The following is a 56,482-nucleotide window of genomic DNA, read 5'->3' on the forward strand; positions in this document are numbered from 1 at the left end:
CACGACAGGTCCGGTGTCACGCCGTACATGCCCTGCGCGCCGTGCGCCGACCAACGGAAGCCGGTGATCATCTCGTCGAAGATCAGCAACGCGCCGTGCCGGTCGCACAGGGCGCGCACGCCGTCGAGGAAGCCGGGTGCGGGTTCGGCCATCGCGGTGGCCGCCTCCATGATGACCGCACCCACCTGATCGGGGTGGTCACCGAAAACTGTTGCCAGCGAATCGAGATCGTTGTAGATGAAGCGGTGGATATCGGCGGTGGCGGTGTCCGGGATGCCCGCCGACATGTCGGTGGTGCCGATGAACCAGTCGTCGACGGAGAAGAACGGGTGATCGCAGACGGCGACACCGGTCCGTCCGGTCACCGCCCGCGCCAGCCGGATGGCGGCGGTGGTGGCGTCGGAGCCGTTCTTGGCGAACTTGACCATGTCGGCGCCGGGCACAAGGTCCAGGAAGTCTTCCGCCGCGGCCAGTTCCAGCGCGGTGGGCCGGGAGAAGTTCATGCCGTCGGCCATCGCGGCGGCCGCGGCGTCGATCACCGGCCGGTAGCCGTGACCGAGCGTCACCGACCGCAGTCCCATCCCGTACTCGACGTACTCGTTGCCGTCGGCGTCCCACACGCGGGCTCCCGCACCGCGCACCAGGACCGGCGCCATGTGGTCGGGGTACTGGTCCGCGCCGCGGGCGTAGGTGTGCGCGCCGCCCGGCACCGCCCGGTGCAGCCGCGTCTGCAGCTCGTTGGATTCAGCGAACGATCTCACGGCCGTCATCTGCCTTCTTCTGCGACAGCGAGATACGCGTCGAGGTCGGTCAGGCATGCAGCCCGCGCCGACGCCGGGTCGGCGTCGAGGGCCCGGTACCAGTCGACGGTGCGCGCCACCGCCTCGGCGAATCGCCAGCGCGGCCGCCAGCCCAGCCCGGCGGCGGTGTGTTCGGTGGACAACCGCAGCACCTGTGCCTCCGGCAGGTCGTCGGGGTTGCTCGCGTCCCGCCAGGCGCCGCGGCCCCAGTGCGCGATCATCGCCTCGGTCAGTTCGGCGACGGTGGCGTCGTCGGCGGCATCCGGACCGAAATTCCAGGCGCCGCAGTACTGGGCGGCGTCGGGTGCGGTGAGCCGCGCGGCGAGGGTGAGGTAGCCGGAGAGCGGTTCGAGTACGTGCTGCCACGGCCGGATCGCCGACGGCCGGCGCAGATCGATACGTTCGCCGGCACCGATCGCGGTGACGATGTCGCGGACGAGTCCGTGCGGCGTCCAGTCCCCGCCGCCGATGACATTGCCGGCCCGCGCCGTGGCGAGCGCGATACCGTGCCGCGCAAGGTCGTCCGGCGGGAAGAAGGAACTGCGGTAGGACGCCGCGACCAGCTCGGCGCCGGCCTTGCTGGCGCTGTACGGATCGTGCCCGCCCAGCGGATCGGTCTCGGCGAACCGGCGCCCGCTCTCGTCGTTGGCGTAGCATTTGTCACTGGTGACAACCACCACCGCGCAGGGCTTTCCGTCGCCGCCGGGCTTCCGGTATCCCCGCAGAGCGTCGAGCACCGACGCGGTGCCCATGACGTTGACATCGAACGACTCGGCCGGGTCTGCGTAGCTGTCGAGTACCACGGTCTGCGCGGCCAGGTGCAGGACGATGTCGGGTTCGGTGGTGCGCACAGTCTCCGCGAACTTGTCACGGTCGCGGATGTCGCCACGGATGTCGGCGGCGAGAAGTTCTGCGACACCGGATAGTTCGTAGTTGTTCGGGCTGGTCGGCGGTTCCAGCGCGTAGCCGGTGACCGTAGCGCCGAGCCGGTGCAGCCAGATCGACAGCCACGACCCCTTGAATCCGGTGTGCCCGGTCAGCAGCACCGACTTGCCCGCGAACGCCTCCCGCAGCACGGCCTCCCCGCCCGTGACGCCGGTCATGATGCTGCCCTTGGTGATTCGGCGTCGGCTGGGCGCACACCGGTGGCCGGATCGTCGACGAACCAGCGGCCGGCGAACTGCGGGAACGTCTCGCGCACCTCGGGATACAGATCCGGGACGGTCAGCAGGATGCTGTCCGGCGCGGCGGCGGCAAAACGGGCCGGGGATACGATCGGGATGTCGGTGCCGGGCATCCGGCGGCCCTCCTTGAGCGGGGACGCGTCGCCCACGGCCGCGATCATCGAGCGGTCGGCGCGGGCCAGACTGAGCAGGGCCACCGCACGGGACGCCGCGCCATAGGCCAGCACCCGGTTACCCTGTGCGCGTTGCCCCTCCAGCCAGGACCGCAGGCCGGACAGGTGACTGTCGGCGGCCCGCTGCAGGCCGCGAACGGTCCGCGGGTCGGTCATCGCCACATCCCGCCGGACGAGCCGGGCGATTGCGGCATCCGGTTCGGCCTCACCATGCACCGCCGCGAGGACCACCGTGCCGCCGTACAGGTCGTAATCCCAGGCGGTGAGCGGACTCATCCCGGCCGACGCCAGCAGCCGGGTGAGCGCGGGCAGCGAGTAGTAGGCGAAGTGACCGTGCCGCAGCGCATTCCACTGACCCTGCCGCACGATCGTCTCCAGCGGCAGGTAGTGCAGCAACAGCACTCCACCGGGGGCGGTGGCCGCCGCCCGCCGCGCCATCCCGGCGGCCTGATCCGGTTCGTGCATGATGCCGAGCGAGTCGACGACGATGTCGGCACCGCCCGGATGATCCTGGGGCACAGTGGAAATACCGCGCTCCTGAAGATGGGGGAGCCAGGTGCCGCCGTGCGGGCTGCCGAACTCGGCCGCCGTGGCGCCTCCCAGGAGTCCTGACGCTGCGGCGTCGGCGACCGCCGCACGCGCCTGCTCCACCAGCGCCCGCGGTTCCACCCCACGCGGTTCGTCGGTCACCGTGTCGTCGTCGGCGAGCTGTGCCAGCCCGCAGCCGGCGCACAGCACCATCGCCAGCGGGTGGTCGGCCTCGCCCGCCGAGATCGGGTCACCGGCCGGCGGGAAACAGTCGGCGGCCGGCACCTCCCCGAGGTCCAGAACCAGGTCGAGGGACCCGGATCCACATGCGCGACAAACTTTCATGCGACCATATCCCCGTGCGAATCGAACCGACTGACTTCTCCGGCGTGTTCCTGATGGTGCCCGAGCCGTTCCACGACGACCGCGGCCTGTTCACCCGGACGTTCGACGCGGCGATCTTCGACGAGCACCTCGGACGGCCGGGCGCCGCGGCCGAATTCGCGCAGGATTCGCAGTCCCGCTCGCATCGCGGCGTGGTACGCGGCATGCACGGGCGTGCCGGACGCGGGGAGGCGAAGCTGGTGCGGTGCGCGCGCGGCGCCGTCCACGACGTGCTCGTCGACATCCGTCCCGAGTCGCCGACATTCGGCCGGCATCGGTCGTTTCTTCTGGACGACAACGACTTTCATCATCTGTACATCCCGCCGGGGTTCCTGCACGGTTTTCAGGCACTCACCGAGACCGCCGACATGTGCTACCGGATCGACCGGCCGCACGACCCGGCCGAGGACATCTCGGTGGCCTTCACCGACCCGGACCTGGCGATCGCCTGGCCGCATCCGGTGACGATCGTTTCGCCCCGCGACGCAGCGGCGGGTACCTGGAAGGAGCTGCTCGCAACGCTCGGCTAATGCTCTCATCGGCGGCCACCCAGACCCAGCAGCGCCTTCTCCAGCACGAAGGCCTCGGCGTCGGTATGGCGGCACTGCACCCCGCGCAGCCGGGACAGCGCGAGAAACGACGCCTCGTCGAACCAGTCCCGGCCCACCTGCGACGGATAGTGCTCGTGCAGCAGCCGTACCTTCGCGTCGGCGATGTCGGAGGTGAGCGGCGAGAACAGGTGCGGCTGCGGGGTGTCGGTCTCCCACTTGAGGATCTCGTAGCCGAGGACGAGGTGATCGCGGAACTCGGTGGGTACGAGTTCGGCGAGCAGCCGGTGATCCTGATGCGCGTCCCGGCGCTGCGGGGCGAACACGACATCGGGCTCGGTGGTCCGGCGGAATTGCGCCACAGCCGTTTTCACCTCACCCCAGTGTTCCGGAGTACGGCCGTCGGGAAAGCCGAGCACCGTCACCGTCAGATCGGCACCTGCGCAGAAGGCCGCGAGCGCGGCCCGTTCCTCTGCCTCGCGGGCGGTGCCCGCACCGGTCAGCACCAGTGCCCGTACCCGGATGCCCGGGTTGGCGCGCACCAGGGTGAGCAGCGTACCGCCCATCCCGATCGCGATGTCGTCACAGTGTGCGCCGAGGACCGCGATCTCCCTGCGCGCACCCGGAACCAGTTCGATCATCGGGCCCCGATCATCCGGCTTCTGCCGGGCTTTCCCACACCATCCACGGCCGGTCGCCGCTCGCGAACCGGGCGTCGAGTTCGGCCCGTTCCTTGAAGGTGTCGGCGGGTTTCCAGAACCCGCGGAACCGGTAGCCGTACAGCCGGCCCTGCGCCAGCAGCGCACCGCAGGCGTCCTCGACGAGGTCACCGTTCTCCGGCAGATGGTCGAACACCTCGGGGGTGAGCACGAAGAATCCGCCGTTCTCCCAGATCGGGAACCGCGAGACGGGGGTGATCGCCCGCACCAGTCCGTCGTCGTCGGTGTCGACGCAGTGGAACGAGGATTGCGGCGGCACCACCATCATCGACGCGGCCGCACCGGACGCCTTGACCTCGTCGATCATCACGTCGAGCGGCGCGTCGGTGAGCACGTCTGCGTAGTTGGCCAGGAAGTAGTCCTCGCCCTCGAGGTAGGGAGCCACACGGCGCAACCGTTCCCCGATGGGTGATTCGAGGCCGGTGTCGACGAAGGTGATCGACCAGTCGCTGATGTCGGTGGACAGCAGTTCCACCTTGCCGTTGCGCAGCACGAAGTCGTTGGACACCGCCTCGTCGTACTGCAGGAAGTAGTCCTTGATGTGCCGGCCGCCGTAGCCGAGGCACAGGATGAACTCCTTGTGCCCGTAGTGCGCGTAGTAGCGCATCACGTGCCAGATCAGCGGCCGCGGACCCACCATCTGCATCGGCTTGGGCACGTCGTCGACGGGTGAATTGCGCATCCGCATGCCGTATCCGCCGCAGAACAGTACAACCTTCACAATGGCGCTCCCGTGAACACACTTTCGGATTCGGATGTGGCAGAGGACAACTCCGCCGTGTGCAACCTCGGAAGGGGATACACCAGGCGCCCGCCCCAGTCCGCGACATGCGCGAGCTGTGCGGTGATCTCGGTTTCCAGATTCCACGGCAGCACGACGACCACGTCGGGACGGTCGGCGTCGATGCGTTCGGGACTGTGGATGGGGATCCGGGTTCCGGGTGTGAACCGCCCGTGCTTGTACGGGTTGCGATCGACGGTGTACTCGAGCAGGTCCGGCCGGATCCCGCAGTAGTTGAGCAGGGTGTTGCCCTTGCCCGGGGCTCCGTAGCCGACCACCCGGTGACCGGCCGCGCGCTCACGCAGCAGGAAGGTGAGCAGTTCGGTACGGATCCCGTCCGCCCCGGCCTGCATGCCGAGGTATCCCTCGATGGTGTGCAGGCCGGCGGCGCGTTCGGTCTCCAGGACTTCGGCGACGCGTGGCCCGGGAGCCCCGGCGACGTCATCGGGCCTGGCCCACAACCTGATCGAGCCACCGTGGGTCGGCAGCAACTCGACGTCGACGACGGTGAGACCGCCGGTCGCGAGCGCCCGGATGGCGCTGTGGACGGTGTAGTACTGGAAATGTTCGTGATAGATCGTGTCGAACTGGCAGAGGGTGATCAGGTTCAGCGCGTGATGCACCTCGATGCTCACCCATCCGTCGTCGGCGACGAGCGTCCGCAGCGACCGGGTGAATCCGAGGAGGTCGGGAATATGCGCATAAACGTTGTTCGCGACAACAAGATCAGCCGGACCGTGTTTATCTGTTGTTTGGTGTGCGAACTTTTCATCGAGGAATGCGGTTTCGGTCGGCACACCCTTTTCCCGGGCGGCTTCGCTCACATTTACCGACGGTTCGATTCCGAGGCAGCGGATATTCCGCGCCACCACGTGCTGAAGAAGATATCCGTCGTTGCTGGCGACCTCCACCACGAACGAATCCGCACCGAGGCCGGCCCGGCCGACGGCCTCGTCGACGAACGCTCGGGCATGGGTGACCCACGAATCGGAGTACGAGGAGTAGTAGGCGTAGTCGGTGAAAGTGTCCTCGGGCGTGATCAGCGCCGGGATCTGCAGGAGCAGGCAGTCGTGACAGATCCGCAGGTGCAGCGGATACGTCGGTTCCATCGTGTCGAGGTCACCTGATCGGAGGAACCTCTCGCACGGGGGCGTCGCACCCAGATCGACGACACTCGACAGATTCACCGATCCGCACAGCCGACACTCCACTGTCCCTCCAGAACATCCCAACCACAGCCAACCGACAGGATACATTTGTCGGATTTCAATCCACAACAAATCAAGATTGTTGGATAACATGAATAGTAGCTTATTGCTGTCAAATTCGCTGACGCGGGTACCCCGCCGGAGCGATGCAGCCGGTCACCCGGAACCCGCGGTCAGCCCAGTTCTCCCGGCCTGCCGAACAGGTAGCCCTGAGCCATGTCGAATCCCAGCTCCTCGACCATGCTGAACATCTGCTCCGTCTCGACGCCTTCGGCGACCGTGATCACCCCCGACGCCGACGCCAGGTCACAGATCGCCCGCACCACCGCCCGGTCGGTGCGTTCGGTCGGCATCCGGCCGACCAGCGCCCGGTCGACCTTGAGCACATCGATCGGGAGGTCGCGGACATACCCCAGCGCCCCGACGCCGGCCCCGAGATCGTCGACGCAGATCTTGCAGCCCACCTCGTGCAGATCGCAGATGACCTCGGCCGCGACGCTGCCCTCGGCGACAACAGCGTTCTCGGAGATCTCCACCCACAGCCGTGCCGGGCCCAGCCCCCGATCGGCCAGCGACTCCCGAAGGAAGTCGACGAGCCACCGGTCGCGCAACTGCGCCGCCGAAAGGTTCACCGACATGAACGCCGCCGGGCCGAGCATTTCGGTGACCGGCCCGGCGAGCACATCGAGCGACCTACCGATGACGGACCTGCCCACCGGCACGATCAGTTCCGACAACTCGAGCAGATTGAGAAAGACGTCCGGGCCGACCGGTTCGCCGTTGCGCCGCCAGCGCAGGAGCGCTTCGTACCCGGTCACGTGCAGGCCCCGTCCGTGCGGGGCCGCGGCGGACAGGGATGCACCGGACAGGGAGACGATCGGCTGAAACAGCGGGAACATATCGGCGTCGGCGGCTGCCGCGACCTCCGCGGCCATCTCGCCCCGGGCGATGAAGTGCTCAACCGTGCCCGGCTGCGCGACCACCACCGCCCCGCCGCCGGCGATCGCCTCATGCAATGCGACGTCGGCGACCCGCACGAGATCGTCCACATCCCAGGGCGTCGCCTGCACGACGGACCGGTGCACGATGCCCATGCGGACGTCGATGAAGCGCGCGGTGCACTCGGGATCGGAGACCCGCACCCCGGCCACATCGTGCAGCGCGCAGTCGAAGGCTCTCATGTCCTCGGGCCCGTCACTCCCCGACCGCCACAGCCAGTTCATCGGACCACGCCGTTCGCAGGTGCCGCCGGGCAGAACATGCGCGAGAATGCACCGCACGTAGCGTTCGGCCATGTCGACCGATACCGCCCAGCCGTACGTCGCGATTCCCCGGTGGTGCGGGTCGACGGCGATGGCAACCACCACCTCGTCGGGCGGTGTGCGCACGCCGGCAGCGTCAAGGCGAATCGGGGCCGGGTGGTTCATTTGCTGATCAGGACCCTGCTCCGCGGAACACCGCGCCGACGGTCCGGACGATGATCTTGATGTCGAGCCAGACGCTCCAGTTCTCGATGTAGAAATTGTCGTACACGGCCCGGTCGTTGATGCTGGTGTCACCGCGCAGGCCGTGGACGGCCGCCCACCCGGTGAGGCCGACCTCGACGCGGTGCCGGTCGCCGTACCGGGGCACCGACGACGCGAATTGTTCGACGAAGTGCGGCCGCTCCGGGCGCGGGCCGACGATCGACATGTCGCCGCAGAGCACGTTCCACAGTTGAGGCAGCTCATCGATCGAGGTCTTGCGCAAGAACCGGCCCAGCGGGTAGATCCGGTCGGTGGGCTGCCACTGCGCGTCGGAGGTACCTTCGGGCACCGGCCGCATCGACCGGAACTTGAGCATGTCGAACAACCGGCCCCCGCGTCCGATGCGTTTCTGCCGGAAGAGTATCGGCGCACCCGGATCCGACAGGTACACCGCGCACGCGATCAGCGTCATCGGCAGTGCCAGCACCGCCAGCGCGATTGACACCGCGACCACGTCGAACACGCGCTTGATCTTCCAGTACCAGGTACGCAGGGCGTCACGGCGCACCAGCATCAGGGGGATGGTGTGGATGCGGTCCATCGACGGGCTGAGCGAGACGAACTCGTACAGGCGCGGCACGATGTAGATCTCGCAGTCGAGTTCGTCACACGCCCGCAGCGGCGCCACCATCGCCGAATCGGGCCCGGACGCGAACGACACCAGCACCACGTCGATTCCGTGCTCGGTCGCCTTGGCGCGAATGTCATCGACACCGCGTTCGACCCGGACGCCGGTTGCCACGAGTTCGGGCATCGGGTTGTCGCTCACCGCCAGCCGCACGTCCAGCCCGAGCTCGGGCAGCGCGCGCGTGTTCTCGATCAGCTCGACCGAGACCAGCCCGTCGCCCACCACCATCGTCTGCCTCCGTGCCGCAGGCGACCGGCGGCGCCGACGGCGCACCACTATGTAGTACGCGGCGCGAACGATGAACAGTGCCAGGAATACGAGAGCGGCGTAGATCATGGCGCGGACGATCGACACCCCGGGCCGGGAGAACGCGAAGACGGTACCGGAGGTGATGATCGACCAGGCCGCCAGGCGGGGCAGGTCATCGAGCGCCGACAGCGTCAGGCGCGGCCGGTAGAGCCCCGCCATTTCGAGTGCCACCAAAGTGAGGATCACTCCGCAGACGGATATGAGCTGTGCGGTCAGTCCTTCGTCACCATTGATAAACACCGCGATGACGGCGAGCGTGACGCAATCGAAAGCCACAAGAAGACTGTCGATACGATTCCGGAATACTGCGGAGAATCCGGAATCGACATGATGCGGACGCGACGGTGCAACCATCCGATCCTCTTACCTCCAGCGCACGAGCCGGCCCCCCGGAGTAGACCCTTTACCCGTTAGAATGTCGGCTTGAAAATAACACAGGTACCGCGGACTCGTAATCTGTGGGTCGGCCCACCGACCGCAGGCGATGACCCACAGCACAGCAGGAGCCCCATGGAGCACGTCGACCCTCTCCCACTACGGACGCGGCCCCGGGCGTCGGTGATCGTCCCCTGCTACAACTACGGCCGGTTCCTGCCCGACGCCGTCGCCGGCGCGCTTGACCAGCCGGGCGTCGACATCGAAGTGATCATCGCCGACAACGGGTCCACCGACGACAGCCTGGCCGTCGCCGAACGCCTCGCGGCGGCCGACAGCCGGATCCGGATCCATCGCCGGCCCCACAATATCGACTACCTGGAGAACTTCAACGCGGGCCTGGCCCTCGCCACCGGCGCCTACGTGCAGGTGCTGTGCGCCGACGACCTGCTCGCCCCCGGCGCGATCAGCCGGGCCGTCGCCGTGATGGAGGAGCGGGCCGACGTGGTGTTCGTGTACGGCACCTGCCCGACATTCGTCACCGAACCCCGCCGGCAGCCGCGCACCCACGTCCGCGGCTGCACCTACAGCAACGGGCGCGACTGGGTGCTGCGGCGATACCGGCATGGCGACAACATCATCCGCCACCCGGAGGTGGTGATGCGTACGTCGGTGCTGCGCGAGATCGGCGGCTACGACCCGGCCTTCGGCTATTCCTCCGACCTGCTGCTCTGGATCCGCGCCGCGCTGCGCGGCACCGTCGCCCGGATCGACGGACCCGACCAGGGCTACTACCGGATCCACGGGTCCAACCTGCACCTGACCCAGAACGCCGCGGGATGGCTCAAGGACCTGACCGCCAAGCAGGAGGTCTTCGAGGCGGTTCCCGCACTCGATCCGGATGCCGGGATCACCGCCGCCGACGTCGAGACCGCCCGCCGCGCACTGGCCCGGCGGGCGGCGCAGTACGCGTGCCGCGAGTTCTCGCACACCGCACCCCAGTCACGTGAGCTCGGTGCCCGTTACGCCGACTACGCCCGGGAACTGTCACCGGCCATCGAGCACTCGGCGCGCTGGCGGTGCATCGATCGGTCCCGGCGTACCTCCGGCACCGCGATGCCGCGGATGTGGGCGGCCGCGGACGGTCTGCGGCGCCGGGCCGGGCTACTGGGCGGGCTCGAACAATTGGGCGGGGCAGGGCAGCGGGGCAGGTCGGATGCAATCTCCTGGGAGAGAGGTCGATGATTGCTGCAGCGGCCGGGCAACCGGCCCTCCTCACGCGGATCCTGCGGGTCCCGCTCGCCCTGATCCTCGCGGCCGCCGTAGTGGCCGGTTGCACCCCCGACGGCGACGGTGCCCGTGCCGTCCAGGTGAACAAGGCCGCCGGCCCGGTGTGCGGACTCTGGTACGCGATCGGTTCCGCACCCGCCCCGGCCACGATCGCCACCGCGGTGCGCCACAACTCGGTGATCGTTCTCAACGCGTGGGAGCAGGACACCATGCGGCGGATCAAGGCGCTCGACCCGTCGGTCAAGGTGCTGGTGTACAAGGATCTGTCGAGCACCCGCAGCTACTCCGGCGCATACGACGGCGGCAAGGACGCGGACTTCCTGCCGGCCGGTGTCGGCTACGCCTACGCGCAGCGCAAGCACCCCGAATGGTTCGCCACCGACACCTTCGGCAGCCGGATCGAGTGGAACGCCGCCTACCCGCACCACTGGCAGATGGCCGTGTGGAACGTCGCCTACCAGCGGTACTGGACCGAACAGGTGACCAAGGAGGTGCTGACCCAGGGCTGGGACGGCGTGCTCGCCGACAACGACTTCGCCCAGCTGTACCATTATTCGCCGAAGCTGTTGCGCGGCACCACCTCCCCCGATCAAACCAACCACAAGCTCCGGGACGGTCTGGACCGGTTGGTCACGATGGCCGGATCACGGCTGGCCGGCGCGGGAAAATTGTTCGTGCCCAACATCGCCGAGGCCCGGCTCACCCCCGGCCGGTGGACCTCGCATTCGCGCTTCGGCGGCGGTATGGAGGAAGGCATGTCCTACCCCATCCCCGAGGGCCTGATGCCGTTCGGCTACTCGCAGTGGAACGAGATGAGCCAGACCGCCGCGCGGGGTTCCGCACTCGTCCTGCTGATCACCCAGCCCCGGCTGCCCAACAGCAATCCCACCGGATTCGCCAGCGCCGCACTGCTGTCCGGCAGCAAGACGTGCTGGATGAGCGGCGACTCGTACAACTACCGCAAGCCCACGCGCACCGCGCTGCAGGATCTGGACCTCGGCCAGGCGCTCGGCCCGGCCACCCGCCGTGCCGACGGCGTGTGGACGCGTCGGTTCGCCCACGGTATCGCCGTGGTCAACCCGACCATCCTGCCGCGGCCGCTGTCACTGCCGAAGGGCACCCGGACCGCCTCGGGCGGCCAGGTGCCCGCGATGCTGGCACCGGTGTCGGGCGACATCTACGTGCTGCCCTGACCCATGCTGCCCTGTCCGTCAGCCGGTACGGCGATCGGCGCGCTGGGCCCGGCCGCGCCGGTCGATCAGTTCGGCGTACAGGCCGAGATGTTTGCGGGCGACGACCTCACGATCGAACCGGCCCCGCGCGTAATGCGCGTACGCCTGTCCCAGTTCCCCGGGCCGTCCATCGGCGAAGAGCCGCCGGAGCTGTTCGGCGAGTTCGGGAACCGAGCCCGGGGTGGCCAGGTACGGCGAGGTCCCGGGCACCGCGAGCATCTCCGCGACACCGCCGGTGTCGGTGGCGACCACGGGCTTTCCCGCACCCATTGCCTCGGCGATCACCAGGGGCTGCTGCTCCATGTGCGAAGGCAGCACCAGCGCGTCGTGCGCGGTCAGCAGGTCGGCGACATCCTCACGGAAACCCAGGAACTCCACCCGCCCCGCGAGCGGGCCCGCGGCCGCCCGCGCCTCTAGTTCGGCCCGCTGCGGACCGTCCCCGGCCACCGTGAGCGTGGCGTCGGCCGGCATCACGCCGGGTGTCGCGAGCGCGGCGAGCAGGTCGCCGAGCGCCTTGCGGGGCACCAGCAGCCCGACGAAGATCAGCTTGCGCACGGGTCCCGACCCAGGCGCGGCCACCGGAAGCGCCACCCCGTTGTCGATATGAATCAACTTGTGGCGCGGCACTTTCAGCCGGGACCGCAGGAACCGCGCCATCGTCTCGGACGGCGCGACGGTCAGGTCGACACCGCGCGCCACCACCGCATCACCGGTCAGGACCGCGCGCGTGTAGCGCGATGGCGCGCTGCCCCCGGCGGCGCTGCGGAACCACTGTTCGCTCACGTCGTCGGGCACTCCGTGATAGGTGTGCAGGATCCCGCGCACGTGCCTGCGGGCACTGTCGAGTCCCATCAACGCCAGCCCGGCCCGGCGGTCCTGCGCGTGCACGATGTCCGGGTGCCAGGCCCGGATCCGGGCGCGCAGTTCGCGGGCCGATCCGAGGTCGCCCTTGCGGCCGAAGACCACGGTCTCGTGGTGCTCGCCGAGCAGACCGGCGTCGCGGGCCGGGCGCGGTGCGAACACCCGCACCTCGTGGTCTCCGGCGCCGATGATGGTGTGCGCCAACCGAGTCGTCACATCCACCGGTCCGCCCCGGTCCTGGGTGAGAACGTAGGCGATCCTAGCCATCGGACACCAACTCCTCCATCAGCTCGGCGACCTGGGCGGCCATCCGCCGCCGGTCGAACAGGGTCTCGGCCCGCTGCCGGGCCCGGGTGCCTTCATCGTCGCGCAGCTGCGCGTCGTCGAGGCGGGTGATGATGGCCCGCGCCAGCGCGGGCACGTCGGCGGGCGGGAGCACCGCGCCCGTGTCGCCGAGGCTTTCGCGGATACCGCCGACGTCGTAGGCGACAACGCTGCGGCCCATCGCCATCGCCTCCAGCGGCACCAGCGCCATCCCCTCCGCGCGGGAGGGCACGGCCACCACGTCGGCGGCCGCCAGGTAGCGGTGCGGGGCGTCCTGATGCCCGAGCCACAGCACCGAGTCGTCGGCGGCGGTGGTGTGCGCCCGCAGTTCCGCTTCGAGGGGACCGTCACCGACCAGCGCCAGCCTGGCGCCGGGGACTGCGGCGGTCACCTCGGGCCACGCGTCCAGCAGCAGGTCCTGGCCTTTGAGCGGGGCCAGCCTGCCGACGCAGACGACCGTCGGGCCGGGCCCGAATCCCGCCTCGGCCTTGGCCCGTGCGATGTCGACCGGCACCAGGCCGGTGACGTCGACACCGTTGGGCACCACCACCATCCGGCCGCGGATACCGCTGCCCGCGCCGTCCCGGGCCTCGTCGGCGCTCACGCAGAGGAACAGTCCCGTCCAGCGGGCGGCGGCCCGTTCCCACACGACCGCGAGCCTGCCGGCGAGCGAGGCGTCGGACTCGAACGACCACAGATGCGGCTGAAACACGGTGGGGATGCGGCCGCGGACGGCGAGTCTGCCGGCAAGACCGGCCTTGGAGCCGTGCAGATGCACCACGTCGGGCCGCCGCTCGGCGATGATGCGGCGCAGCGACGCGACCTCGCGCGCGGTGCCCGGTCCGGGTCCGCGGGTGGCCTCCCAGTCGGCCACCGGAACTCCGAGTCCGGTGATCTGCGAACGCAATCGGCCCTCCCGCGGGCAGGCCACCACCGGCTCCCAGCCGCGCTCACGCTGATCGCGGGCCAGGTCTGCGACCACGGCCGCGACCCCGCCGGACACCGGTTGCGCGACATGCAGAACCTTCATCGGGCTCCCTTTCTGGACTGCAGGAACTCTTGACACACCGCACGATTGGCGAGGTACCCAACCACCGCGAAGGTGGCCGCCAGGACCAGGCCCTCGATGATCACCCCGAGCCAGCCGGCCGGACCGGTGTTGATCCCGGCCCAGCGGAAAGCGGTTGCGACAGCGGCACATACGACTCCCGGTACGGCGAGGCCCAGCACCGCGCGGCCGAGCGTGCGCCACGGCGGCGCCAGCGACTCGCGTGCCATCACGACCAGCACCGCGGGCAGCAGCACCGCCGCCGCCACGATCTGCGCGACGGCCGCGTAGACGACGCCGAACCCGGTGAACGCGAACAGCATCGACACCAGCAGCACCAGGTGCACCGTCTCGAATATCAGGTACAGACCGGTGCGGCCGGCGGCCCGGATAACCTCGTACCAACAGCACAGCAGACTGATCGACACCCCGTACACGCAGAGCGCCAGCAGCACCGGAACCGATTCCTCCCAGCGCATCCCCAGCACCACCAGCCCGTGTGCCATGCAGGCGATCAGCACATACAGCCCACCGGCGGCCAGCAGCGTCGCGTAGGTGAACCGGCCGACGACCGCGGGAACGGCGGCGCCGTCCCCGGCGCGGAACAGGCTCGAATACACCGGGAAGGCCACCGCCCCGAGGACCACGGCGATCATGATGTACGGCACCCACGCCACCCGGTAGGCCAGCGAGTACACGCCGACGTCGTCGGGGCCGAGCAGCCGGGCGATCAACGGATAGTCGACGTTGATCAGGATGGTGGAGACCACCGCGGCCGGACCGACCACCCGGATCCACCGCAGCGCCTCGCCCGCGGCCCCCCGGTCCCAGCCCGGTGCCACCCGCACCCCGGCGACGGTGCCGAGGATCGGTTGCAGCACAGCGGTACACAGCATGCCGACGGCCAGCGAGTAGGCCCCGTTGCCGAGCGCGGCGAGCACCACGGTCACCGTGGCACCGATGAGCGCGCTGCCGGCGTCGGGCAGCATGCGCCGCCGGAAGTCGAGGGTGCGGTGCATCATCGCCATCTGCACCCCGCCGAACGCGGAGAACGGCAGGCTGAACGCGGTGATGACGATCAGCGGTGCGGCGTCGGGCGCCCCCAGCGCAGACGCCAGCAGCGGTGCGGCGGCGATCACCACCACCGCGATCGCCAGCGACACCCCCACCGACAGCGCCGCCACGGTCCGCGCCATCGCGTGCGGGTCGCGGGCGGTGCGGGCGATCACGTCGTACACGCCCATCATCTGGATCACCTGCGCGACGGTGATCAGCGAGGCCGCGACACTGACCAGGCCCAGCTCACCCTCGGTGAGCAGGGAGGCGAGCACCACGGTGACGACGATCTGACTGCCCTTGCTGGCCAGGTTGATCAGGCCCAGCCACAGCGCGCCGGTCGTGGCCTTCGCGCCGAGGTCCGCCCCGGCCGCGGCGTCGGGATCGGTGGAGTCCTCCGGGCCGTCGCCGACCCGCTTGATGACCGGCAGGCGCACCGTCGCGTCGTCGAAGGCGATGACAGGCAACCGCTGGGTGATGGCCTCGTACGGGCTGACCCGCTCGAACCTGGTGACGGGACGCGAACCGATGACCGGCAGCCGCTCGGTGACGGCGTCGGCGGGGTCGGACCACCCGGACACAGGAAACCGCCTGTCCGGGGTGCGGGTGCCGGTCCGGTCCACGTGCGCGTTCACCTCAGGATGACCGCGAGCAGATCGGTGTCGGCCGGCAGTGCGCGCAGCACCAGCGCCAGGTCGTCGGCGGACATCCGGGCGGGGGCGAGGGCCACAGTGGCCGTGCCGGTGTCATCGGCGGCGAGTTGCTCGGTGACCGGAACCCCGCTCTCCCGGAGCCCATCGGCCAGTTCGGAACTGTCGGCACCGGATTCCGCGTCGGCGGCCACGAGCCGGATCGGCCTGCCCGCGCCGAGGGCCGCCGCGAGCAGCGGGGCGGGGATCGGTGCGCCGCGCTCCCACGTGATCACCGCGACCCGACGGTCCAGCCCGGCCTGGGCGAGCGCCCGCCCGGCGCGGCTCCCCGGGGCGGGTACGAAAACGGCCAGCAGTCCCAAGACGATCGCACCGGCGATGACGCCCAGCACGAGCCCGAGCCCGGCCACCAGCGAGATGCCCGGCGAGGCCTCGGTGACGGTGGCCGACACGTCGAGGACGCGCAGCGTGGCCGCCGGGTCGAGTAGATCCGCGGCCGCCACCTCGTCGGCGATGGCCGTGGCCAGCGAGCTCGCGACCTTCGGCGAGTCCGCGCGCACAGTGATCCGGACGAGGCCCGATCCAGGGATGAGGCCGACGGTGACCGCGTCGCGCAGTTCGTCGGGGCCCGGCGAACCCGCCACGGTCCGCGACACCTGTTCCAGCACGGTCGGGCTGGTGGCCACCTCGACCACCGCGGGCAGTCCGAGCGCCACCACCGAACCGAAGTCGGTGCTGCTGTTCTGGATTTTCGACGCCGAGGAGGCCAGCAGGCTCACTCGCGCGTCGTACTCGTCGGAGCGAAGCAGCATCGCCGCGGCGGTGATCGCGAACACGATCAATCCCACGATCACCGCGATCCCGGCACGCCGAAGCCCTCCCGTCAGCATCGCCGCCCATCCCCTCATCATTTTCGGCACCGCAAACTCCCTCTCGCGCGGATCATTCCGCGAATTTCTGTGTCATACCTCGTCATCATCGCCGCGGGGCTGTAGTCCTCACGGATACGCCGGAGGGCGGCGGCGGACTGTTCTTCCCGCCAGCGCTCCGACGACAAGGCGTGTGCGATGGCCGTCGCGAAGGCCTCGTGGTCGCCAGGCTCGACGAGGGTGCCGCCGCCTTTGCCGAGCACCTCGCGCAGCCCGTCGACGTCGCTCGCGACCAGCGGAACGCCGACCGCCATCGATTCGAGGATGGCCATCGGCAGGCCCTCCCAGTCGCTGGTGAGCACCGTCAGGTCGGTGGCGGCGAGCAGTGTGGGCACGTCGTCGCGGTTACCGAGGAACCGCACCCGGTCACCGAGTCCGGTTGCCCGCGTTTCGAGTTCGCCGCGTAGCGAACCATCACCGGCGATCAGCAACACGGCCCCGGGGTCCTGGGCGGCCCAGGCGCGCAGCAGCACGTCGTGCCGCTTCTGCGGTTCGAGGCGCGCCAGGCACAGGGCGACCGGCTGGTCGGGGTCCAGCCCGAGGGTCGCGCGCGCGCGCTCCCGGCCGGGCAGTTCGGGGGTGGCGACGGCATTGCGGATCACCGTCAGCGGCACGCGGCGCAGCCCGTGGTCGCGCAGTCGGCCGGCGATGGCATCGGCGACCGCGACGGCCCGGGTGGGCGCCGCCGACAGCACCGCCGCCGCGGCCCGGTAGTCAGTGGCGGCCACCCCGTGGAAGACCGACAGTACGGGCAGCCGCGGCCTCGCGGCACGGGCCACTATTGTTGCGGAGATATTGTGTGCCACAATCACTTCCGCATCGAAGTCGGTGGCGGCCGCCGCGACGGCGCGGCGGGCGGCGAGCAGTCCGCCCACCGACCGGGACACCAGCGGCACATCGTAGCACCGCACCCCGGCGGCGCGCAGTTCGTCGGCCCGCACGCCACCGGCCGACGCCACCGCCGACGTCCAGTCGTATCCGGTTCCGAGCGTGGCCATCTCGGCGACCAGCGACTCGGCGCCGCCGACCCCCATCTCCGCGATCACATGAAGTACGCGCATGTCAGCGGCCTCCCCGCGTCATCCGGGTGTCCGGGGCACGCGATGCCCGCAGGTGCAGCGCATAGGCCACCGCGATCATCGACCACAGCGGCAGGTAGTACTCCTCGGACAGCGTCACCGACGACACCACGACCGCCAGCAGGGCCGCCTGCGTGGCGACGACGCCGCGGCGGTCTGCACCGAGGCGCAGCGCGCGCTCGCTGTACACGAACGCACCCACGATCAGTGCGATGAACAGCGCGAACCCGATGATCCCGAGTTCGGCGGCCACCTCCAGGTACATATTGTGTGTCACCGGCGTCAGCTCTTCGATCTCGGCGACGTGCGATGTCGGCAGGTACTCGCTGCGGAATCCGCCCGGACCGACCCCGAGAACCGGATGGGTACCCGCCATCTCGATCGCCGCCCGCCACCGGATGAGCCGCTGGTCGATATTGCTCTCGGCGATGTACGTCTTCTGTCCCAGCGCCGCGGTCACCAGTGAACCGGCGAACAGCCACACCAGCGCCGCCACGGCGACGACCGCCCCGCACAGTCCGCCCGCCGCCCGCAGGCTCAGGTTGCGGCGCGCCACCAGCCACAGCGCGGCGGCGCAGACCGCCAGCAGCCCGCCGCGGGACAGGGTGACGGCGGCACCCGCCACCAGGAGCACCGCCGACGCCGCCGGCAGCAGGCGCCAGAACAGGGGCACCGTCCGGCCGGCGGGCAGGCAGGCCGTGGCCAGCGGCAGCGCGGCGGTGAGCACGTACGCGAGGTCGTTGGGATCCTCGAGCGGGCCCGCGGCTCGCAGGTCGCCGGAGACGAAGACGCTGATCAGCGCACCCACAGCGGCGATCGACGCGCCGGCGAGGGCGGCGACGAACACGACCCGCACGCTCACCTCCGTCGCGACGATGTCGATCAGCAGGGCGCTGACGACGAGGAACGGCAGCCAGCGGATCGCGTATTCGATGCTGAACGGCGCGATGAGATGAGTCGCGGTGCTGAGCAGGACGATCCCGGCCAGCCCCGCGAGCAGCAGGTACACCGGCGCCGGGCTGACGCGCCGCTGCCTGATACGCACCCCCGCCCAGGTGGCCATCAGGACGATCGCCGGGAGTTTGCCGAGTTGCGGGTGCAGGTCGATGAGATAGCCCTCGATCGGGGCGGTGACGACGACGAGGACCACCGCGGCGTGCAGCAGCAGACTGTCGGTGGGATGCCCACCGTGAGCACGCCGACCGCGGGAAAGCCACCTGCGGCGTGCGCCCGGCCATGGCCCGGACCGGGGCCAGGACACAGTCGCTGTGTCGGTCATCTGCTGTCCCATCTCGACGCTCACAGCCGCGATGGGGGGATCCGGCCGATGCTTTGTCATAGTGAATCTCGTCTTAACTTACCCGACAGTAGGGACGAATCAGCAGTTGCGCCGACAACATCACACCCACAGCATCATCACATACACACTGATTGATAATGCTGATCCACAGTCAACCACTAATATTGGATAATTCTGAAACCAGATGCGGCTCCAAACCAAAAAGAAAGGGCACGGCCGCGATGGCCGTGCCCTTCTTTTCGCTTCTGCCGTTTTCCGCCTTTGCCGGTGCGGTTACCGATGACCGCGCAGCGCTCAGCCGATCAGTTCACGCAGGATCTCCATGTCCTCGACCCGTTCGACGTGCGTCCCGGCGGCGGGAGCTGCCAGCAGGCAGCCCACCCCGGCGCCCCGGAACGCCTCGACCTGCTCGGCCACCTTCGACTTGGGCCCGATCAGCACCGTCGAGTCGATCAATTCCTGCGGAATCGCCGCGGCGGCCTCGGCCTTCTTGCCGTCGAGGTACAGATCCTGGATGAGTTTGGCCTCGTCGGCGTAGCCGTACCGCACGACGAGGGTGTTGTAGAAGTTCTTGCCGCGCGCGCCCATGCCGCCGATGTACAGCGCGTAGTGGTGCCGGACGAGCTGTGTGGCGTTCTCGATCTGCTCGGCATCGTCGGTGATCAGCGCGGTGGCGTTGACGACGATGCTCAGCGGCGGCAGGTCCGGGCTGCGCTTGGCCTTGCCCGCGGCCAGCGCCTCACCGAAGGCGGCGCCGACGTGCTCGGGGTGGAACAGGAACGGCTGGAACTCCTCGAAGAGTTCGGCGGCCAGCTCGGTGTTCTTCGGGCCGATGGCCGCCAGCAGCATCGGGATCCGGTCTCGGACCGGGTGGTTGATGATCTTGAGAGCCTTACCCAGGCCCGATCCGCCGTGCTCGGCGTCGAGCGGCAGGTGGTAGTACTTGCCGTCGAAGGCCACCGGCTCGCGGCGCCACACCTTGCGGCAGATCTCGACGTGCTCGCGGGCGCGGCCGAGCGGGGCGTTGTAGGGCACCCCGTGGAAGCCCTCGATGACCTGCGGGCCTGACGCCCCGATCCCCAGGATCGCGCGGCCGCCGGAGATGTAGTCCAGGCCGGCCGCGGTCATCGCCAGATTGGTGGGGGTGCGCGAGAACATCGGCAGGATGCCGGTCTGCAGTTCCATCTTCTCGGTGCGCGCCGCGATGTAGCCGAGCTGGCTGACCGCGTCGAAACTATAGGCCTCGGGGACCGTCACCCGGTCCACGCCCACCCGCTCGAAGTCGGCGAGGTTGTCGATCGTCTCGCGGAAGTCGCCCGCGTAGTTGATCGGCATGCCCAGCTTCATCGGCGTCCCAGGATCCGGTGCGACAGATGGCGTCATGAATCCGCATTCTTCCACACCCGCACGAGCGGTCGGTCGGCGACGTGTCGGTGTCCCGAAGGTGTCCTCGAGACCAACGGATCAGGGCCAAAGACCCGCTTCGATCCGGCGGAAGATATCCACTTGGATTACGCAACGTGAACAGTCGGTGAACAGATGGCTGTATAGGGCAAACATGCACGTCAAATGGGGTCTTTTGGCTTGGTGAAAGTTAGGTGCCAACCCCCTTCGCACAGCATGATGATGACATGAGCTCAGAGATGCTTATTCTGGTGCTGCTCGTCATCACGGCACTGGGTTTCGACTTCACCAACGGCTTCCATGACACCGGCAACGCGATGGCGACCTCGATCGCCACCGGCGCCTTCAAACCCAAAACCGCGGTCACCGTGGCCGCCATCCTGAACCTCATCGGTGCCCTGCTCTCCGTCGAGGTCGCGGCGACCATCACCAAGGACGTCCTCAAGATCCAGGAGACCAAGGGCGCGCAGGCCGGTGAACTCGTCGCCGGCCTCGATGCCCAGAAGGCCTTGCTGATCATCTTCGCCGGACTCATCGGCGGCATCCTCTGGAATCTGTTCACCTGGCTGTTCGGACTGCCGTCGAGTTCCTCGCACGCGCTGTTCGGTGGGCTCATCGGCTCCGGGCTGGCCGCCATCGGGACCGGTGGCATCAACTGGCAGGGCATCACCAACAAGCTCCTGGTCCCGGGCCTCGCCGCCCCGGTGATCGCGTGCCTCGTCGCCGCCACGAGCACCTGGACGATCTACAAGATCACCTCTTCCATCGCCGAGAAGAACCGCGACGCCGGTTTCCGCTACGGTCAGCGCGCCACCGCCTCGCTGCTCGCGCTGTCCCACGGCACCGGTGACGCACAGAAGACGATGGGTGTCATCGCTCTCGCGCTCATCGCGACCAACCATCTGGATGCGGCCACCGTCTCCGACGGGCTCCCCATCTGGGTTGTCCTGTCCTGCGCGATAGCCATCGCCCTCGGCACCTACCTCGGCGGCTGGCGCATCATCCGCACCCTGGGCAAGGGCCTGGTGGAGATCAGCTCCCCGCAGGGCCTGGCCGCCGACGCGTCCTCCGCGGCGATCATCCTGACCTCGTCGACCGCCGGCATGGCGCTGTCGACCACGCACGTGGCCACCGGCTCCATCCTCGGTACCGGTGTCGGCAAGAAGGGCGCCGAGGTCCGCTGGAGCGTGGCGGGCCGCATGGCGGTCGCCTGGGTCACCACCCTGCCCGCCGCCGCGGTCGTCGGCGCGCTCTGCTTCTGGATCGGCCACCTCATCGGTGACGTCACCGGTTCCATCGTGATCTTCGCGATCCTCGTCGCCGCCTCCGGCTACATGTATTGGCGCGCCCAGCAGAACAAGGTCGACCACAGCAATGTCACCGCCGACTGGGACTCCGAGAGCAACTCCGTGCTCCCGGCGGACGAAGGCCCGACCTCCCGCCCGGCCTCGGTCTAGGCCCGACGCAACCAGCGAAGGATTGGACACCCACCATGCACACCATCGAAGCGATCGCCCGGGTCCTCGTCGTGGGCCTGACACTCGGCGCCGGGCTGCCAGTGGTCTTCGCGCTCGGCCTCCGGCTCCGTGCCCTCGGCGCGGGGGACGAGAACGCCGACGGTTCGATCACCGCCCCCAACCCCGTATACAAGGCTGCCGGGTATTTCCTGTTCGCCCTGGTCGTGGCCGTCGTCGCGGTCGGCATCCTCTGGGTCTGCCGGCACACCCTCGACTATCACCTCGGCATCCAGGTCTTCCCCGCCTCCTGGTACTGACCCGCACCGACCGGACGACAAGGCCGACCGACAACCACCGCGAGAGGCTCACCCATCCATGACAGACAACGCATCGCCCTTCGAAGCCGCCGTCAACTGGATCCGCGCGGGTTATCCCGAAGGCATCCCGGCCACCGATTTCCCGCCACTGCTCGCCCTGCTCGTCCGTTCTCTCGATGAACGGCAGGTGACCGACGTGGTGCTGCGCCTGGCCCGCGACCACGACCTCGACGTCCCGCTGACCGAGGACAACATCGGCGCCGCGATCACCAAGGCCACCGACGAGAGGCCGACCACCGAGAAGATCAGTCAGGTCGCCGCCCGGCTGGCCTCGGCCGGCTGGCCGCTGGCCCGCGCTCAGGCGGACACCGCGACCGCCGACGACGACGAGGTCCTTGCCTGACCGGCCAGGCCTACCCACCCGGATTCGGCGCCGGCCCCCACCAGGGCCGGCGCCGAATACTGTGACCCGGATCCCCCGCCGCCCGAATCCCCGATCGCCCACATCCCGGGCCGAACCGGAAAGGTGTGTACTGGGGGGGTGTTGCACACACCCGATTCGCGACGTTGCAGATTGCTGGGGTAATCAGAATCATCGGAATCACCGGGCACGGAAGAAGGGAGGCGATCGTGGACCGCCCACAGTTACTCAGGAAGGTCGTCGAGTGGTTGCGCGCCGGCTACCCCAACGGGGTGCCCCAGGGCGACTACATCCCGCTGGTGGCCCTGCTGCGCCGGCAGCTCTCCGGCGAGGAACTCGACCACGTGACCGCCGAACTCATCGACGACTCGCTGCACCAGCTCGAACCGATCTCGAAGATCGACGCCGGGGTCAAGATCACCAAGGTCACCGACGAACTCCCGCACGAGGCCGATATCGCCCGGGTGCGGGAGCTGCTGTTCGCGGGCGGCTGGCCGTTCGACGACGAACCGCTCGCCGACACCCTCCCGCCGGAGCCCCCACGCCCCCCGGCCGCCGAGCAGCCGCCGGAGTCCACCGGGCCCCCGGAGCCCGACGAGGATGACGGTCCGGACGAGACCGGAGACAGCTCCTGAATCGGTTGGAGCCGCTCGAGCTGACCGGCGGCCCGCAGGTGCTGGCCCACGCCGACACGCTGGCCTCCCTCCTCGACGACGGCACCACGCGCGCCGTCCTGCCGGTCCCCGGCGACACCGCGGCCGCCGCCCGCCTGTGCGCGGCGCTGGGCGCGGGCGAACCCATCGGCGACGACGTGACCCTGGTGATATCGACATCCGGGTCGACGGGCACCCCGAAAGGCGCTCAGCACACCGCCGCCGGCCTGCGCGCGTCGGCGCGGGCCACCGAGACGTTCCTGGGCGGACCGGGCAACTGGCTGCTCACCCTGCCGCCGCATCACATCGCCGGGCTGCAGGTGCTGCTGCGGGCACTCGGCGCCGGGTTCCGTCCCGGGATCGTCGATGTGCGTGCGGGATTCGGCCTCGACGATTTCGTGCGGGCCGCCGACGGACTCGACGGGCCGCGCCGATACACCTCGCTGGTGCCCACCCAACTGATCAAGGTGGTGGACTCACCGGCCGCGACGGCGGCCGCCCGCACCTTCGACGCCATCCTGGTGGGCGGGGCTGCCACACCGGAGTTGTTGCAGCGCAAGGCGATCGATGCCGGCCTGGCCATCGTGTGCACGTATGGCATGAGCGAGACCGCCGGCGGCTGCGTCTACGACGGTGTCCCGCTCGACGGCGTCGAGGTGCGCATCGACACCCCTGCCGGCGGTCCCGGCCCCGGCCGGATCGTACTGGGCGGGCCGATGGTGGCCCACGGCTACCGGAACCTGCCGGACCATCCGGCATTCGCGTCCTCACCCACCGGCCCGCGGGACGGTGCACGCCGGTTCCGCACCGATGATCTCGGCGTCGTCGAGGCCGGGTTGCTGCGGGTCGTCGGGCGGGCCGATCAGGCGATCAGCACCGGCGGACTCACCGTGCTGCCCGAGGTGGTCGAGCAGGTCATCCTCTCCGATCTGTCGGTCGCCGAGTGCGCCGTACTCGGCCTGCCCGACCCGCGGCTCGGTGAGAGGGTGGTGGCCGTCGTCGTGCCGTCCGGTGTCGATGCCGCCGGTGTGGACACCGACGCCGTGACGAGGCTGGTGGCCGCGCGGCTCGACCGGTTCGCCGCCCCGCGCGAGGTGTTCGTCGTGGCTGCGCTGCCGATGCGGGGCCCCGGCAAACCGGACCGGGCCGCGCTTCGGGACCTGTTGTCGGACAAGACCTCTGACGAAAAAAGGACCCTGAAAACGGAGAAGCGCCCTGCCGACTTGGGGGGGATGCAGGCAGGGCGCAAGTCTCCGGGAAGAGACTTCACATAGTGTGCCATGCCGTGAGAGAAAGCGCCACCCGAATGAGCCATCGGCGTGTCGCTGCTAGGGGCCAAAGTCCCGCAATCAGCCCCTACCTGGCCCGTTCTGCCGATGATCGGGCCACATTCATCCGATCGACGGACATGGTCGGCTCACCGGGCTGAACCGGCGCAGTGCGGCGCGTGCGAGGATCGGACGGTGGCTACCGCACAGCAGTGGATCCAGGGCGCACGCCCGCACACCCTCCCCAACGCGATCGCACCCGTCGTCGCGGGCGTCGGCGCGGCCGCGGCCGCCGTGGGCGCGGGCGATGTGTCGTGGTGGCGGGCGGCGCTGGCGCTGCTCGTGGCGCTCGCGCTGATCGTCGGCGTCAACTACGCCAACGACTACTCCGACGGCATCCGCGGCACCGACGACGAGCGGGTCGGCCCGATGCGGCTGGTCGGTTCCGGTGCGGCCGCACCCGCCGCCGTCAAACGGGCCGCGTTCGCCTGCTTCGGCGTGGCCGCCGTCTGCGGACTGGTCCTGGCCGTCAGCACCGCCTGGTGGCTGGTCGTGGTCGGCGCGGTGTGCATCGCGGGCGCCTGGTTCTACACCGGCGGCGCCAAGCCGTACGGCTACCTCGGCTTCGGCGAGATCGCGGTGTTCGTGTTCTTCGGCCTCGTCGCCGTCATGGGCACCCAGTTGGTCGCCGCGGACACCGTCGACTGGGTGGGGCTGGTGTGCGCGGTGGCGATCGGCTGCTTCTCCAGCGCCGTGCTGGTGGTGAACAACCTGCGCGACATCCCGTCGGACACCGAGTCGGGCAAGATCACCCTCGCGGTGCGGCTCGGCGACGCCCGCACCCGGATCCTGTTCTGCGCACTGCTGGCGGTGCCGCTGATCGCCTCCGTGGTGCTGGCCGCGGCGACGTGGTGGGCGCTGATCGGCCTGCTCGCGGCGCCGCTGATCTGGGTGGCCTCGGCGCCGGTGCGCGGCGGCGCCATCGGACCGGCGCTGATCGTGTCGCTGGCCACCACCGGCCGTGCGATGCTGCTGTGGGCGGTGGCCACCGCGGTGACCCTGGCCGTCGGGTAGATCCGGCAGGTTCTTAGCGCACCCTGAGAAGCGGTGGCGGCCGGACCGGAGGTCGCCCTACTGTCGGGCCCGTGTCACCCACCACCGACAGCCGCAGCCCCGGCGCGGGCCGGTGGCTCGGCCCTGTCCGGACGCGGCTCACCCTGGTGGCCACGGCGGTGGTGATCGTGGCGATGGCGGTGGCCGCGGCCGGGATGCTGCTGACGATGCACCGCATCCTGATCCGGAACGCCGAGTCGGCCGGCGCCACCCGGGCGCAGCAACTCGCGCACGCGCTCGAGGCCGACGGCCTGCACGCGGTGACGCCGCTGATGCTGGCCCGCGACCCCAATGTGTCCGACGTCGTGATCATCGACGCCGAGGGCGAGGTGCTCAAGTCCAGCGTGGTAGGTGTCCGGCCACTGCTGGGCAGTCTGCGGCCCGGGCAGACGAAGGTCGTCCGCGATATCCAGGTGGTCGGCCGGTACGACTACAAGTACACCGTCAGCGCGGTCGGGGTGCAGACCACCGACGGCCCGCTCACCGTGCTCGTCACCACCGATCAGGGACCGATCACCACCTCGGTGCTCACGGTGGCGTTCACCATCTGCCTGGTGTTCCCGGCCATCATCATCGCCGTCGCGTTGCTCACCTACTTCCTTGTCGGCCGCGCGCTGCGGCCCGTCGACACCATCCGCAAGCAGGCCGACGCGATCTCCGGCGGCGACACCAGCCGGCGGCTGACCGTCCCCGCCACCGGCGACGAGATCGCCGAACTCGCGAGCACCATGAACGCGATGCTCGAGCGCATCGAGCATTCCCGCTCGCGGCAGCTGCAGTTCGTCAACGACGCCTCACACGAACTGAACAGCCCGCTGACCACTCTCGTCGGCCTGCTCGACCTGTCCCGGGCGACCGGGACGCCGATCGACGTCGACACCGTCGAGACGATCATGCTCCCGGACGCCCTGCGCCTGAAGCAGCTCGTCGAGGACATGCTGGTCCTGGCCCGCGCCGACGAGAACGGCATGACCACCCGGATCCAGAGCGTCGATCTCGACGATGTGGTGCGTGCCGAGGTGACCCGGATGCGGGCGCTGGCCCCGGCCACGGTGTCGTCGGAGATCGTTCCCGCCCGCGTCGACGGCGATCCCGGGCAGCTCACCCGGGCCATCCGCAACATCGCCGACAACGCCGCCCGGCACACGCGGAACGAGTTGTCGCTGCGCATGTCCCGCGACGATCGGGAGCGCACCGTCGCGGTCACGATCGCCGACGACGGCCCCGGCATCCCCGACGCGGAGAAGGCGCGGGTGTTCGACCGGTTCGTGCGTCTGGACGCCGCCCGCGACCGCGGGCAGGGCGGCTCGGGTCTGGGACTGGCGATCGTGACCGAGATCGTCCGCGTGCACCGCGGGCAGGTCGGCGTCGCCGACAATCCGGGCGGCGGGGCGGCGTTCACGATCACCCTGCCGCTGGCCACCGAGGATCCCGACAGTGGTTCCGAATCTGTTGTGGCAGAAGCCGTCTGGGATGACATCGGAGGGTCGGCAGCCGGCGGCCGTCCCGGGACGACGGGGCGCATAACATGACCGGATCATCGAATCCCGTTGCCCTGGTCGATGTCTCGGGAAGCGCGCGCTCAGGACGTGTGCGCGCCGCCGTCGGCCGCCAGCCGGTAGCCGTGACCGCGGACCGTCTCGATCGCCTTGCGGCCGAACGGGGCGTCGACCCGGCGGCGCAGGTAGCTGATGTAGACCTCCACCAGGTTGTCGTCGCCACCGGCGTCGGAGTCCCACACCGAGGCCAGGATGTCGGCCTTCGAGCGGACCTGCCCCTTGTGCCTCATCAGATACTCCAGGACGGCGAATTCCCTTGGGGTCAAAACGAGTTCGGTATCCCCACGGTGGGCGGTATGAGCGCCCGGGTCGAGCGCCAGGTCACCGGCCGACAGCACCGCCGGACGCTCGGGAGCCCCACGGCGGGCCAGTGCGCGCAGCCGGGCGATGAGCACCACCACCGAGAACGGTTTGGTGAGGTAGTCGTCGGCGCCGAGGTCGAGGGCGTCGGCGAGGTCGTATTCGCCGCTCTTGGCGGTGAGCATGAGCACCGGCGTCCACACCCGCTCGGCGCGCATCCGGCGGACCACCTCGTAGCCGTTGAGGCCGGGCAGCATGATGTCGAGCACGACCACGTCGAAGTGCGCACTCCGCGCGGCCTCGAGGCCGGTCACGCCGTCGCCGGCCACCTCCACGACCCAGCCCTGCGACATGAGCGTCCGCCGGACGGTCTCGGCGACATTGCGGTCGTCTTCCACCAGCAGGATGCGCATGTCCTGACTTCTACCCCTTCTCACGGCAGGCCGGTATGTACCAGCACTCAACCCTAACCGTCACACCCGGGGCCACGCCGCCGCCCGGCACGCCCCGGCTCGCCGAGGCGGTGTCGGAGACGGCCGTCACCTATCTGCGGACCATCTACAACCTCGGCGAGGACGGCGTGCCCGCCCGCCGGGCCCGGCTGTGCGACCGGCTCGGGCTGTCGAGCCCGACGGTGTCGCAGATGGTGGGGCGGCTGCAGGCCGACGGACTTGTCCGCGTGGCGCCCGACCGGCAGGTCCAACTCACCGGCGACGGCCTCGCGCTGGCGCTGTCGTCGACCCGCAAACACCGGTTGGCCGAACGGATCCTCGTCGACATGCTCGGCGTGCCGGTGCTCTCCGCGCATGCCGAGGCGTGCCGGTGGGCGCAGGTGATGAGCGACGAGGCCGCCGAGGGCGCGGCATCGGCGCTGGTCGGGCCGCTCGTGTCGCCGTGGGGCAACCCGATCCCGGAGGCCGGTGGCACCCTGCTGCCCGTCCCCGGCGCCACCCGGTTGCCGGAGCTGCCCCGTGCGGGCGGACCGGTATCGGGCCGGGTGCGCTGGGTGTCGGAGGACGCCCAGGCCGACGACGGGTTCATGGCCGAACTCGTCGCCGCCTGCGTGGTGCCCGGGACGACGGTTGCGATCACCACGACGTGCACCGGCTACGCGCTGCGCGGTGTGGGCACCGTGCAGATTCCCCGCAAGCGGGCCCACACCGTCCAGGTCGATCTGGACTGATCGGCCACCGATCACCTCGGGTCAGGCATCCGCCCCGACCGGCGGCATCGAGTCCACGACCGCCTGACGCAGGTCCTCGATGCTCACCGTGGCCGTCGCCAGGACCGCGCGCGAGGCGTCGTCGGCGGTGTCGATGATGCCGATGAGCAGGTGGTGCGCGGTGAGTACGTGATCGCCGCGCTCGCGGGCGACGTTCACCGCCCCGCGCAGCGCCGACCGGGCGTCGGACCCGAAACGCATCCGGCCACCGCGTCCGCGCGGCCCGCGCCGGCCCCGGCCACCCTCCCAGGGGCCTTCCTCGTCACTTCCCGGCCCGAAACCACCGGGACCGAAACCAGCGGGACCGAAACCACCGGGACCGAAACCACCGGGACCACGGCGGCCGCGGCCACCCCGCCACTCTCCGGGTTCTCCTTCCGCCCCAGGTCCTTCCGGACCGCAGCCCCGGCCACCGGGACCGAAACCACCTGGGCCGAAATCACCGGGACCGGGCCGTCCGCGGCCCCGGCGCCGGTCGCCCCGGCCGTGCGGCCGCCGGCCCCAGCCGTCGGCGAGGTCGTCGCCGAACTTGCCGCGTACCGCCTCACGGACCTTGTCCAGGTCGATGCCGATGGCGCGCAGCGCCTCCCGGTCCTCGTCGTACCGTGCCGCCGCCTCCTGCGCGGGGTCGCCGACGCCGTGCTCGGCCCGGTAGGCCGATGCCGCGGCGCGGGCGCCGGCCAGTGTCAGACCACGTTCCCCGAGCAGTCCGAAGAGCGGGGCGCGGGCGTTGCAGAGCATCCCGAGGATGAGGTGGTCGTTGCCGAGGACGCGGTGGCCCAGGTCGCGGGCCTCCTGCTCGGCGAATCCGAATATCCAGCGGCGATCGTCTCGTGTGAATCGTTCAATCATTGTTCTGTCTCCTTCCGGCCGTCTCGGCCGGTGTCCTGTGCGTGTTTCTGATGCACGGCCTGGCGGCTGACCTGCAGAACCTCTGCGATCTGCTGCCAGCTCCAGCCCGCCCTGCGGGCGTTGGCCACCTGCACCTCCTCGAGCCGGTCGGCCAGGGTGCGCAGGGCGCGCACCGCGCCGAGCCCGCGAAGCGGGTCGTCGTCGGCGGCCAGCCGGGCGAGGGTGTCGGAGGTCTCCTCCTGGGCGGTTCCATGGCTGGGATCGTCGTGCATGGTGTCAGGTTATATTGACGGTCCACTGATTGTCAATAATTGTTGACAACACGATCCGCGCCGGGGATTCCCGGGTAGCGCGCGAACCCCCGGCCCCCCTTTATCGGGGTGAATGTCCGAGGTCTCGCCTAATGTCGAACTCTGACGAACACTGCGACGCGCGCCCAGGGGTGGCGCGCCGGGGGAGACGGAGGACCCAACGATGACCGCATGCCGGATAGGCATCGTGGAGGACCACACGGTCGTGATCACCGGTCTGCGCCAGTTGCTCGACGGCGAACCAGGCCTCGACATCGTCGCGGCCGCCCCGACCGTCGGCGAACTCCTGGACACCGGGCAGGGCATCGACATGGCCATCCTCGACCTGCGGCTGCCCGACGGATCGTCCCCCGCCGCCAACGTCGCCGATCTGCACGCCGCCGGCATCACCCGGGTGCTCGTGTTCACCTCCGGCGAGGAGCCGTACCTGGTGCGCACCGCCGCCCGGGCCGGGGTGCTCGGGGTGGTCAACAAGGCCGAACGCGACGCCGTCATCGTCGACGCGATCCGCACCGCGTGCCGGGGCGAGATGGTCCGGTCGCTGGACTGGGCGATGGCCGTCGACGGCGACACCGAGTTCACCGCCGCCGCACTCAGCCCCCGGCAGCGCGAGGTGCTGAGCTTGTACGCATCCGGTGAATCGGCCGCCCGGGTGGCCGCGCTCACCGAGCTGTCGACGGACACGGTCAACGACTACCTCGGCCGTATCCGGCAGAAGTACGCCGAGCTCGGCAGACCCGCATCCACCAAGACCGACCTGTACCGACGAGCCCTGGAAGACGGATGGTTGCCGTTTCCCCGGCGACGGCGCAAGTAACCGCCGGGCGGCCCGACCACGCCGCCGAACTCCGCATCGAGCGGCTGTTCTCGATCTTCGTCGGCGCCGGCTATCTGGGCTACGTGCCGCTGTTGGCCGGCGCCGTCGCCGACACCGCCCACCACACGGACCGCTGGTGGACACCGCTGGCCCTGCTGCTGGTCTTCGGCCCGGCGATCGTGCTGCTCGTGGCCGCGCTCACCCGGCACCGGACGGTGGCCCGCTGGGCGGCCCGCGGCGCCACCGCCGGATACATCGTCGCCACCTGCACCTTCGGCCTGGCCTGGGACGGACAACCGGTCGAGCACCTGTGGTTCCCGGCCATCCCCGGTGTCGCCGCGCTGGCCGCGGCCATCACCCTGCCGCCGGGCTGGGCGTTCACCGCGCTGTTCGCCACCGTCGTCCCGGCCAACATCTACCAGCACCTCACCCGCGAGCCCGGCCACACCGACAACCTGACGGTCACCATGCTGTTCTCGTTCTCGTTCGTGCTGCTGTTCCTGGCCGCGGCGATCGTCGCGGTGCGCACCGGGCGCATCCTGGACGCGACCCGGGCCAACGCTCACGCCGAGGCGGCGGCCGCCGCGGCCGCCGACGCCCGGCGCAGCCAGCGCAGCCACATCGACGCGCTGCTGCACGACTGGGTCATCTCGACGATGCTGGCGGCCGGACGACAGGGCAACACCGACTCCGTCCGCCGGCAGGCCGCGGTCACGCTCACCAAACTCGACTCGGGACCGATCACACTGGCCCGGGTGCCCGCGGCCACCGCGATGGCGCAACTACGCGCCGGCGTCCTCGACGTCGACCTCACTCAGGCGATCACCGCCCGCGTCGACGCCGGTGCCGTCGACCCTCCCGCCGATGTCGTCGACGTCATCGACGCCGCGATCTGCGAGGCGGTCCGCAACAGCATCCTGCACGCCGGTCCCGGCACCACCCGCACCGTCGCACTGCACATCACCGACCGCGGCATCGACGCGACCGTCGCCGACGACGGCGCCGGATTCAGCCCCGGCGACGTCCCTCCGCACCGGCTGGGCCTGGCGGTCAGCGTCCTCGGACGACTGCGCGAACTCCCCGGCGGCAGCGCCGGCATCACCACCGCCCCGGGCGAGGGCACCACCGTCGACCTGCACTGGGCCGACCCCGAATCGTATCCGCCGCCCGGCCGCCCGGGGACGCGATGACACGGCAGCCCGGTCCCTCGGCGCAGATCTCGACGGGCGATGTCCGCGAGTTACTCGGCATGAACACCCGCAACGCGCACCTGGTCGCCGCGTTCTTCCTGGTCGCGCTCACGGCCCAGCTCATCGTCTCCGTCCGGAGCGGCAGCGCCCTGCTGCCCGGCCTGGTGGTGCTGGTCCTGGTCGCGCTGGCCGCCACCGGGCTGCTCGCCATCCCCGCCGATCCGCTCCCCCACTGGTACGTGGCGGCCGTCGCCATCTGCGGGCCCGTCGCCGTCTACACCTCGCTGACCGACACGCCGCTGCCGCCCACCCGCCCCGAACAGACATGGCAGCTCGGCGCGTTCACCGCGGTCACCACCTACATGTGTGTACGCGGCCGGGCCGGTGCGGCGTGGCTGGTGCAGTGCCTGGTGGCGGGCACGTTCATGCTGTGGACAGAGCTACACGGTGACGGCGCCGCACAGGGCCTGGCGATGGCCGCCCTCAACTTCGGCCCACTGTTCATGGCAACCCTGTTCGCGTTCACCATCAGTCCGGCCGCGGCGAGCATCTACGAGCTACGCCGGCGCGCCGTCGAACGCAACGCCGCCCAGGTGGCCTCCCTTGCCGCCGTCGCCGAACACGACGCACAGATGCGCGCGCTCAACCACCAGGTGCGGCCGATGCTCGAACGGATCACCTGGCCCGCCCCGCTCACCGACTCCGAACGCGACGAGTGTCTCGCGCTGGAGGCCGCGCTCCGCGACGCCCTGCGGGCACCGATCCTCGCCCACCACGACCGCACCGCGCGGGCCGCGGCCAGGGCGCGCGACCGTGGCGTCACCGTCGTGATGGTCGACGGCCACGGCCTCGACGAGGTGACCGGTCCCGCCCGCGAGGACGTGCTGGACCGGCTGGCCGACGCCCTCGACACGGTGACCGCCGGGTCGATCATCATCCGGGTTCTGCCCCCGGGCCGTAACCTGGTCGCGACCGCCGTGATCGACCCCGACTCGGGCACCGCACCCGCGGGCAACTCGACCGGGCCGGCATCCCGGGCCACCCGACTCGAATTCGCGATGCCATGACGCCGGCCACCTCCCCCGCCCCGATGGCGGGAACCCCGAACAGTGACATCCCGAACAGCGACATCCCGATCAGTGACATCCCGATCGGTGACACCCCGATCAGCGATGATGCCGCCGAGACCCGCATCGAGCGACTGTTCGGCATCGTCGTCGGCAGCTCCTACCTCGTGTACCTGATCATTCTCAGCCCGTCGATCGTCTCGAACACCGATCTGGTCGGCCGCTGGTGGACGGTGCCCGCGGTGGCGGTGGTGTTCGGGCCGCCGTTGATGTTGCTCGGCGCCGCGATCGGGCGGCACCGGCGTGTCGCCCGACTGGCCGCGACGGCCACGGCGTACGGCTACCTCGTCGCCGGGATCACCTGGCTGCTCGCCTGGAACCACGAGTCGTCGCCGGTGACGCTGTGGTATTCGATGGTGCCGGCGTTCGCCGCGCTGGCAGCGGCGATCGTCATGCCGGCCCGGGCGACCATCGGCTATCTGTGCGCGGCGGTCGTGCTCGCCTGCACCACCGAGTACCTGGCGCGCCCCGACGACAAGGCGGGGGTGCTGCCGCTGTCGGTCGCGTTCACCCTGTCGTTCACGCTGCTGTTCGTGGCCGCCGGGGTGATGACTCTGCGGACCGCGCGTCTGCTCGACGAGACCCGCACCGGCACCTACGCGGCCGCGGCCCAGACCGCCGCGACGCTGGCCCGGCAAGCACATCGAAGCAAAATCGATGCGCTGCTCCATGATTGGGTGATCTCCACGCTGCTGGCAGCGGGCAGGCAGGGCAACGTCGAGAGCGTCCGGCAGCAGGCGCTGATCACCCTCGACAAGCTCGACGCCCAGCCGCTCCCGGCCACCATGGTCCCGGTACGCGCCGCGCTGACCCAACTGCGCGCCGGGGCACTCGCGGTGGATCTGTCGCCCCGGGTCGAAACCCTGACCCGCCCCGAGGCCGCCGGGTTGGCCATCCCCGCCGAAGTCGTAGACGTGCTCGACGCGGCGGTCAGTGAGGCCGTCCGCAACTCGGTCCTGCACGCCGGGCCGGACGTCACCCGGCAGGTGACGCTCAGGGCCGACGCCCGATCGCTGACCGTCGACGTGCTCGACGACGGCTGCGGCTTCGACCCCGCCGCGGTTCCCCCACATCGACTGGGTGTGGCGGTCAGTGTCCTGCGCCGCGTCCGCGCGCTCGACGGTGGCGCCGCGCAGGTCGTGTCGGTGCCGGGCGCGGGTACCGCTGTCCATCTGTCCTGGGTGGTGCCCGGATGAGGGCCCCGTGGCGCGGCCGGCCCGCCGGTGACCCTGAGAATCTCGCCGGTGACCCCGGAAACACCGAGTCGGGTGTGCGGTCCCTGCTGGGCATGACCACCCGCGCCGCGTGGGCAGTCCTCGTGCTGTTCCTGGTCTCCAAGACCGTCCAGGTGATCATGGTCTCCGGTGACGTCCATCCCCGGTGGCCGAGCATCGTGCTGCTGATCGTGCTGGCCCTGGGCGGCCTGGCGCTGCTGGCCGCGCCGGGTGACCCGCTACCGTGGCCGATCGCGGCGGCGATGGTGGTGACCGTCCCGGTGCTGCTGTATGTGGTGTTCACCACCACGCCGGCGCCGACGACCGCCCCGCAACAGACCTGGCCACTGGGGATGGTGGCGGCGACCTGCATCTACCTGAGCATCCGCGGCCGCACCGGCGCCGCGTGGGCGCTGATGATCGGGTGCACCGTGGCGTGCGTGGTGTGGACGGTCACCACCGATCAGGGGATCGGCGCGGCCGGCCGCCTCATGGCCACCACGATCGCGGGCCTGGTGGCGGCCACCCTGTTCTCGCTGACCATCCGGCCGGCCGTCCGCAACATCTACGAACTGCGCAACCGCTCGGTCCAGTCGAACGCGGCGCAGGTGGCGGCCCTGGCCGTCCTCGAGGAGAACCGCGAGCAGATGCGGTACCTGGACGCCGAGGTGCGGCCCACCCTCAACCGGATCGCCCGGCCCGAACCGCTCACCGACACCGAACGTGAGCACTGCCGCAGGCTCGAGGAGTCGCTGCGCGACAGACTGCGGGCACCGGTCATCGCCGCCGACAAGGGTGCCTCGGGTGCCGCGGCCCGGGCCAGGGCACGCGGTGTCGAGGTGGTCATGGTGGACGCACACGGGCTCGACGACGCCCCCGCGCAGGTGCGGTCGTCGGTGCTCGCCGGGTGTGCCCGTGCGCTCGATTCGGCGGCGACGGGATCGGTGGTGGTGCGGGTCCTCCCGCCCGGGCGCGCGTTGCTGGCGACCGTCGTCATCGACCCCGGAATCGCGGGCGCCGAACCGGTCCGGCTGGAGTTCGGCACCGACGGCGAGCCGGTCGGCCGAACGGACGATCTCGCGGGTGAACCGGCTTAACGACTGCTGAAACCCGCCGCCGCCGAACGGCCGGGCTGACTACACTCGCCGGTATGCACGATGGTGAAGAATGTTCCGGCTGCGGCCATTCGCGCCATGCGCACGAGCATCACCGCGCGGGCCTGGACTGCTCGCAGTGCGGCTGCCCCGGATTCACGAGGCGGCGCTGGTGGCAGCGTAAGCGCCGCACCCGGCACATCGCCGCGCCGCTGCCGTTCGTGCGGCGGCTGCACACCGGTCCCGTGCATCCGCTGCCCCCGTCGCAGCGGCCCCCGGCACCGCGGCGTAAGTCGAGCTGAACCGCCGGTTGTTCTCGGGCCGCCGGCTTATTCCTGCGCTATCGACTCACTGATGTTGAGCCGGGCGGCCCGCATCGCGGGGATCAGCGCACCGAGCAGACACAGCCCCACCGCGATCGTGACGAAGAGCAGCGTCGACGGCTGCGGCGAGTATTCGACGCCGACGGACGTGGTGGCCGACAGGATCTTGTCGGCCAGCCAGTGCAGCACACCGCCGACCAGGATGCCGGTCGCCGACCCGACGATCGCGACGGCCGCCGCCTCGGCGAGCACCATCCGGGAGATGAATCTGCGGGAGGCGCCCATCGCGCGCAGCACCCCGAGTTCGCGGCGGCGTTCGATGACCGACAGCAGCAGGGTGTTGAGCAGGGCGATCGCGGCGGCACCGGACACGATCCACTGGATCGCGACGGTGAACGCACCGGACTGCTCCACCAGTTGCTTCGACGATTCGAGAGCCTCGGCGCCGCTGTGCACGTCGACGGGTTCGCCGCCTGCCGACGGATTCTCCTCGGCGATCCGCTCGATCGCCGCCCGCACCTGTGTGGCGTCGGCGCCGGGTGTCAGCGTCACCTGCAGGTAGGTGGCGCCGGGCCGGTCGAACCAGTCGCGCAGCAGGTCCAGCGACATCGCGGCGGTGCCGGAGTCCATCGACACATAGTCGACGGTCGCGAGCACCGTGGTCTCGTGGTAGCCGGTGGGGGTGGCCAGCCGGACGGTGTCGCCGGCCTCGACGTCGAGGGTGCGGGCCAGCACCTTGGAGAACACCATGCCCTTGCCCGCCAGCATGGCTCGGCGGGCGTCGGCGGGCGATTTCTTCATGAACGGGGCGAGCGAGTCGGTGGTCAGCCCCTGCACGATGATCCGGGCCTCGCCGACGTTGACCGTGGCCCACTGGCCGTCGGCGACCCCGGCCACGCCCGGCACCTGCCGGATCTGCCCGGCGATGGCCGCCGACAACAGCGGGTCTGTGGGCAGTTGCCCGAGCGGCTGTGAGGCCACATAGAAGTCGGGGTCGTCGAGCCCGTCGAGCGAATCAGACATCGAGGAGACCATGTTGGCCAGCGCCCCGGAGGTGCCCATGCCCACGGCGATGGCCACCGCGACGGTCATCAGCGTCGCCCAGGCGCGGCGCGGCGCGCGTTCGGTGTTGACGGCGGCGAGCCGGCCGGGACCGGAGAACCACCGCGCCGCCCGTACGACGAGCCACACCAGCGGACCGGTCAGCCCGAAGCACAGCAGCAGCACGCCGACGGCGTACACGGCGCCGGCCACGATCGCCGGCCGGCCCGGAATGTTGAGCGACACGACGAACGACCCGACGATGACGACGAGCCCGGCGACTGTAGCCGCCCACCGGAGCACACCGCGGGTCGACGCCGATTCGGCCACCTCGCCCTGAGACATCGCCTCGACGGGCGAGACCGTGAACACCGACCGGGCGGCCAGCATCGTCGCCGCGACGCACGCCACCACGCACGCCAGCACGGCGATAATCGGCGCGCTCACCGGCAGGTGGTACTGCGTCACCATGCCGCCGTGCGAGTCACCGGAACCGGCCGACACGGCAGCGCGGCCGCCGAGGATGCCGAGCGGAACACCGATGAGTCCACCGGCCAGGCCGTACACGGCGGACTCGCCGAGCAGATCGGTCACGAGGTGGCCGCGTTTGGCGCCGAGCGCCCGCAGCATCGCCATCGCCTGCCGCCGCGAGGCCACGGCCATGTTCATCGTGTTGAACACCAGGAAGGCCGCGATCACCAGCGAGATCAGCGACACCAGGAGGGTGGCGTCGCGGGTCACCGAGGTGGCGGTCTCCATCTGCTTGGCCCGGAATCCGGGGTCGACGACCACGGCGCGGCCGTCGACGATGCGGTTGATCGCGGTGCGCAGGTCGGCCGTCGACACCCCGTCGCGCGGCACGATGAGGATCGAGTCGAGTTTGCCTTCCTTTGCGGTGAGCCGTTGTGCCAGACCGAGATAGGCGAACACGAAGCCGCCGGCGTTGAGGCCGTCACCTCCGGCCACATCGAGCACGGTGACCCCGATCCCGTTGACGGTGGTCCGCTGACCCTTGGTCAGGCCGGTACCCGGGCCGGCGATCACCCCGCCGGCCAGCTGCTCCTGACTGAATTCTTCTTGGCCATCGCTGCGGGACATGGCTTTTCGAAGATCACCGGACAGCGACGACACCCTGAAGTCCGAACCCAGCAGCGGCACAGACCTGTCCGCGTCACCCGGATCGGAACCAGTTGCACCAGTGGGGATCCGGGCGGTACCGCGCACCATCGGAACCACGGCCCTCGCGCCGGGCACCCCGGCCCGGATCTCGCCGGCGATCCCCGCGTCCAGACCGGCGTCGCCGATCGCGGTGACCTCCAGCTTCGCCGCCCCGCTGATCGCCGAATTGAACTGCCGCACAGACTCGGTCATCGATCCGTAGGTGCCGAGCACCGCGATCAGCAACGCCGAGGACACCACGACCACCGACAGCGAGGTGAGAACCCGCAGCCGGTGGGTGCGCAGTTCACGCAGGTTGATCAGGCGGATCCGGGTGGCTGCCGCAAGCAGTGTGCTCATCGCCTCAGGCGACCCGGCCGTCGCGGACGGTGATGGTGGTGTCGGCGAACGCCGCCGCACCCGCGTCGTGGGTCACCATCACCACCAGCCGCCCCGCCTTCCTGTCCCGGTCATGTGCCACCTCGCCGAGCAGTTCGAGCACCGACTGCCCGGTCTTGGAGTCGAGGTTGCCGGTGGGTTCGTCGGCCAGCAGGATCGCCGGATCCATGATGAGCGACCGGGCGATCGCCACCCGCTGCATCTGCCCGCCGGACAGTTCATTCGGCCGGTGATCGATGCGGGCGCCGAGGCCGACCCGCTCCAGGAGTTCGACCGCCCGCGGTTTCGCCTTGCGCAGCGACTGACTGTCGAGCAGCCGCGGCAGGGCCACGTTCTCCCACGCCGACATCGTCGGCACCAGGTTGAAAAACTGGAAGATGAACCCGACGCGGGTCCGCCGGAACGCCGAGGCCGCCGCGTCGTCGAGCGAACCGAGATCCACCCCGTCGACGGTGATCGTTCCGGACGTGGGGGTGTCCAGTGCGCCCAGCACATGCAGGAGCGTCGACTTCCCGGCACCGGACGGGCCGACGACCGACGCGAACTGCCCGCCGTGCAGCGTCAGGTCGAGTCCGTCGAGCGCCCGCACCGTCTGCTCACCCATCCGGTATTCGCGCACCAGATCCCGGGCCTGCACCAGTGGAACAGCGGGCCCGGTTTGTGCCGATTCACTCATGCTGCGGATCGTATCCCAGCGCCCTTAGGCAGACCTTAGCCGTGTGCGACCGCGGGTAGCTGCCAGCGGCCGGTGGCAAAGAACTCGTCGAGGACGGCCTGCGGGCCCGCCAGGTCCAGGCCCTGGGCCGCCACCCAGGCGTCGTCGAAGTAGGTGTGGGTGTACCGATCGCCGGGGTCGCACAACAGGGTGACGACGCTGCCGGCGCGGCGCTGCGCGACCATCTCGGCGACCAGGGCCAGGGCACCCCACATGTTGGTGCCCGTCGACCCGCCGACCAGCCGGCCCAGCCTGTCGGAGACGAGCCGGGCGGTGGCCACGGACGCGGCGTCGGGCACCCGGATCATCCGGTCGATGACCTGGGACACGAACGACGGTTCGACCCGCGGGCGGCCGATGCCCTCGATGCGCGATCCGGCATCGGAGGTCACCGAGCCGTCGCCCGCCTCGTAGGCGGGGGTGAACACCGAGTTCTCCGGGTCGACGACGCACAGCCAGGTGGGATGGCGGCGGTACCGCAGGTAGCGGCCCAGCGTCGCCGACGTGCCGCCGGTGCCGGCACCGACCACGATCCACGTCGGCACCGGATGCTGTTCGCATTCGAGCTGCGCGAAGATCGACTCGGCGATGTTGTTGTTGCCGCGCCAGTCGGTGGCGCGTTCGGCCATCGTGAACTGGTCGATGAAGTGCCCACCCAGTTCGTCGGCAAGCCGATGGGCCGCGTCGTACACCTGCCCGGGCCGGTCGACGAAGTGGCAGCGGCCACCCTCGCGTTCGATCAGCGCGGTCTTGGCGGGCGAGGTGCCCTTGGTCATCACCGCCACGAACGGCACCCCGATGAGCTTGGCGAAGTACGCCTCGCTGACGGCCGTCGACCCCGACGATGCCTCGATCACCGTGCTGTTCTCGGTGACCCAGCCGTTGCAGATGGCGTACAGGAACAGCGACCGCGCCAGCCGGTGCTTGAGCGAACCCGTGGGATGGGTGCTCTCGTCCTTCAGGTACAGCTCCACACCGGTCTCGGTGCCGTCCGTGCCGGCCCAGCGCGACCACGCGGGCAGTTCCACCCGCAGCAGGTGGGTGTCGGCGCTGCGCCGGGCGTCGGCCTCGATGAGGCGCACCGCGTTGCGCTGCCAGGACCTGTCGCCGCGATGGTCGATGTCCAGGGCCGACTCGGCCCAGCCCGCACTACCGGACGTTCGGTTGCTTGCCACGCGGTTTACTTACCACGCAAGCGCGCCTGCAGGTCGTCGTGCTTGCGGCGGCGTTCGGCGTCGACGGCCTCGATGTTCGCGTTGACGTCGGTGCGCAACCCCTTGAACAGGAACATGCCCAGCGGCAGCGCGATGAGCACACCGAATGCCAGCGCCGCGATGAACGGCACCTCCACATCGAACAGCCGCGGCACGAACATGATGACCACGGTGAACACCGCGACGAGTGCCAGCCTCGCGAGCGTGTAGAGGACCATCGCGCGGACCAGCGATCCCGTTCCCGAACCCCCCGTGCCCGAACCTGATGACGTCCCGGCAGCTCCACTGCCCTGATTCTGCTGCTGACCATCACTACGCACGCCGTTCAGGGTACGCCAGTCCATTTTGCCGTTTCTTTACCATTAGCTGACTGTTCGAGTACCTGGGCGAATTGCGTGTATTCATGTAACGCACAGTTCGTGGACCGGACCCGAAGTCCCGGCGAACAGACTGCCACCCCAAATAGTTTCGGTCCCGCCGGCACCGGCAGGACCGATGATTCAGTCGGGAGGACACCCGTGACCACACTCGAAACCGCCCCAGCAGAACAGGTACACGAGGGCGACTTCATCACCCCCGGCGTAGCGGCGCAGCACAGCCTGACCCCGGGCCAGGTCGCCGCCATGTTCAACGTCAACCCCAAGACCGTTGCCCGCTGGGCCAGCTCCGGCGTACTCAGCTCCATCCGCACCCCCGGCGGCCACCGCCGCTTCCGCGAGGCCGACGTCGTCGCCCTGCTCAACCGGCGGAGTTGATTGGAGTCGGGCCTCTCCACTGCGCTTACCGCCACTCTTCCCTCGTCGCACTCGGTCGCAGGCTCCCTCGCGCTCCTCAGTCCAGAGCGGCGACGCTCCGTTCCGAACCCGACTCCGCGGCCAAGATTTCGTCGACGCCAGGTAGGGCCTGTTGCGAGGTGATGACACCCGCAACAGGCCCTACATGGCGTCAGGCGAATCGTTGCTTCAGAACCCGCTAATCGTGCTTGCGGCGATCCAGGTCGCGGAGGAAGTCAGGGTCGTCGTCGGGGCCGACGGGATTACCGCCCCGGCCCGACTGACCTCCGGAGCCCGGTGATCCGGCTGCGGGGCCGAAGGCGCGCCACAGCAGATACGCGATGGCGATGATGCCGATGAACGCGAATACGTATGTCACAGCCGACCTCCCATGTCCTCCACAAGCGTACGCGCGATTCGGACACCGGCAGCATCACGCGGCAAGCGGCGACGGGCCGTCGACACCGCAATCACCATCTTGGACGCCGACGTCCAGCTCTCACAATCCCGCGTAGCTGTGGAGGCCCGATACCACCAGGTTGATGATGAAGAGGTTGAACAGCAGCGCCACGAAGCCGGCGACGTTGACCCAGGCGGCGGCGGTGTGTTTCCAGCCGACGGTGGCGCGGGCGTGCAGGTAGGCGGCGTAGATCACCCAGGCGATGAAGGAGACGGTCTCCTTGGGATCCCAGCCCCAGAAGCGGCCCCAGGCCGATTCGGCCCAGACCGCGCCGAGGATCACACCGAGGCCGAACAGTGGGAAACCGAACACCACGGATTTGTAGGCGAGCCGGTCGAGAACCTCGGCACTGGGGATGGCATCGATGATGCGGCGCAGCGCGGCCGCCTTACCGGTGCGCGGCTCGGCCGCCGCGTCGTCGGCGGCGCCCCAGCGCATCTTGATCAGGTACAGGATGCTGGCGACACCGGCGACGAGCAGGACGCCGGAGGCGATGGAGATCACCGAGACGTGGATGGCCAGCCAGTACGACTTGAGGGCGGGCACGACGGGCGCGGCCTGCGTGTAGAGCCATTTGCCCGCGATGAACATCAGCAGCGCGACCGGCAGCAGCACGAACGACAGCAGCGGCCGGTGTTCACGCTTGCGCAGCACGACGACGCCGGCGATGACGCAGGCGACGCAGGTGAGCGAGATGAACTCGTACATGTTGCCCCACGGGGCGCGGTCGGTGGCGACGCCGCGGGTCACGATGGACGCGAGGTGGGCGATGACGCCGACGATGACGACCGGGTAGGCCATCGCGGCGAGTTTCTCGCTGAACGGCCGCTTCGGCGCGGCCTCCAGCTTGCCCGGCTTGGTCAGGTCGGGGACGCCACTGGAGGTGCCGCCGGCGACGGCGCCGACGAGTTGTCTGGCCTCGGCGGACTGGATGCGCCGGATGCGGGCGCTGCCCAGGGCCCAGAGGAACAGGAACATCGCCAGCACGTACACGGTGATGGCGGTGCCGAACAGCAGATCGGAGTAGCGAGCGAGCGTTTCGTCGATGTGGACGACGACCTCGTTGGAATCCATCTGGTCTCCTCGTCAAGCTCAGGCAGGTCGAGCGCGGGGCTACAGGCCGCGGATGCGGCGGTTGTCGTCGGCGACGAGTGCCGCGGCCTGGTCGGTGAATCCTTCGCCCCAGCCGGCCTGGTCGGTACGGGCCAGCCCGGCAATCTCTACTACAGTACGTCGTTTTCCGGGGTTGTCGACATCAGCCACCTCCACCAGCCTGGCCCACAGCCGCCTGCGGCGCACGAGCAGCGAGACGAGCAGCCCGGCGAGCATCGCGACGGCGCACACGAGTACCCAGTTCTGGGCGGGATCGTGCGACACCTGCACCGATACCCAGCGCTTGTAGCCGTCGAAGCCGATGACGGTGCCGTCGGCGAGGGTGTGCGACTGTCCCTGCTCCAGGTTGATGCGGGCCTCGCGCTTGAGCCGGCCCTGGTGCATGAGGTCGGAATCGAGCTGGTAGACGTTCTGCGGGCGGCCGGTGTCCAGGCCGGTGTCGCCTTTGTAGACGTCGATGGCGACGGCCGGCTTCTTCGGGGTCGGCGACGACGACTGCAACAGCTTGCCGTCGGTGCCGGTGAACTGGGCGGTGGGCGCGAAGATGCCCTGCAGGGCGATCTGGTTGTTGCGGCGTTCGTCCTCGTCGGGGTACAGGCCGGCCGGGGTGTCGAAGCGCGCCGCTCCCGACGACAGCATCGTCGCCATCTCCTCCGGGATGAACAGCACCGTCTGGGTGCGCTTCTGTCCGTTCGGGAAGGTCACCGAGAAGGTGGGCGCATAGCCGTTGCCGAGCACGTACACCCGGTCACCGGCGAGCCGCAGCGGGTCGTTGACCTTGATCGACTTGTGTTTCCAGCCGGTCGGCTCACCGGCGGCGAGATCCTCGGTGTAGGAAACCTTCGCGTTGTACATCGACGGCTGCCCGTTGGGCAGGAAGGTGGCCGAGAAGTCGTCGACCTTGAAGCAGAACGGCGACAGGTCGGTGCCGTCGACGAGGCTGCCGGCCCGGAACGAGTCGTAGACGGCGGTGGAGGTGTTGCACAGGCCCTGCTCGCCGTCGGCGACGAGGCTGCGGGTGCCTTCGTAGCCGTACACCTTGCCCAGCGCGATGGCCACGAGGATGCCGAGCAGCGCGACGTGGAACACGAGGTTGCCGAACTCGCGCAGGTACCCCTTCTCGGCGGACACCTCGACGACCCTCGTCCCGTCCTTCAGGGTGCGTTCGGTGGTGATGCGACGCCAGCCACCGAGCCTGCCGGAGATCCGTTCGGCGATCTCGCCGGGCGCACCGTCGACGGTGAACGTCTCGTGCCGCGGCAGCCGCCCCAGGTTGCGCGGCACGGCGACCGGCTTGGCCCGCAGGCTCTTGACGTGCTCGATCATCCGCGGGGTGAGGCAGCCGACGAGCGAGACGAACAGCAGCACGTAGATGGCGGTGAACCAGACGGAACTGAACACGTCGAACAGTTGCAGCCGGTCCATCCACTCGCCCACGGTGCCGTGGTCATCGATGTACTGCAGTGTCTTCTGCTCGTTCAGCTCCCGCTGTGGCAGCAGCGCGCCCGGGATGGCCGCGAGCGCCAGCAGGAACAACAGCACCAGCGCGGTGCGCATCGACGTCAGCGACCGCCACAGATTCCGCAACGGCCAGAGAACCCGGCGCAGCAGCCAATGCGGTGTCGGGGGTCTGCCGGCGGGCTTGGCCGGCGGGGTCAGGGTCGAGGTACTCAAATCGGTAACTCCGTCGTGGACACGAAGGCGTCGCGCACCCACACGATGAACTGATCCCACAGTCCGGTGACCAGCGCGAAACCGACGGCGAGCAACATGATGCCGCCGAAGATCTGGATCGCCCGGGCGTGCTCGCGCAGCCAGCCGAGGCTGCGCAACGCCCACGCCGACGAGAAGGCGAGAATCACGAACGGGATGCCCAGTCCCGCGCAGTAGGCGACGATCAGCAGCACCCCCTTGGCCGCGGTCGCGCCCTCGGTGCCGCTGGCCGTCGCGATCACCGCCGCCAGTGTCGGCCCCAGGCACGGTGTCCAGCCGAGCGCGAACACCGCGCCGAGCAGCGGGGCGCCGACGATGTTGGGCAGCCGCCGCGGCGCGAACCGGAACTCGTGCTGCATCATCGGGATAAGGCCGATGAACACCAGCCCCATCACGATGGTGACCACCCCGCCGATCCGTTGCAGCAGATCGTGGTTGAGCACGAACGTACTGGTCACGCCCAGCACGGTGGCGGTGGCCGCGACGAACACAACGGTGAATCCGGCGACGAACAGCCCGGCCGCGATCGCGACCCGGGTGCGGCCGGATTTGGCGGGCTCCCCCACCTTCACCGCGGGCGCCTCCGCCCCGACGAGCCCGGCCAGATACGACAGGTAGCCCGGCACCAACGGCACCACGCATGGTGAGGCGAACGACACCAGCCCGGCCAGCAGGCACGCGCCGAGCGCCAGCAGCAGCGGACCGCTCGACACTGTGTCGGCGAAGGTGTCGCCGACGGCGGCCTGCGGGGTGAGTTCGATCACGGCGCACCCACAGCCGCGGACGGGGCCGGTTCCTCCGCCGCCACGCGCTTGATCGCCGGGATCAACTCGTCGGTGGTGAGCGACTTGAGAAAGACGACGGCGGGCCGGTGCCTGCGGTCGAGGACGATTGTGGTGGGCACCACCGAGGTGGGCACCTTCCACGCGGCCAGCGTCGCGCCCGGGAAGTCGTAGATCGACGGATACCGCACCTCGCGGTCGGTGATGAAGTCCTTCGCCGACTGCCGGTCGTCGCGCAGATTGATCCCGAGGAACTCGACGCCACTGGATTTCGTTTCGGCGTAAGAGGTTTCGAGGGCATCGGCCTCGCCGCGGCAGGGTCCGCACCAACTGCCCCACACGTTGACCACCACCACCTTGCCCGCGTACCGGGCGTCGGACAGTGACAGCGGGGCGTCGGTCACCACGTCGGGACCGGACATTCCGGCGACCGGTCTGCGGTCGGCGGCGGCATAGGTGATGACCGTCTTGCCGCCCGGGGAGACGAACTGGAAGGTGCCGCCCTGGGCGACGGCATCGTCACCGGTGCCGCACCCGGCCAGCGCACCCACGGCCAGCAGGACCGACACCACCAGCGCGGCAACCCGGCCGGCGCGACGAGACTGAACGTGCATGAAAACTCTCTCAGGCACCCGTCACCAGCGGATCCGACGCTCCCGCCGGCTCGGAGTACACGATGTCGACGAGCGCGTCGTCGTCGTAGATGAGGCTGGTCAGCGATGCCAGTGAGCACTGCCGGCGGCGCGGATCGTGCCACAGCCTGCTGCCTTCGAGGAACCGGCGCAGCGTGTACACGGGCAGCTGGTGGCTCACGCACACCACCTCGTGACCGCGGGCGGCGTCACGCGCCGTGGTGGCCGCGGCCAGCATGCGGTGCGCGAGCTGGATGTACGGCTCGCCCCACGACGGCGTGAACGGGTCGCGCAGCTTGGGCCAGTGCCGCGGCTTGCCCAGCGCACCGCCGCCCACCGACACCTTGAGTCCCTCGAAGACGTTGTCGGCCTCGATGAGTTCGTCGTTGGTGGTGATCGTCAGTCCGTGCGCGGCGGCGATCGGGGCGGCCGTCTCCTGCGCCCGCTGCAGCGGTGAGGCGAACACGGCGGCGATGTCGTGGTCGGCGAGCGCGTCGGCCACCTTGCGGGCCTGGACCCGGCCGGTGTCGGACAGCCGGAACCCGGGCAGCCTGCCGTACAGCACCCCCTCGGGGTTGTGCACCTCACCGTGGCGCATCATGTGGACAACGGTGTACATCTAGTTCCCCCTGGGGTCGGTGGCCGCGGCGGCAGCGGCGGCGGCCGCGGGCAGTGCCGCGGCGATGGTGGCGAACGCGTCGTCGTCGAGGGCCGCGGACACGAACCACGCCTCGAACGCACTCGGCGGCGGGTACACGCCCCCGTCGAGCAGCGCATGGAAGAACGGCGCGAACCGGAACGTCTCGGTCGCCTTGACGGCTTCGTAGTCGGTCACCGCGTCAGGTGACGACGTGAAGAAGACGCTGAGCAGGTTACCCGCCTTCTGCACCCGGTGCGCCACGCCCGCGGCGGTCAGCGACTCGGTGAGCAGCGCCGCGAGCCGGTCGGCGTTGGCATCGAGTGCCTCGTACACAGCGGCGTCGGCGTGGCGCAGCGTCGCCAGGCCCGCGGCCACCGCCACCGGATTCCCCGACAGCGTGCCCGCCTGGTACACCGGCCCCGACGGCGCCAGATGCGCCATGATCTCGCGGCGGCCGCCGAACGCGGCGGCCGGCAGGCCACCGCTCATCACCTTGCCGAACGTGTACAGGTCACCGGCCACGCCCTCGAGGCCGTACCAGCCGGCCGGGCTGACCCGGAAACCCGTCATCACCTCGTCGAGGATCAGCAGCGCACCATGCCTGCGCGTCAGCTCACGCAGGCCCGCGTTGAACCCGTCGACCGGCGCGACCGCACCCATGTTGCCTGCGGCGGCCTCGGTGATGACGGCCGCGATCTGGCCGTCGTACTCCTCGAACGCGGCCGCGACAGCGGTCAGGTCGTTGTACGGCAGCACGATCGTGTCATGCGCCGAGGCACCGGTTACGCCGGGCGAGGTGGGCAGGCCGAGCGTCGCGACCCCCGACCCGGCATCGGCGAGCAGTGCGTCGACGTGACCGTGGTAGCAGCCGGAGAATTTGATGATCTTGCCGCGGCCGGTGTAGCCGCGCGCCAGCCGGATCGCCGACATGGTGGCCTCGGTGCCCGAGTTCACCAGCCGCACCTGCTCGACGGGATCGACGCGGGCGATCAGTTCCTCGGCCAGCTCCACCTCGGCCTCGGTGGGAGCGCCGAACGACAGTCCGATGCTCGCCGCCCGCTGCACCGCCTCGACGACCGCCGGGTGCGCGTGCCCCAGGATCATCGGCCCCCACGACGCCACCAGGTCGACGTAGCTGTTGCCGTCCGCGTCGTTGAGGGTGCAGCCCGAGGCGCTGGTGATGAAGCGCGGGGTGCCGCCGACCGCGGAGAACGCCCGCACCGGCGAGTTCACGCCGCCGGGGATCGCGTGAGCCGCACGTTCGAAAAGCGCTGCGGAGTGGGTGGCAGTAGAGGCTACGGGGCGGGTCACGATGACCAGTGTTCCAAACCAAACACCTCACGTGCCAATCCTGATGGTGCCAAGGGTGCCGGCGGTGCGGAATGCGCTTCTAATTCCCGGCGGTGATCTTGTTTTCCTGTTCGGGGCAGTAGACGGCAATTCCGGCGCCGACGATGGTGCCCTTCTGGGTCGGGTCGTTGCCCATGCTGAGGTTGAGCGCGACGTCGAGGAAGGTCTTGCCGCCCCGGATGTCGGTGCAGGCCTGCTTGGCGGTGGAGATGTACTTGGCGTCGTTGCCGTTGACGGCGATGCCCGAGGATTCGAGCGTCTTGATGAAGATGCTGTCCTTCTGCTGGTCGGACAGGCCCAGTCCGGTCGACGTCGTCGGCGTCGTGGTGGTTGTGGTGGTCTCGGTCGTGCTCGTCGTGGTGTCGGACGTCGTGGTATCCGACGTCGTGGTGCTGGAGGTGGTGGTGTTTCCCGCGGTGGTGGTGTCGCCGTCGTCGCTGCCGGACTTCTTGGCGACGATGACGACGAGCGCGACGATGATCACCAGGACCGCCGCGACGGCGATGCCGGCCAGGATCTTGGTCTGCTTGGCGGAGTCGCCCTTGGGTCCGGCGGGACCGCCCTGCGGTGTCGACCCATGCGGCCCCGACGGCGTGCCGTAGGCGCCGTACGGGCTCTGCTGGGGACCACTAGGCTGGCCGGGCCCGAACGCGCCGAGCGGCACCGGACCCGACGGGACCGGATTGTTGGGAGCGGACGTGGGATGGCCGGGTTGCCCCTGGCTATGCGGGCCAGAGTTCTGCAATCCCGGGTTCTGCAATCCCGGGTTCTGGGGCCCCGAGTGCGGGGGCACCGGGTTGGCCGGGCCGGACGGCCAGGAACCGGGCCGGGCGGTCGGCCCGGGTGTCGGAAACGGGGCCGGGGCGGCGTATCCGGGCCGCTGACCACCCTGGGCGCTGCTCTGGGCCACCTGCAGCGCACGGGTCAGCGCGGCCGCGAACGAGCGGCAGTCGGCGAAGCGGCGCGCCGGATCCTTGGCCAGCGCCGTGTCGAACACCGAGTCGAGGGCGGCGAGGTCGGGCCGCACCGAGCTGACGCGGGGCACTGGCTGGGTGGCGTGCGCCATCATCATCGCCGGCGCGGTGTCACCGGAGAACGGGGTGGTGCCGGTGATCAGCTGGTAGGTGGTGCAGGCCAGCGCGTACTGGTCCGACCGCGGACCCGCGGGCTTGCCGGAGACCACCTCGGGGGCCAGGTAGGCCATTGTGCCGACCACCATGTTGGCGGCGGTCATCGAGGTGGCGTCGGTGACCAGCTTGGCGATACCGAAGTCGAGGACCACCACCTCGTCGATCTGTTTGGTGTCCGGGTCCCGGGTGACGACGATGTTGGCAGGCTTGATGTCGCGGTGGATGACGTTCTTGCGGTGCGCGTAGTCGAGGGCGTCGGCAACCTTGGTGGCGACGGTCCCGATCTCGGGCAGGGTCAGCCGTTCGGTGGCCAGGTCGCGGCCGTCGATGTAGGACATCGTGAACCACGGCGAACCGTCGACGACGCCGTAGCCGTGGACGGTGATGATGTTGGGGTGGTTGAGGGCGGCGGCGGTCTTGGCCTCCGCGGTGAAGCGTCGCTCGAATTCGGGGTCCCCGCTGACGGAGATGACCTTCATCGCCTCGCGGCGGCCCAGGTGCGGGTGTTCGACCACGTACACCTGTCCCATTCCGCCCTGACCGAGCTTGGACAGCACGGTGTATCCGGCGAACTCTGAACCCGGTTGCAACGCCATCGATCTCCCCTGATTTACTCCGTCCGGCACATCCGCGCCGGATTACCCACTTGCAATGAAAGTTCTTCTCGCCGAACAGTTCTCAACTGATCAGAGGAGCACGGCCCTCAACCGCCCGCGGAGATCTTTGACTGCTGATCGGGACAGAACACGCCGATCGCGGCCCCGATGAGCGACCCCGCGGACACCGGGCCCAGGCCCAGCGAATTGTTGAGTGCGACGTCGATGAAGGATTTCCCGCCACGGATGTCGGTGCAGGCCTGCCTGCCCACCGCGATGTACCGGGCTTCGTCCGGCACGGCCACGTTGAGCTGTTTGAGCGTCCGCAGGAAGACCTCGTTCTCCTTCTCCACCGACAGCCCACGGCCGCTGCTGCCCGGCGAGTCGCCGCCCGACGTATCGGGGCTTGACGTCTGCGGAGCCGACGTCTCTGTGGTCGTCGTGTCCGGGGTGCTCGAGTCCGGGGTTGCCGTGTCGGTGGTCGAGGTCGTCGCCCGGGTGTCGTCACCGGCGACGGGCGTGCCATCGGTGGTACAGCCCCCGAACACCAGCACGGCACCGAAAACGGTCGGCAGCAGACTCCAGCGGATGCTTCGTCGGGTCATGAGATGCGTCTTCCTTTGATATGGAGTTGCCGTGCTGCCAATGGGTAGTAGCTGACGATACCCGTCTTACCGGGGGCGTCGGCTAGTCGACCGACAGCTCGGCGCACCGGAAACCGGTGTCAGCCGGTCGCCATCTTGACCTGCTGATCGGGACAGTAGGCGGCGATGCCCGCACTGGCAACCTTGGCATTGCCGTCCTCGTCGAGTCCGACGTCCAGGGCAGATCGGGCATCGGTGAAGGAGGTGCCCGCCACCATCGCCTCGCACAGTTTCACCGCCGCCGTCACGAATCGGGGCTTGTCGGTCACCTTCACTCCCGCGATATCGAGCATCGAGAAGAAAGTGGAGTCCTTGACCTGGTTGCCTGCCGACGACTCGCTCGCCGAGGCCACGGACGACGCCGAGGCCGCCGCGTCCTCGGCGGTATCACCGTCGCACGCGCTCACCACGAACAACGTCGCCGCCGCCAGCGGCAGGACGGCCGCCCTGACCGCCTTCCGCGTCAGATGGGTACGCATCAGGTGTGCTCCTTCGCCGCATCGCTTCCCCCGGGACCACCCCGCGAAAACGGGGCGCCTGTCACGGCCACACACCTTAGCCCGCGACACTCCGGGCGCCACAACGGCGTTTCACTTCTACACGGTACTAAAACCGCACGTTGCCGACGCGGATCAGCCGCCGGATCGGCGATTCAGGGCGGCCAGGACCTGCTCGGCGATGGCCCGCTGCCCGGCCGCGTTGGGGTGCAGACCACCGAACAGGTTCGCCGACGCCGACCGGTTGCTCTGCGGCTCGACCCACCGCACCCCCTCGGGCGCGCAGGCGTCGTGGCCGTCGGAGACCTTCGACATGTCGACGTAGGTCACGCCGGCCTTCGCTGCGGCCCGGGACACCGCGGAGTTGAGCCGCGTCTGGAGTTCCCGCATGAACGGCACGTCACCCTCGGCGATCGGCATGTCCGGGTAGCAGCCGCCCGTGGCGGGCATGATCCACGGGTAGCCGATGATGAGGATGTCGGCGTTCGGGGCGCGCTCGCGGATCTCCCGCAGGCCGCCGACAAGCGCCGGATAGGTCTCGGCGTCGATGGGCCCGAGCAACCCGGCACCGGCCCCGTCCGTGCACGGCGACCCCGAGGGGTCGGTCTTCGCGGCCTTTCCGCACACGCTGACCGACGTCCCGAAGGTGCCGTTGTCGTTACCGCCGAGCATCAGGGTCACCAGGCCCGTCTCGTCCGACAGCGCGTCGAGTTGTGGTGGCACGCCGTCGTATTGGGCGGTGTCCAGGTGCTTCGTGGTGGCCCGGGCGCAACTGACGTCGGTCAGCACCCGCCCGGTCCGGGCCGCCACGATCCGCGCGTAATCACCCGCCGACCGTTGACAGAAGAACGGCGAATCCTGTTGCAGCGGATCAACTCCCGTCCCCGACGCATAACTGTCGCCGAGGTTCACATACTCCTGCCCGGCCGCCTGCGCCGGCGGCCGGGGCGGTTCGGGATCACTTCCGCAGGCAGCGACGACAAGCAACACACCGAGGAGAGCGACGACCAGCCGCCCGGAAACCTCACGATTCAGGCCCATGCCAAAGCAACCCCGAATCTTGGTCGCGCTGTGAGATGGGAATGAGCCGCCCGCGTCTGGACGACCGAGTGAGCGGGGAGCCTGCGACCCCGAACGAGGGAGGAAGACGCGGGCTTTGGGCTCATTCCCATCTCACAGCTCAATTCAACAGCTCACTTGAGCAGAGCACGGCTCATGACGACTCGCTGAATCTGGTTGGTGCCCTCGTAGATCTGGGTGATCTTGGCGTCGCGCATCATCCGCTCGACCGGGAAGTCGCGGGTGTAGCCGGCACCGCCGAAGAGCTGCACGGCGTCGGTGGTGACCTCCATCGCGACGTCGGAGGCGAAGCACTTGGATGCCGAGGAGATGAATCCGAGGTTTTTCTCACCCTTTTCGGCGCGGGCTGCCGATGAGTACACCATGAGGCGGGCGGCTTCGACCTTCATCGCCATGTCGGCGATCATGAATTCGACGCCCTGGAAGCTGCTGATGGTCTTGCCGAACTGCTTGCGCTCCTTGACGTAGGCGATGGCCTTGTCGAGGGCACCCTGGGCGATGCCGACGGCCTGGGCGCCGATGGTGGGGCGAGTGTGGTCGAGGGTCTGCAGCGCGGTCTTGAAGCCGGTGCCCTCGTCGCCGATGATGCGGTCGGCGGGGATGGTGCAGTCCTCGAAGTAGAGTTCGGCGGTCGGCGAGCCCTTGATGCCGAGCTTCTTCTCCAGCGGGCCGACGGTGAAGCCGGGGTCGTCCTTGTGGACCATGAACGCGGAGATGCCGTTGGCGCGCTTCTCGGGGTCGGTGACGGCCATGACGGTGTACCAGGTGGATTCGCCGCCGTTGGTGATCCAGCACTTGCTGCCGTTGATGACCCAGTTGTTGCCGTCGAGGCGGGCACGGGTCTTCATCGACGCGGCGTCGGAGCCGGCCTCGCGCTCGGACAGCGCGTAGGAGGCCATGGCCTCACCGGCGGCAAGGCCGGGCAGGACCTGCTTCTTGAGGTCGTCGGAGCCGTTGAGGATCAGGCCCATGGTGCCGAGCTTGTTGACCGCCGGGATCAGCGACGACGACGCGCACACGCGGGCCACTTCTTCGATGACGATGCAGGCGGCCACGGAGTCGGCGCCCTGGCCGTCGTATTCCTCGGGGACGTGGACGGCGTTGAAGCCGTTGGCGACCAGCGAGGTGAGGGCTTCCTTGGGGAAACGGGCCTTCTCGTCGACGTCGGCGGCGTAGGGCTCGATGTCCTTCTCGGCGAGGGCGCGGATGGCCTCGCGGAGGGCCACGTGCTCTTCGGGCAGCTGGAACAGGTCAAAGTCGGGGTTGCCGAAACCCATGGTCACTCCTTGTGGGGTTATGCAATGACACCGCGTGCCATCAAATCAACTTTTCCAGTTGAACACGGCACCGAGTGCCATGTCAACGGATACTGGCCTGCTCACATTGTGCGCGCCGAGCCGCTCCCGGGTGGCGCAATCGCACCTCAGGCTTCCCGCAGTTGCCGCGCGACCTGCCGCGCGACGTCCTCGGGCGAGGTTCCCGCCGGGTAGGTCACGACGGTGACTCGCCGATCGGCCGGCGGTTCGTCCGCTCCGCCGGGATCGGCACTCGGTGCCAGCGACCGCCGGACCAGCGCCAGCTCGGCGTGCAGCCGAGCGGTCGTCGCCGACTCGTCGCCGCGCAACATCGTGCGGAGCAGATAGTTGTGCACACCGGTCACCGCCGCCGCGAACGCGACGAGCCGCTCGGGCGTCACCCCGGGCAGCCGCGCCCGCAGGTGGTCCTCGAATTCGCGCTGGTAGCGGTAGGTGGTGATCAGCTCACGCTCACGCAGTGCGGGCACCTCGGCCACCACCCGGTACCGCCGCACCGCGAGGTCGAGGGCGGACCGGAAATGCTCGAACACCGACGCGGCAGCGGCGCACACCGCTTCGTACGGATCGCCGTCACTGTCGGCGAGCCGCTGCGCGACCCCGGCCAGCAGCGCCTCGTGGTCGGCGAAGATCACATCCTCCTTCGACCGGAACTGCCGGAACAGCGTCCGCCGCGACACCCCCGCGGCCTCCGCGATCTGATCGACGGTCGTCGACTCGTACCCCCGTTCGGCGAACAACCGGATCGACTCGGCCACCACATGCATCCGGAAATCCGCGGGTTCAGGCGTCGACATGCGTTCCACAATAGGTCCGGGCCCGGCCCGGACGGCCCGCGCTGCGCCACGGGTCAGAGCATGTGCGCTTTCCGGTAGATGCGGGCGGCCGCCGGGGTGAGCAGGCCGACCTCGTCGAGAAACTCCATCAGGTGTACGCAACTGCTGCGGATCATCGCGTGAAAGTGCTTGTTTGCCTTCATCTCCCCCATCGCCCGGTAGGAATCGAGGCCGGCGTCGGCAAAGGCCTTGCGCTGCACCAGACTCACCACGACCATCGACGCACCGAGCGCGGTGACATAGGCGCTGAACCGCCGGCGCAGCGGCCCCGCGTTCTTCATCGATTCACGCACCTGTTCGCGCGCGAACCTCATGTGCCGCGATTCCTCGAGGACGTGGATCTCGTTGACTGTGCGCACGAGCGGCAGCACCCGCTCGTCGCGCATGCAGCCACGCTGAAAGACGTCCAGGATCTCCTCGGCCACAAGGATTCCCGCGTAGGCGACCTCGTTCTTCGCGGTCCCCATGAAGATCCGCCCCATCCGGGCGATGCGTGCCTTGGGTTTATAGGAGGTCCCGGCCAGTACCGCCGACGCCTTGGCGAACATGATCGAATGCCGGCACTCGTCGGCGATCTCGGTGAGCGCGAACTGGAACTCCGGGGTGTGGTAGTCGCCGAGGTACTGATCCCGGATCACCATCTCCTGCAGCATCATCTCGAACCAGATCCCGATGTTCATGATCGACGAGAACTCGTGGCGCGTGACCTTGACGCGCTGCGCCTCGGTCAGTTCGTCCCAGTACGCGGTCCCGTACAGCGACGACCATTCCGGACTGCAGCCGTACTTGCCCGGATCCAGCGGTGCCGACCAGTCGATCTCGGTCATCGCGTTGCGGGACAGGCGGGCCGACGAGACCAGCAGCCGGGTGGACACCTCGTCGGGACCGGCGTCGACGGTGCTGACGGTCTCGGACTGAGCCGGAGCGGTCGCGACACCTGAGGTGCGGTGCAGGGCTGTGGACATGGGCACGTCCCTTCTGTGCGGATGCGCTTGCGGTGCGGAACGCCTTGCGTAAATGTATTGGACACAGTGTTACGGCAACAGTATCTGTGACACCATGTCCGGTCAAGATCGGGAGGAGCCGGTCAGGCAACCGGCTAGGATATGACGAATGTCCGGGAACGAGGTTCATGCCGAGCCGGCGCCCGACGGACGCGCCACCCGCTGGGACGATCACAAGACGCAGCGTCGCGAGGCGATTCTGAACGCGGCGATGCTCGTCGTCGCCGAGGACGGGGCCGACGCGAGCGTCCGGGACATCGCCCAGCGCGCGGGGGTGCCCCGGTCGGTCGTCTACCGGGTGTTCACCGATCGCGCCGACCTCGACGAACAGCTCCGCGTCCGGATCCTGCGCGATCTGTCCGAACGTCTCGACCCGGCACTGGACCCGCACGGAACGATCACCGAGGCCATCGCGTTCGCCGTCGACAGCTACATCCGCTGGATCGTCGACTATCCGCGGCTGCACCGGTTCCTGTCGATCGGCTCCCGCGCCCGCCGCGAGGTCGGGGCACGCACGGTCACCGAGGCGAAGGCCGACATCGCGACCCGGGTGACGGGCCTGGCCGGCGCGGTGCTCGCCGCGAACGGCGTCGACACCGGCCTCGCCGAATCCCTGGCCTACGGCGTCGTCGGACTCGTCGACGCCACGGTCAACCGCTGGCTCGCCAACCCCGACCACGCGATCGACGCCGACACCCTCCGCGGTTTCCTGCAGTCGGCCATCTGGAATCTGATCCGCGGCACGTTCTCCGACGCCGGCATCGATCTGCAACCCACCACCTCGATCGCGGCGGTCATCGCGGGCTGACCAGGCCGGCCGGCCCCGCAGTGCGTCAAATCACACCTTCACGACAGCACGGTCCCCTACGGTGGAGGCCATGTCCGCACCGGTAACACCCGAAAAGACCGATTCCGACAACTCCGCCGACGGCGACGCCGCCCTGGCCACGGTTCTGCGGGCGGCGCTCGACGGCCCGTGGCACCAGACCCGGGAGGAGGTCCGGGCCAACATCGACCGCGCCGAGCTGCTGCCCGATCCGTCCCGCACCCTCGACCAGGCCCGTGCCGACATCCTCGACACCATGCGCACTCTGGCCGAGAAGGGTTTCGCCGCGCCCGGTTTCGCGGCCGATCACGGCGGCACCGGTGATGTGGGCGCGGCGGTCACCGGCATCGAGACCCTCGGTTACGCCGACCTGTCGCTGATGGTGAAGTCCGGTGTGCAGTGGGGACTGTTCGGCGGCGCCGTCGAAAACCTGGGCACCGCAAGACATCACGAGAAGTACGTGCCCGGCATCATCAACCTCGACGTGCTCGGCTGCTTCGCGATGACCGAGACCGGGCACGGCTCCAACGTCGCCTCGGTGGAGACCACCGCCACCTACGACCCCGCGACGCAGGAATTCGTGATCCACTCCCCTACCGCGTCGGCACGCAAGGACTACATCGGCGGTGCCGGCCAACATGCCAGGGTCGCAGCAGTTTTCGCCCAGCTCATCACCGGCGGTCCAGGGGAGGAACCCGAGGGCCGGGGCGTGCACTGCTTCGTCGTGCCTATCCGCGACGACGACGGCACCGACCTGCCGGGCGTCGCCACCTCCGATTGCGGCTACAAGGGCGGCCTCGCCGGCGTCGACAACGGCCGCATCCTGTTCGACAACGTGCGCATCCCGGCGGAGAACCTGCTCAACAAGTACGGCGATGTCGCCGCCGACGGCACCTACTCCTCGCCCATCGAATCGACCAACAAACGCTTCTTCACGATGCTCGGCACCCTGATCCGGGGCCGGGTGTGCGTGGCCGCCACCGCGGGTGCCG

The 56,482-nt window shown here is 69.5% G+C and carries 56 protein-coding genes (2 of these 56 only partly in view); 20 read left to right on the forward strand and 36 right to left on the reverse strand.

Features of this window, described 5'->3' with window-relative positions; translation table 11 throughout:
- The 3 genes in view from GOAMR_RS12820 to GOAMR_RS12830 are tightly spaced (each overlapping or abutting the next) and all read right to left on the reverse strand, a layout consistent with a single transcriptional unit that may run on beyond the window.
- A protein-coding gene (locus tag GOAMR_RS12820; protein WP_005188177.1) for a glutamate-1-semialdehyde 2,1-aminomutase crosses the window boundary here: on the reverse strand, positions 1–770 show its 5' portion. 571 nt of this gene lie to the left of the window's left edge; the window shows 770 of its 1,341 coding nt (coding positions 1–770); it begins with the start codon at positions 768–770; the stop codon falls past the left edge of the window.
- Positions 767–1,903: a CDP-glucose 4,6-dehydratase gene (gene rfbG / locus GOAMR_RS12825; protein ID WP_005188180.1), complete on the reverse strand. Its 1,137-nt coding sequence runs from the start codon at positions 1,901–1,903 to the stop codon at positions 767–769. The genes GOAMR_RS12820 and rfbG overlap by 4 nt, the downstream gene beginning before the upstream one ends.
- Positions 1,900–3,030: a class I SAM-dependent methyltransferase gene (locus tag GOAMR_RS12830; protein ID WP_040515161.1), complete on the reverse strand. Its 1,131-nt coding sequence runs from the start codon at positions 3,028–3,030 to the stop codon at positions 1,900–1,902. The genes rfbG and GOAMR_RS12830 overlap by 4 nt, the downstream gene beginning before the upstream one ends.
- A 14-nt stretch (positions 3,031–3,044) precedes the next feature.
- On the opposite strand from GOAMR_RS12830, the gene GOAMR_RS12835 reads away from it, so the two are divergent.
- Entirely contained in the window at positions 3,045–3,599 is a 555-nt protein-coding gene (locus GOAMR_RS12835; protein ID WP_040515162.1) for a dTDP-4-dehydrorhamnose 3,5-epimerase family protein, read from the forward strand.
- 5 nt (positions 3,600–3,604) lie between these two features.
- Here GOAMR_RS12835 and GOAMR_RS12840 read toward each other — a convergent pair whose 3' ends face one another.
- The 5 genes from GOAMR_RS12840 to GOAMR_RS12860 all read right to left on the reverse strand — a co-directional run bounded on the left by GOAMR_RS12840 (position 3,605) and on the right by GOAMR_RS12860 (position 9,142).
- The gene (locus GOAMR_RS12840) at positions 3,605–4,258 is read right to left on the reverse strand and encodes a PIG-L deacetylase family protein (RefSeq protein WP_005188190.1); all 654 of its coding nucleotides are present in this window, start codon (positions 4,256–4,258) and stop codon (positions 3,605–3,607) included.
- 10 nt (positions 4,259–4,268) lie between these two features.
- Complete coding sequence (locus tag GOAMR_RS12845) at positions 4,269–5,057, reverse strand: glycosyltransferase family protein (protein ID WP_005188193.1); 789 nt, start codon at positions 5,055–5,057, stop codon at positions 4,269–4,271.
- Positions 5,054–6,328, reverse strand: a complete 1,275-nt coding sequence (locus tag GOAMR_RS12850) for a class I SAM-dependent methyltransferase (RefSeq protein ID WP_050942708.1) — start codon at positions 6,326–6,328, stop codon at positions 5,054–5,056. The genes GOAMR_RS12845 and GOAMR_RS12850 overlap by 4 nt, the downstream gene beginning before the upstream one ends.
- Positions 6,329–6,498: 170 nt before the next feature.
- On the reverse strand, positions 6,499–7,713 hold the full coding sequence (locus GOAMR_RS12855) for an EAL domain-containing protein (protein ID WP_170319154.1): 1,215 nt from the start codon (positions 7,711–7,713) through the stop codon (positions 6,499–6,501).
- Between the two features lie 46 nt (positions 7,714–7,759).
- The gene (locus GOAMR_RS12860) at positions 7,760–9,142 is read right to left on the reverse strand and encodes an exopolysaccharide biosynthesis polyprenyl glycosylphosphotransferase (RefSeq protein ID WP_005188198.1); all 1,383 of its coding nucleotides are present in this window, start codon (positions 9,140–9,142) and stop codon (positions 7,760–7,762) included.
- Positions 9,143–9,298: 156 nt separating this feature from the next.
- Here GOAMR_RS12860 and GOAMR_RS12865 point away from each other — a divergent pair, with 156 nt between their 5' ends.
- Together GOAMR_RS12865 and GOAMR_RS12870 are read left to right on the forward strand one after the other, a co-directional pair.
- Entirely contained in the window at positions 9,299–10,408 is a 1,110-nt protein-coding gene (locus GOAMR_RS12865; protein WP_005188200.1) for a glycosyltransferase family 2 protein, read from the forward strand.
- Positions 10,405–11,646: a putative glycoside hydrolase family 15 protein gene (locus tag GOAMR_RS12870; protein WP_005188202.1), complete on the forward strand. Its 1,242-nt coding sequence runs from the start codon at positions 10,405–10,407 to the stop codon at positions 11,644–11,646. The genes GOAMR_RS12865 and GOAMR_RS12870 overlap by 4 nt, the downstream gene beginning before the upstream one ends.
- An 18-nt stretch (positions 11,647–11,664) precedes the next feature.
- Here the strand turns inward: GOAMR_RS12870 and GOAMR_RS12875 are convergent, their stop codons facing one another.
- The 7 genes from GOAMR_RS12875 to GOAMR_RS12905 form a co-directional block, all read right to left on the reverse strand.
- Positions 11,665–12,813, reverse strand: coding sequence for a glycosyltransferase family 4 protein (locus GOAMR_RS12875; RefSeq protein WP_005188204.1), 1,149 nt, complete (start codon positions 12,811–12,813; stop codon positions 11,665–11,667).
- Positions 12,806–13,900 (reverse strand): glycosyltransferase, encoded by a 1,095-nt coding sequence (locus GOAMR_RS12880; RefSeq protein WP_005188205.1) that lies wholly within the window; start codon positions 13,898–13,900, stop codon positions 12,806–12,808. The genes GOAMR_RS12875 and GOAMR_RS12880 overlap by 8 nt, the downstream gene beginning before the upstream one ends.
- The gene (locus GOAMR_RS12885; protein WP_244427403.1) at positions 13,897–15,555 is read right to left on the reverse strand and encodes an oligosaccharide flippase family protein; all 1,659 of its coding nucleotides are present in this window, start codon (positions 15,553–15,555) and stop codon (positions 13,897–13,899) included. Before GOAMR_RS12885 ends, GOAMR_RS12880 begins: the two co-directional genes overlap by 4 nt.
- A gap of 50 nt (positions 15,556–15,605) precedes the next feature.
- The gene (locus tag GOAMR_RS12890; protein ID WP_138943712.1) at positions 15,606–16,544 is read right to left on the reverse strand and encodes a YveK family protein; all 939 of its coding nucleotides are present in this window, start codon (positions 16,542–16,544) and stop codon (positions 15,606–15,608) included.
- On the reverse strand, positions 16,532–17,614 hold the full coding sequence (locus tag GOAMR_RS12895; protein ID WP_005188217.1) for a glycosyltransferase family 4 protein: 1,083 nt from the start codon (positions 17,612–17,614) through the stop codon (positions 16,532–16,534). Before GOAMR_RS12895 ends, GOAMR_RS12890 begins: the two co-directional genes overlap by 13 nt.
- Position 17,615: 1 nt before the next feature.
- Positions 17,616–18,911 carry an O-antigen ligase family protein gene (locus GOAMR_RS12900; protein ID WP_005188220.1) on the reverse strand — a complete coding sequence of 432 codons (1,296 nt, stop codon included), beginning with the start codon at positions 18,909–18,911 and terminating at the stop codon, positions 17,616–17,618.
- Positions 18,912–19,226: 315 nt separating this feature from the next.
- The gene (locus GOAMR_RS12905; protein ID WP_005188223.1) at positions 19,227–20,279 is read right to left on the reverse strand and encodes an LLM class F420-dependent oxidoreductase; all 1,053 of its coding nucleotides are present in this window, start codon (positions 20,277–20,279) and stop codon (positions 19,227–19,229) included.
- 284 nt (positions 20,280–20,563) lie between these two features.
- On the opposite strand from GOAMR_RS12905, the gene GOAMR_RS12910 reads away from it, so the two are divergent.
- From GOAMR_RS12910 to GOAMR_RS12940, 7 genes are all read left to right on the forward strand, one after another.
- Entirely contained in the window at positions 20,564–21,793 is a 1,230-nt protein-coding gene (locus GOAMR_RS12910) for an inorganic phosphate transporter (protein WP_040515165.1), read from the forward strand.
- A gap of 35 nt (positions 21,794–21,828) precedes the next feature.
- The gene (locus GOAMR_RS12915) at positions 21,829–22,110 is read left to right on the forward strand and encodes a hypothetical protein (RefSeq protein WP_005188229.1); all 282 of its coding nucleotides are present in this window, start codon (positions 21,829–21,831) and stop codon (positions 22,108–22,110) included.
- Positions 22,111–22,168: 58 nt separating this feature from the next.
- Positions 22,169–22,513, forward strand: a complete 345-nt coding sequence (locus GOAMR_RS12920) for a DUF3349 domain-containing protein (RefSeq protein ID WP_005188231.1) — start codon at positions 22,169–22,171, stop codon at positions 22,511–22,513.
- Between the two features lie 227 nt (positions 22,514–22,740).
- Entirely contained in the window at positions 22,741–23,166 is a 426-nt protein-coding gene (locus tag GOAMR_RS12925) for a DUF3349 domain-containing protein (protein ID WP_005188233.1), read from the forward strand.
- A gap of 5 nt (positions 23,167–23,171) precedes the next feature.
- Positions 23,172–24,458, forward strand: coding sequence for an o-succinylbenzoate--CoA ligase (menE, locus tag GOAMR_RS12930; protein ID WP_005188236.1), 1,287 nt, complete (start codon positions 23,172–23,174; stop codon positions 24,456–24,458).
- A gap of 189 nt (positions 24,459–24,647) precedes the next feature.
- Entirely contained in the window at positions 24,648–25,526 is an 879-nt protein-coding gene (locus GOAMR_RS12935) for a 1,4-dihydroxy-2-naphthoate polyprenyltransferase (protein ID WP_005188239.1), read from the forward strand.
- 71 nt (positions 25,527–25,597) lie between these two features.
- Complete coding sequence (locus tag GOAMR_RS12940; protein WP_005188242.1) at positions 25,598–27,097, forward strand: sensor histidine kinase; 1,500 nt, start codon at positions 25,598–25,600, stop codon at positions 27,095–27,097.
- Positions 27,098–27,147: 50 nt separating this feature from the next.
- On the opposite strand, the gene GOAMR_RS12945 is transcribed toward GOAMR_RS12940, so the two are convergent.
- Positions 27,148–27,837, reverse strand: a complete 690-nt coding sequence (locus GOAMR_RS12945; protein ID WP_005188244.1) for a response regulator transcription factor — start codon at positions 27,835–27,837, stop codon at positions 27,148–27,150.
- 35 nt (positions 27,838–27,872) lie between these two features.
- Here GOAMR_RS12945 and GOAMR_RS12950 point away from each other — a divergent pair, with 35 nt between their 5' ends.
- The gene (locus GOAMR_RS12950) at positions 27,873–28,607 is read left to right on the forward strand and encodes a metal-dependent transcriptional regulator (protein ID WP_005188246.1); all 735 of its coding nucleotides are present in this window, start codon (positions 27,873–27,875) and stop codon (positions 28,605–28,607) included.
- 21 nt (positions 28,608–28,628) lie between these two features.
- Here the strand turns inward: GOAMR_RS12950 and GOAMR_RS12955 are convergent, their stop codons facing one another.
- Both GOAMR_RS12955 and GOAMR_RS12960 read right to left on the reverse strand, forming a co-directional pair.
- Entirely contained in the window at positions 28,629–29,498 is an 870-nt protein-coding gene (locus GOAMR_RS12955; protein ID WP_005188249.1) for a Clp protease N-terminal domain-containing protein, read from the reverse strand.
- On the reverse strand, positions 29,495–29,770 hold the full coding sequence (locus GOAMR_RS12960) for a helix-turn-helix domain-containing protein (RefSeq protein WP_005188256.1): 276 nt from the start codon (positions 29,768–29,770) through the stop codon (positions 29,495–29,497). The genes GOAMR_RS12955 and GOAMR_RS12960 overlap by 4 nt, the downstream gene beginning before the upstream one ends.
- 202 nt (positions 29,771–29,972) lie before the next feature.
- Here GOAMR_RS12960 and GOAMR_RS12965 point away from each other — a divergent pair, with 202 nt between their 5' ends.
- From GOAMR_RS12965 to GOAMR_RS24810, 6 genes are read left to right on the forward strand one after another with little or no spacing between them, the layout of a single operon-like run.
- Positions 29,973–30,626: a response regulator transcription factor gene (locus tag GOAMR_RS12965; protein ID WP_005188258.1), complete on the forward strand. Its 654-nt coding sequence runs from the start codon at positions 29,973–29,975 to the stop codon at positions 30,624–30,626.
- Positions 30,593–31,816, forward strand: a complete 1,224-nt coding sequence (locus GOAMR_RS12970; protein ID WP_005188268.1) for a sensor histidine kinase — start codon at positions 30,593–30,595, stop codon at positions 31,814–31,816. The genes GOAMR_RS12965 and GOAMR_RS12970 overlap by 34 nt, the downstream gene beginning before the upstream one ends.
- Positions 31,813–32,883: a DUF8320 family protein gene (locus GOAMR_RS12975; RefSeq protein ID WP_050942709.1), complete on the forward strand. Its 1,071-nt coding sequence runs from the start codon at positions 31,813–31,815 to the stop codon at positions 32,881–32,883. The genes GOAMR_RS12970 and GOAMR_RS12975 overlap by 4 nt, the downstream gene beginning before the upstream one ends.
- The gene (locus GOAMR_RS12980; protein ID WP_005188273.1) at positions 32,880–34,139 is read left to right on the forward strand and encodes a sensor histidine kinase; all 1,260 of its coding nucleotides are present in this window, start codon (positions 32,880–32,882) and stop codon (positions 34,137–34,139) included. The genes GOAMR_RS12975 and GOAMR_RS12980 overlap by 4 nt, the downstream gene beginning before the upstream one ends.
- Positions 34,136–35,254, forward strand: a complete 1,119-nt coding sequence (locus GOAMR_RS12985) for a DUF8320 family protein (protein WP_005188274.1) — start codon at positions 34,136–34,138, stop codon at positions 35,252–35,254. Before GOAMR_RS12980 ends, GOAMR_RS12985 begins: the two co-directional genes overlap by 4 nt.
- 53 nt (positions 35,255–35,307) lie before the next feature.
- Positions 35,308–35,553 carry a hypothetical protein gene (locus tag GOAMR_RS24810; RefSeq protein WP_138943713.1) on the forward strand — a complete coding sequence of 82 codons (246 nt, stop codon included), beginning with the start codon at positions 35,308–35,310 and terminating at the stop codon, positions 35,551–35,553.
- Positions 35,554–35,580: 27 nt separating this feature from the next.
- Here GOAMR_RS24810 and GOAMR_RS12990 read toward each other — a convergent pair whose 3' ends face one another.
- Genes GOAMR_RS12990 through GOAMR_RS13005 form a run of 4 tightly spaced genes read right to left on the reverse strand, consistent with a single transcriptional unit; the run spans position 35,581 to position 40,445 of the window.
- Positions 35,581–38,133 (reverse strand): FtsX-like permease family protein, encoded by a 2,553-nt coding sequence (locus tag GOAMR_RS12990; RefSeq protein ID WP_005188276.1) that lies wholly within the window; start codon positions 38,131–38,133, stop codon positions 35,581–35,583.
- 4 nt (positions 38,134–38,137) lie between these two features.
- A complete protein-coding gene (locus tag GOAMR_RS12995) occupies positions 38,138–38,848 on the reverse strand; it encodes an ABC transporter ATP-binding protein (RefSeq protein WP_005188278.1) in 711 nt (236 codons plus the stop codon).
- A 35-nt stretch (positions 38,849–38,883) separates the two neighbouring features.
- Positions 38,884–40,062, reverse strand: a complete 1,179-nt coding sequence (gene cds1 / locus GOAMR_RS13000; protein ID WP_005188279.1) for an L-cysteine desulfhydrase Cds1 — start codon at positions 40,060–40,062, stop codon at positions 38,884–38,886.
- Between the two features lie 5 nt (positions 40,063–40,067).
- Positions 40,068–40,445 carry a DUF4229 domain-containing protein gene (locus GOAMR_RS13005; protein ID WP_005188282.1) on the reverse strand — a complete coding sequence of 126 codons (378 nt, stop codon included), beginning with the start codon at positions 40,443–40,445 and terminating at the stop codon, positions 40,068–40,070.
- Positions 40,446–40,619: 174 nt separating this feature from the next.
- On the opposite strand from GOAMR_RS13005, the gene GOAMR_RS13010 reads away from it, so the two are divergent.
- Positions 40,620–40,856: a BldC family transcriptional regulator gene (locus GOAMR_RS13010; RefSeq protein WP_005188285.1), complete on the forward strand. Its 237-nt coding sequence runs from the start codon at positions 40,620–40,622 to the stop codon at positions 40,854–40,856.
- Positions 40,857–41,073: 217 nt separating this feature from the next.
- Here GOAMR_RS13010 and GOAMR_RS13015 read toward each other — a convergent pair whose 3' ends face one another.
- The 14 genes from GOAMR_RS13015 to GOAMR_RS13080 form a co-directional block, all read right to left on the reverse strand.
- Complete coding sequence (locus GOAMR_RS13015; protein ID WP_005188288.1) at positions 41,074–41,253, reverse strand: hypothetical protein; 180 nt, start codon at positions 41,251–41,253, stop codon at positions 41,074–41,076.
- A gap of 120 nt (positions 41,254–41,373) precedes the next feature.
- Positions 41,374–42,408, reverse strand: a complete 1,035-nt coding sequence (ccsB, locus tag GOAMR_RS13020; protein ID WP_005188292.1) for a c-type cytochrome biogenesis protein CcsB — start codon at positions 42,406–42,408, stop codon at positions 41,374–41,376.
- Between the two features lie 39 nt (positions 42,409–42,447).
- Positions 42,448–44,121: a cytochrome c biogenesis protein ResB gene (gene resB / locus GOAMR_RS13025; RefSeq protein WP_005188296.1), complete on the reverse strand. Its 1,674-nt coding sequence runs from the start codon at positions 44,119–44,121 to the stop codon at positions 42,448–42,450.
- On the reverse strand, positions 44,118–44,924 hold the full coding sequence (locus GOAMR_RS13030; protein WP_085949058.1) for a cytochrome c biogenesis CcdA family protein: 807 nt from the start codon (positions 44,922–44,924) through the stop codon (positions 44,118–44,120). The genes resB and GOAMR_RS13030 overlap by 4 nt, the downstream gene beginning before the upstream one ends.
- Positions 44,921–45,556 carry a TlpA family protein disulfide reductase gene (locus GOAMR_RS13035; RefSeq protein WP_005188302.1) on the reverse strand — a complete coding sequence of 212 codons (636 nt, stop codon included), beginning with the start codon at positions 45,554–45,556 and terminating at the stop codon, positions 44,921–44,923. The genes GOAMR_RS13030 and GOAMR_RS13035 overlap by 4 nt, the downstream gene beginning before the upstream one ends.
- 10 nt (positions 45,557–45,566) lie before the next feature.
- Positions 45,567–46,193 carry a histidine phosphatase family protein gene (locus tag GOAMR_RS13040; RefSeq protein WP_005188304.1) on the reverse strand — a complete coding sequence of 209 codons (627 nt, stop codon included), beginning with the start codon at positions 46,191–46,193 and terminating at the stop codon, positions 45,567–45,569.
- Positions 46,194–47,525 carry a glutamate-1-semialdehyde 2,1-aminomutase gene (gene hemL / locus GOAMR_RS13045; protein ID WP_005188314.1) on the reverse strand — a complete coding sequence of 444 codons (1,332 nt, stop codon included), beginning with the start codon at positions 47,523–47,525 and terminating at the stop codon, positions 46,194–46,196.
- A 79-nt stretch (positions 47,526–47,604) separates the two neighbouring features.
- On the reverse strand, positions 47,605–49,290 hold the full coding sequence (locus GOAMR_RS13050; RefSeq protein ID WP_005188317.1) for a protein kinase domain-containing protein: 1,686 nt from the start codon (positions 49,288–49,290) through the stop codon (positions 47,605–47,607).
- A gap of 107 nt (positions 49,291–49,397) precedes the next feature.
- Positions 49,398–49,895, reverse strand: coding sequence for a DUF732 domain-containing protein (locus GOAMR_RS13055; RefSeq protein WP_005188319.1), 498 nt, complete (start codon positions 49,893–49,895; stop codon positions 49,398–49,400).
- Positions 49,896–50,014: 119 nt separating this feature from the next.
- Positions 50,015–50,413 carry a DUF732 domain-containing protein gene (locus GOAMR_RS13060; RefSeq protein WP_005188322.1) on the reverse strand — a complete coding sequence of 133 codons (399 nt, stop codon included), beginning with the start codon at positions 50,411–50,413 and terminating at the stop codon, positions 50,015–50,017.
- 153 nt (positions 50,414–50,566) lie between these two features.
- Positions 50,567–51,472, reverse strand: coding sequence for an SGNH/GDSL hydrolase family protein (locus GOAMR_RS13065; protein ID WP_005188329.1), 906 nt, complete (start codon positions 51,470–51,472; stop codon positions 50,567–50,569).
- A gap of 152 nt (positions 51,473–51,624) precedes the next feature.
- A complete protein-coding gene (locus GOAMR_RS13070) occupies positions 51,625–52,788 on the reverse strand; it encodes an acyl-CoA dehydrogenase (RefSeq protein WP_005188333.1) in 1,164 nt (387 codons plus the stop codon).
- Positions 52,789–52,934: 146 nt separating this feature from the next.
- On the reverse strand, positions 52,935–53,621 hold the full coding sequence (locus tag GOAMR_RS13075; protein WP_040515227.1) for a TetR/AcrR family transcriptional regulator: 687 nt from the start codon (positions 53,619–53,621) through the stop codon (positions 52,935–52,937).
- Positions 53,622–53,674: 53 nt separating this feature from the next.
- Positions 53,675–54,625, reverse strand: a complete 951-nt coding sequence (locus GOAMR_RS13080) for an AurF N-oxygenase family protein (protein ID WP_005188336.1) — start codon at positions 54,623–54,625, stop codon at positions 53,675–53,677.
- Positions 54,626–54,773: 148 nt separating this feature from the next.
- Here GOAMR_RS13080 and GOAMR_RS13085 point away from each other — a divergent pair, with 148 nt between their 5' ends.
- Positions 54,774–55,472: a TetR/AcrR family transcriptional regulator gene (locus GOAMR_RS13085; protein WP_005188338.1), complete on the forward strand. Its 699-nt coding sequence runs from the start codon at positions 54,774–54,776 to the stop codon at positions 55,470–55,472.
- A 70-nt stretch (positions 55,473–55,542) separates the two neighbouring features.
- Positions 55,543–56,482, forward strand: the beginning of a protein-coding gene (locus tag GOAMR_RS13090; protein ID WP_083836947.1) for an acyl-CoA dehydrogenase family protein. The gene runs 1,016 nt beyond the window's last position; 940 of the gene's 1,956 nt are visible here — the first part of the coding sequence; its start codon is at positions 55,543–55,545; its stop codon lies off the right edge, out of view.

The organism is Gordonia amarae NBRC 15530 (genome assembly GCF_000241345.1).
Lineage (GTDB): Bacteria > Actinomycetota > Actinomycetes > Mycobacteriales > Mycobacteriaceae > Gordonia > Gordonia amarae.

What these genes read in the sequence shown, in the direction of transcription:
- rfbG (WP_005188180.1), bottom strand. Translation starts at nt 1,903, where the DNA reads ATGACCGGCGTCACGGGCGGGGAGGCCGTGCTGCGGGAGGCGTTCGCG.
- GOAMR_RS12830 (WP_040515161.1), bottom strand. Translation starts at nt 3,030, where the DNA reads ATGAAAGTTTGTCGCGCATGTGGATCCGGGTCCCTCGACCTGGTTCTG.
- GOAMR_RS12840 (WP_005188190.1), bottom strand. Translation starts at nt 4,258, where the DNA reads ATGATCGAACTGGTTCCGGGTGCGCGCAGGGAGATCGCGGTCCTCGGC.
- GOAMR_RS12860 (WP_005188198.1), bottom strand. Translation starts at nt 9,142, where the DNA reads ATGGTTGCACCGTCGCGTCCGCATCATGTCGATTCCGGATTCTCCGCA.
- GOAMR_RS12865 (WP_005188200.1), top strand. Translation starts at nt 9,299, where the DNA reads ATGGAGCACGTCGACCCTCTCCCACTACGGACGCGGCCCCGGGCGTCG.
- GOAMR_RS12870 (WP_005188202.1), top strand. Translation starts at nt 10,405, where the DNA reads ATGATTGCTGCAGCGGCCGGGCAACCGGCCCTCCTCACGCGGATCCTG.
- GOAMR_RS12875 (WP_005188204.1), bottom strand. Translation starts at nt 12,813, where the DNA reads ATGGCTAGGATCGCCTACGTTCTCACCCAGGACCGGGGCGGACCGGTG.
- GOAMR_RS12880 (WP_005188205.1), bottom strand. Translation starts at nt 13,900, where the DNA reads ATGAAGGTTCTGCATGTCGCGCAACCGGTGTCCGGCGGGGTCGCGGCC.
- GOAMR_RS12895 (WP_005188217.1), bottom strand. Translation starts at nt 17,614, where the DNA reads ATGCGCGTACTTCATGTGATCGCGGAGATGGGGGTCGGCGGCGCCGAG.
- GOAMR_RS12900 (WP_005188220.1), bottom strand. Translation starts at nt 18,911, where the DNA reads ATGACCGACACAGCGACTGTGTCCTGGCCCCGGTCCGGGCCATGGCCG.
- GOAMR_RS12905 (WP_005188223.1), bottom strand. Translation starts at nt 20,279, where the DNA reads ATGAAGCTGGGCATGCCGATCAACTACGCGGGCGACTTCCGCGAGACG.
- GOAMR_RS12910 (WP_040515165.1), top strand. Translation starts at nt 20,564, where the DNA reads ATGAGCTCAGAGATGCTTATTCTGGTGCTGCTCGTCATCACGGCACTG.
- GOAMR_RS12915 (WP_005188229.1), top strand. Translation starts at nt 21,829, where the DNA reads ATGCACACCATCGAAGCGATCGCCCGGGTCCTCGTCGTGGGCCTGACA.
- GOAMR_RS12920 (WP_005188231.1), top strand. Translation starts at nt 22,169, where the DNA reads ATGACAGACAACGCATCGCCCTTCGAAGCCGCCGTCAACTGGATCCGC.
- GOAMR_RS12945 (WP_005188244.1), bottom strand. Translation starts at nt 27,837, where the DNA reads ATGCGCATCCTGCTGGTGGAAGACGACCGCAATGTCGCCGAGACCGTC.
- GOAMR_RS12950 (WP_005188246.1), top strand. Translation starts at nt 27,873, where the DNA reads ATGTACCAGCACTCAACCCTAACCGTCACACCCGGGGCCACGCCGCCG.
- GOAMR_RS12955 (WP_005188249.1), bottom strand. Translation starts at nt 29,498, where the DNA reads ATGATTGAACGATTCACACGAGACGATCGCCGCTGGATATTCGGATTC.
- GOAMR_RS12960 (WP_005188256.1), bottom strand. Translation starts at nt 29,770, where the DNA reads ATGCACGACGATCCCAGCCATGGAACCGCCCAGGAGGAGACCTCCGAC.
- GOAMR_RS12965 (WP_005188258.1), top strand. Translation starts at nt 29,973, where the DNA reads ATGACCGCATGCCGGATAGGCATCGTGGAGGACCACACGGTCGTGATC.
- GOAMR_RS12970 (WP_005188268.1), top strand. Translation starts at nt 30,593, where the DNA reads ATGGTTGCCGTTTCCCCGGCGACGGCGCAAGTAACCGCCGGGCGGCCC.
- GOAMR_RS12975 (WP_050942709.1), top strand. Translation starts at nt 31,813, where the DNA reads ATGACACGGCAGCCCGGTCCCTCGGCGCAGATCTCGACGGGCGATGTC.
- GOAMR_RS12980 (WP_005188273.1), top strand. Translation starts at nt 32,880, where the DNA reads ATGACGCCGGCCACCTCCCCCGCCCCGATGGCGGGAACCCCGAACAGT.
- GOAMR_RS12985 (WP_005188274.1), top strand. Translation starts at nt 34,136, where the DNA reads ATGAGGGCCCCGTGGCGCGGCCGGCCCGCCGGTGACCCTGAGAATCTC.
- GOAMR_RS24810 (WP_138943713.1), top strand. Translation starts at nt 35,308, where the DNA reads ATGCACGATGGTGAAGAATGTTCCGGCTGCGGCCATTCGCGCCATGCG.
- GOAMR_RS12990 (WP_005188276.1), bottom strand. Translation starts at nt 38,133, where the DNA reads ATGAGCACACTGCTTGCGGCAGCCACCCGGATCCGCCTGATCAACCTG.
- GOAMR_RS12995 (WP_005188278.1), bottom strand. Translation starts at nt 38,848, where the DNA reads ATGAGTGAATCGGCACAAACCGGGCCCGCTGTTCCACTGGTGCAGGCC.
- GOAMR_RS13005 (WP_005188282.1), bottom strand. Translation starts at nt 40,445, where the DNA reads ATGGACTGGCGTACCCTGAACGGCGTGCGTAGTGATGGTCAGCAGCAG.
- ccsB (WP_005188292.1), bottom strand. Translation starts at nt 42,408, where the DNA reads ATGGATTCCAACGAGGTCGTCGTCCACATCGACGAAACGCTCGCTCGC.
- GOAMR_RS13035 (WP_005188302.1), bottom strand. Translation starts at nt 45,556, where the DNA reads ATGCACGTTCAGTCTCGTCGCGCCGGCCGGGTTGCCGCGCTGGTGGTG.
- GOAMR_RS13040 (WP_005188304.1), bottom strand. Translation starts at nt 46,193, where the DNA reads ATGTACACCGTTGTCCACATGATGCGCCACGGTGAGGTGCACAACCCC.
- GOAMR_RS13050 (WP_005188317.1), bottom strand. Translation starts at nt 49,290, where the DNA reads ATGGCGTTGCAACCGGGTTCAGAGTTCGCCGGATACACCGTGCTGTCC.
- GOAMR_RS13055 (WP_005188319.1), bottom strand. Translation starts at nt 49,895, where the DNA reads ATGACCCGACGAAGCATCCGCTGGAGTCTGCTGCCGACCGTTTTCGGT.
- GOAMR_RS13060 (WP_005188322.1), bottom strand. Translation starts at nt 50,413, where the DNA reads ATGCGTACCCATCTGACGCGGAAGGCGGTCAGGGCGGCCGTCCTGCCG.
- GOAMR_RS13065 (WP_005188329.1), bottom strand. Translation starts at nt 51,472, where the DNA reads ATGGGCCTGAATCGTGAGGTTTCCGGGCGGCTGGTCGTCGCTCTCCTC.
- GOAMR_RS13070 (WP_005188333.1), bottom strand. Translation starts at nt 52,788, where the DNA reads ATGGGTTTCGGCAACCCCGACTTTGACCTGTTCCAGCTGCCCGAAGAG.
- GOAMR_RS13075 (WP_040515227.1), bottom strand. Translation starts at nt 53,621, where the DNA reads ATGTCGACGCCTGAACCCGCGGATTTCCGGATGCATGTGGTGGCCGAG.
- GOAMR_RS13080 (WP_005188336.1), bottom strand. Translation starts at nt 54,625, where the DNA reads ATGTCCACAGCCCTGCACCGCACCTCAGGTGTCGCGACCGCTCCGGCT.
- GOAMR_RS13085 (WP_005188338.1), top strand. Translation starts at nt 54,774, where the DNA reads ATGTCCGGGAACGAGGTTCATGCCGAGCCGGCGCCCGACGGACGCGCC.